Here is a 57,671-nt window from a genome sequence, read left to right as displayed (position 1 = left end):
TCTAAGAGGACAGAATCCGTCTGAAGCGTGATCTGCTGTTCGGTAGGCATTACCTTCTCATCATTCTTCTTGTTCACGTTAGGTACATGAACAAGCGAGGAATCGCCAGTTAGTGTAACCAGCTTAGCGATGGACTCAACACTCAAATCTTGTAGATTCAGCTGTATTACCTTATCCACGTTGTCGGCATTCACCAGCTTCACGTATACATGCTCAGCATCTTGGGTTACCGAGTTGAACACGTCTCTGTTGTAAGCCTCCAGCTTGTAGTCCAGCACCTTGCTGCTTGTCTCGCCGTCGGTGTATGAGCAAATCAGATTACTACCCGTTTCACCGCCGTAGTTCACTGTTATGGTGTAGTCCGTGTTGTCAGCCAACTCTTCATAGCTAGCTGCTCTCAAGTTACCTGCCGCTGTACTGGAAGAGTAGTCACCCAATGTGTAGCCTTCTATGCCCTGCTTGTAAACCTTCACGCCGGTAGCCTTGCCGCCATAGCCGATCGCGTATTCAACGACGTCCTTTTTCTCCGCAGAAATATCGGTGAGACCCGCACCCACATAAAAGCCGTCCGTGCCGGAAATACGGGAAGCGACCACCTCTACCTTGTAATTGCCCCAGCTATCGTTCAAGATGTACAAACCATTCAGACCGCTATCCTGAGCTTTGAGCACAAGCCCCTTGCCTTCCTCCACTGTAGAGCCCACGGAACCGGGAATGACCTGCCAGGCCGAATCCAATCCCTGGGTAAAGTCTTGATCCAGCAGCACACTGCCGTCCTGGTTGGAAGTAACAGTCACACGCTTAATCATAACCTCGGCATTGCCTGTTGCAATTTCAATTCCCCCCTGAGGAATGAGATCCGTTGGCTTGCCGTTTTTGTAAGTAGAGAAAGAAGTGCTCAATACTTTATTCCCCAAATATTTAGCATACATTTGCTGTACATAGTAGTTCGGCGTAAACCACACCGTTTCGTCATCGAACCAGATGCAGTCTGGCGTCCATCTGTAAGTTCCATCTGTCAGCACCTTGTTAAACAGCGGTGCATAGGCAGCCAACCGAACGACATCGGCATTATTTTCGAAGCCCGTCATCACCGCTGCCTCTGCTACAGCGCCTGCCAATGTATTTTTATCCGTTGAGGCGTACTCCCCGACAAAAACCTTTGATGTTGCTTTCCAATTTATACTGCCGTCCGCATTATAAGCTCTGTAGTAGTAGTTATAGCGGTCCACGTTATTCAGCAGGTACTCGTTAGAACGATAATAGTGCTCATCTGCAATGGTGTCCATATAGTCCTTTTGCTTCTCATACCAGGTTACCGTTTCTTCCGTCACCTGGTTACCATCTGCAAAAGCAACCTTAGCCGAACCAGTCATATTACCGCTTAAGAACTTCCAGCCCTGCTGATAGGCATCGTCGTCTGCTTGAGCGCCAACCGTGGAGATGATGTGTAGCTCATAACCCGGATAATTTTTCTCCATGTACTCATCAATCGATGTCTTGAACACTTCAAAGTTGGCAAAAAACTCTGTGCCCCAGTTCTCGTTACCTACCCCCAAATAACGCAGATCGAACGGAGCTTCATGGCCCATTTTTTTACGCATAGCAGCCCATTCATTATGTTCAAAATCCACACTAATCGCAAAGTCGATCAGATCCGTAAAGTTCTTAATATAGTATTCTCTCAATGCGCCTCCAGCGGGATGAGCATAATCCGAGCGGGCTTGGCAGAGCACGCCGCAGGCCATAACCGGAAGCGGAGCTGCATTCAGGTCTTCTGCCAACTGGAAATATTCCATATAACCAAGACCCATGGTCATCATATAGCCCCATACATTAAAGTTTTCCTTGCGCAGCTCGATATCCCCAATCGATTCCTTCCAATCGTATACGTTTTCCCATATAAATGAACCCTCGGAAATACAACCACCTGGAAACCGCAAAAACTTCGGATGCATGCCAACCAGTGCGTTCACCAAATCTTTTCTCAGTCGGTAGTTAGGATTACCCTGGAAGTTAGCATGTGCCGATGGGGATTGCTCTTCCTCTCCTGCGCCCCATACATCTTGTGGGAATAAAGAAACCATATCAACCGAAATGTCCCCTTCAAATGTAAGCGCCAGCTGCCCGAGAACCGTAGCTGAGCCTGTCAGTACAAGCTTGGAATCGATGCCGTACTTCTTCCACGTGTTGCCGCCTTCCACCTGTATCGTAACCGAATCACTAATAGCCTTTTCATTTGAGTCTTGCAGTTGCAGTGTGATTGTGCCCGCTGAATCGGCCTTCGCCCAGATGGTAAACTCATATTTGGCACCCTCTTGGATGGACATGGCACAATTCTGGTTAGAGTCGGCAAAGCCCTTGTTCCGAATCGTTGCACCATCCGCTACCGTCACATAATAAGAGTTCACTTCTTTGTCTTTTGCGCCTAAAAACTCATTTAATCCACCGCTATGTTGTGGAGTCATCTTATCCGTATCACCAGACCAAGCGAACAACGGGTTGCGGTTCCGTCCGGTAGAGCAGCCGCATTCACCGGAAGCGTGGGAATACGTATCGAACTCGAAAGATTCAAAGGAGCGATTCTGAACGAGTTCTGCATAAATCCCGCCATCTGCTGCGTTATTGATATCTTCATAGAACAAGCCGTACATCACTTCGCTGACATCCACTACTTCCTTATTTCCATGAATGGTCAGCGTGTACGGAGGTAGCTGTTCAGGAAGAACGGATACCTCAAAGCTCTCTTCAATCTGGCTTAAGCCCTTCGTCAATAGAGCCGTGACGGTAACCCCTTGTGCGGAAGTAATCGCCTGAATCTGACCATTGTCAGAGAGTATACTAGGTTGGCTGGATTTCCAGGTTACTTCTACTCTTCCGCCCATCAGAACCGTTGGCAGAGTTATGTCCTTGGTTACAATCGTCGTCGGAAAGGACAAATATTTATCTCTGGCAAGCTTCACGATCTCTTCATCTGTCAACGAATCGCACATGACCTCAATGACTTCATCCGCCGTCAGGCCTGCTTTATAAATTCGAAAGTCTGAAACGGAGCCGGCAAAGTCTACATCCGCTGCATGCTGGGAGCGACCGATAAAATTGTTGCTGTAGTTGGACGAGTCTGTAAACGTTTCGAACCATTTACGCAGCTTGGCATAGTTGCCGCTGGAAGTTTGACTGATGGAACCGTCCGCTACCACCTCACCATTGACATATACCACCGGACCCGCGCTGCTTAATGTGCCGCCTTCCGTGCCGATCACAGACAGGGCTATGTGCATCCACTCATCCCTGACAAAACCTCTTCCCGGGTCTACGGACAAATCTGCCTCGGTGAAAAGGGTTCCGCGCAGATTCCGTGTCATAAACATATAGGGCCCTGTATGGGCTTTACCAAAGTCAAAAACACGTTCCCACATATCTGTGAATCTGCCGAAGTTGACCCAAGCAGTAACCGTCACACCGGTGTTATCGCTTACATCTTTGAATAGATCGGAAGGAAGCTGGATATACGATGTACCGTTGGGGCCTCCCTCAAGCGTCAAAGCTGCTCTACCGGTAGCATGGGAAATCGTAGGTGTTACTGTGCCTGAAGCAACCCCATCGTTACCTTGCCCTGAGCTATCTTTGCCGACGTTCTCTGCATCATCAAACTTGTAACGTGCAATAATTTGATCTTGGAATTTGGTCATCTTCGTTGCTCCTATACCTATAGTTTATTAATGTAATGACTAATTAGTTAATATAAATACATACTATATAGTTATAGTACCTTATCCTGAGTACCTTTTTCAATCCAATAAATCGGATTTATGAAGAAAATACTTGAACAAACTACATAAAAAAGCAGCCATCACAGAAGATACTCTGCGATAACTGCCTTTTGGCTTACAGGATTGCTTGACCCAGTCGGAACTTTTCCGAAATAAAGAAGCTTGGTCGTAGTTATGGTTATCCGTTCAATTTTTGTCCACAATTCGGACAGAAATTAGCTCCTTCGTTTTTTGTACCGCAATTCGGACAAAAATTGGGCTTATTACCGTCTCCAGATGGAGAGGGGGCAGCAGGTGTAGGCTGAGTCTCAGCCGAAGGCTTTGGGTTCGGGTTCAAATTTTTCATCATTTCATTTGCTATATTCATCCCCATCATCATACTCGCCATATCCGAAGCTGCACCGCCGCCTTTTACATTACCCGATGCAATCCCGTCCGTCATCGTCACTTGCTGGTACTTTTGCAGATTACCGATCATTTCATGAGAAGCTGTCTTCGTGATCATATCTTGGATTTCTTGAGGATAATTGAAGCTCATCACATGAAAGCCAGTAATCGTCATACCATTGTCCATCACTTGCATATCCAGATCTTCTTGAATACCTTTTGAAATATCAGAAGCATTCGCCTGCAGATTGAACATGTCCTTTCCTTCTCTGCTGATCCACTTCATTAATAACTGATCCAACACCGAAGTAATGCGTATTTTCACATCCTCAACGAGATAACTGTCCTTCACTCCGGCAATTTTATCGATGAGCGTAACATAATCGTTCACTTTAAAATTAAATGTGCCATTGGCACGGATCGGCATACCGCCTGGCAGCTGGGGGGTCGGGATCAGCACTGGATTCTGCGTCCCCCATTTGACCGTAAACTCCTTCGTATTAACGAATAAGACCTCTACCCTCATGCCACTGTTAAAACCAAATTTAAACCCTTTTAAGGTGGATAGAAATGGAATAATGTCAGAGTCCATGTTATATGACCCTTCATTCTCAAAAATACCCTCTATTTTGCCGTTATTTACAAAAATCGCGTCTTGACCGGAGCGGATGATTAATTTACTGCCTTTTTTAATTTCACGATTACTCCACTTCCAGAAAATCATATCATCTCTAAATTCTTCCCACTCTACAACATTTGCAAATTGATTTCTGAAGAATCCCATGCTGTATCCATCCCTTCCGTTAAAATGATCCTCTGCTGCCGCTATGCGAATGACCGCCGCTGGTGGTTCCGCCTCCTCCGCCTGATGAACTGCTGCTACTGCTCTTTTCAATCTTCCGCTTCGTTGTCGTTGTGTGAAGATACTGATCTCGATGCTCCAGAACTCCTGAAGCGTTCGCATCCTCGTAGGTCTGCCGATTTACCGTAACCCGACCGCCAGAATTGGAAACCATCTTACCCACGATCAACGCTGCCAATCCCAGCGCCACCGCCAAATGAAGCCATCCTTTAAAAAATATACTGTCTGGATTCACCCCTGGACGGATGGCCAAATATTTGTGCGCACTCAGAATATACTTTTGAAATGCCAGCCCATAGTTGCCGTTCGTCAGATCCGGGCTAATCTCATGGCGTATTTTAGTAAGCCTGTCATCATCCAGATACCGTTCTGCCTTATAAAATCCGGCCAAGTACACCTCTCTATTTCTCATATCCATCGTTAAAATGACCGCGTTCCCATGAGATCTGTCATACCCAGGGCCATGGTCATCATAAAAGTCCTGCGTCATTTTCATAACATCCATATTGTCGGGATTGAGAGTAGTATAAATAATAATGTCCGTTTCTCTTTCCGCTCCGTATTGATTAGCCATAGTGTTCAACACATCATACTCTTCCTGATTGAGCAGACCCGCTTCATCATAAATCAATGGCTTCATTTCTGTCGTTGCTGGTTCGCCCTTCATTTCCATAGGAACTGCCAGAAAAACAGCAAAGAACAACAAGACGGCTATAATGGCTCTATGCTTTTTCAATAGAATTCCCCTCCCATCATCAGCCAAGTGATTAATCTTAATGAGAAGAGAGTAATGCCGAAAATGCCTGCAAACCAAGCTGTCACTTTGAACTTGCTGATCGGAGGCTTACCGACTACCTTGCCCGTCTGTCCGTTCATAGCAAACGTATGCTCCAATTGATTGTAGTCATAGTGTATGACCCATACCGGGAGTAGAACATAATCCGCTTGTTTTAATGTAGTATCAATTTGCTTTTCCGTATAACTCACGGACGTATACTCCGACACCGTAGAATGAATATAAGCATCAATATATTCCTTCACTTTCTCTTTAACTCGCGGGAAGAGCTCTTCTTCGTTATAACTGTACTTCTCCGCAATATAACCTGCTAGATATGGCGTTTTAAAGGGTTTTAGCTGATCGTATGGAAAAGGCTCCAATTTATCCATCAGCTCGTCGTTCATTTTCTCCGCAGCATCAATCGGAACCTTTACATAATTCAAACGGATTTTCCGATATACATCAAAATGCTTCGTTTCCGTATATTCGTAGTCTCCGCTCGTATAGGTTCTCACTTGGGTACCTTCACCTTGAACCTCAATTTTATTATGTAATTCATATAACCAGAAGGGCACATACATCCCGGTTATTCCCTTGATTCGGTCTGCCATCATGAACCGGTTCGGCGTCAGACGGCCGTTCTTGCACCATTTTTTGAAAGCAACTATGGCCTCTTCCTTACTGATTGAAAAAGGAATAACCTGCGCCGGAGCCAGCTTCCCGGTCAGTCGGTCTCCAAGAACCACGGCAGAACCACAAAAGCTGCACACCGTTGCACTCGTCTCCACTTCGGTCATAATCACTGCTCCGCAGTTATTACAATGATACTCATGGGCCTCATCTTCTGAAAAAATACGATTTATCAGAGGATCAGGAATAGATTCAATATTGTCCTCTCTTCCGCAACTATGACAGGATAACATCCCTGTCTCACCGTCAAAGACCATGCCGCTGCCGCAGTTGGGGCATTTGTATTCGATAACCGGCATCTGCTCACCTCTTCATGTAGATACTGTTATGATTCCTTATAAAGCATCCAGGTCGTCCTTCGTTCCTGCCCGAAGCTCGGCTATAGCCATCGCTTCATCATACGCTCTGTTCACCTGCTCTTCCATGACCTCAAAAGCAGAATTCTTGCTGCCCATAGAGTTCAAGGCTTGCTGTGCTTTGGCAACCGCCATCTTCCCTTTAAGTTCAGCGTGCCGCGCTTCTAGTTGCTCCATATCGGACACCAACTTCTCCTGCATTTGTTTCATATTTACGGCGTTTGTCGAAGCTAAATCATAGGATGTTTGTAATTGTTCCAATTTCTCCGCCTGCAAACCTTTTCTCTCCAGAAACTTTCGAGCTTCCTCTTCATTACCAGCTTCCACAGACTTACTGGCATAATGCTGGAGCTTTTTGATCTCGGCTTTGCATTCATCCAGTGCTCTTTTCGTCCTTCTCTCATCAGCCAACACTGAAGCCGTCTCCGCTTTCACCTTGCCTAGATCACTGTTCAAATTCCGCATATAATCGTCAATGGTTTTCTCCGAATCTCCCACCTTATCCATTAAGGCGTTAACATTCATTTTCATAATATCCCTAAACCTTGACAAAATCCCCATGATGACCTCCTTCGAAAGGACTACATTCCACCATATCATACATCAAATCCGGTAAAAAATGTTCCCCAGCCATATATACTGGCCCATCGATCACTTTCAGATGTGTGTTCGTTTTATTATAAAAGCAAAGGGTCCAAAAACCCACGACAGATTTTTGAACCCTTCTATTATGGTTCCTGATTATAGTTCTTCATAGGACTTGGGGTCCTGCCCCCATATCCGTCCATCCTCACTGCTAAATGCCGAAATCACGTTCATTTCCTCTGGAGACAACTCAAAATCAAAAATATCTAGATTCTCCGTTTGGTGTTTTAAAGAAGAGGCCTTAGGGATCGGGATTGCTCCAAGTTGGATATGCCAACGTAAAATCGCTTGTGTAGTCGTTTTATCATGAGCAGCAGCAATTTTCCCAATCTCTTCATTCTCCAGCATGCTGTGACCGCGACCCAAGGGGCTCCATGATTCCGTCACGATGCCCTGTTCAGCATCTTTTGCACGCTGCTGTTCCTGATTAAATAATGGATGCAATTCAACTTGATTTAAGCTCGGCGTGACACCTGTTTCCCGAATTAAACGTTCATTATGCTCGGGCAAGAAATTGCAGACCCCAATGGAACGGATATAGCCCCTTTTCTTCGCCTCAATTAACGCCTGCCAGGCTTCAACATATCGATCAATTTGGGGATTCGGCCAATGGATCAGATAAAGATCATAATAGTCCAGGCCTCCTCTATATAATGACTCTTCGATCGTTACAATGGCTTCTTGGTAAGCATGTCGGCGACCCGGTAGTTTGGAGCAAATCAACAATTCTTCTCTGGGAACAGAGCTCTGCTGGACCGCTTTCCCAACAGCACCCTCATTTTCATAGTTGAACGCTGTGTCGATCAGACGGTAACCTGCATCAATCGCGCCGGTAATCGCCTTGACTCCATCTGCACCCTTAATTCCAGCAGTCCCAAATCCAATGACGGGCACTTTAATGCCATCATTCAATACCTTCTCCGGAATTTGTTGGTTCATAATTACAGCCTCCTTTATTATTCTCATATACCATAACACCTCTTCAAAGCTCCGGCAAAATATAGCAATCCATTCCGTTCCCTATATATGTATATACCCACTAGCTCGTAACTTCCCTACCAAGTTCTCTTTGTGCTAAATCAAAAAGCGCCTGATCCCCATTGAAATCATACTTGAAGTCAAGGGGGCAGGCACTTGTACCACTACCAAATCATATATTCCACTTCATGCTTGATGGCTTGGTTGTCCAACACAAAGTTGAAGTGTCTGTATTTTTATTTCAAGCCATTCCATACCCAGTTCTCTACCTCTGGTAGGTCAATACCCTCTTCGCGAATGAATTGATGATGTTTTTTAACCGTAGCATCCATTTCATCCACAATGTTGGTGTACTTCCCAGCGTCAGGTAAGTTGAGAACAGCTTCCTTCACTAAGTCAAAACGATCCATTTGATTTAATACACGCATATCAAATGGTGTCGTAATATCCCCATTCTCACGGTAACCATGTACATGCAAGTTATGATTATGACGATCAAAGAACAGATCTTTGATCAGACCTTCGTAACCATGGAAAGCGAAAACAACGGGCTTGTCTTTTGTGAAAAAATGATCAAACTCGGCGTCGGATAATCCACGCGGGTCTAGTTTTTGACTTCTCAGTTTCAGCAAATCTACCACGTTGATGTACCGAATCTTCAAGTCAGGCAGTTTTTCATGCAAAATAGAAATTGCAGCTAAACTTTCAATCGTTGGCTCTGTACCAGCAGAAGCAATGACAAGGTCAGGTTCTCCACCTTGATCTGTACTTGCCCAGTCAATGATCTTCAACCCTTTATCCACCAATTCTTTCGCTTCATCAGCAGTAAACCATTGTGGACGTGGGTGTTTAGACGAAACAATCAAATTGATCTTTTGACGGTCGTTTAAAATGGTGTCGAAAACAGCCAACAATGAATTGGTATCCGCTGGCAGATATTCCCGAATAAATTCTGGTTTTTTATCAGCCAAATGACCTAACAAACCTGGATCTTGGTGTGTATACCCATTATGATCCTGTTGGAACACCGTTGAAGTTGCTACGACATTCAGTGATGGGATATCTGCACGCCATCCTTGATCCGTTGCTTTACGCAGCCACTTAAAGTGCTGGGTGATCATCGAGTCAACCACACGCAGGAAGGCTTCGTAACTTGCAAAGAAACCATGGCGACCTGTTAATACATAACCTTCCAGCAATCCTTCAGCTTGGTGTTCGGATAATTGAGAATCAATTACGCGGCCATAGGATGATAAGAATTCATCATTAGGTTCAATAACTTGGTCCATCCATTGGCGTTTGGTTACTTCAAAAACAGGAGCCAAGCGATTAGACATCGTTTCATCCGGTCCGAAGATTCTGAAATTACGATTTTCTTCATTTAAAAGAACCACATCTTTAACGTATTTCCCTAAAACCGACATATCTTGCGCAATCACTTTACCAGGTACGGAATTATCCAGCGTATAGTTACGGAAATCCGGTAATTTCAAGTCTTTAATGAGGTTACCCGCATTCGCAACAGGGTTCATTCCCATGCGTTTATCGCCTGTAGGCAAAATTTCAGCAAGCTCAGAGTTTAAACGACCGTTTTCGTCGAACAATTCCTCTGGTCTATAGCTATTCAGCCATTCTAACAAAGCAGGTGCGTGCTGCATATTTTTTTGATCAACCGGAATTGGAACCTGATGGGCACGGAATGAATTTTCATTCGGCACGTTGTCCCATTCCTTCGGACCCGTCCAGCCTTTAGGTGAACGGAATACAATCATCGGCCACGCCGGACGAGTAAGGTCATTATTTTCACGCGCATTCTTTTGAATAGCTTCAATCTTCTCGATAGCCGTATCCAATACTTTCGCCATTTCTGGATGCATGTGATCCGGATTTTCACCTTCAACAAAGAACGGCTCCCAACCCAAACCTTTAAAGTATGAGGTCAATTCTTCTTTCGATTGACGAGACATAATCGTTGGGTTACTAATCTTAAAGCCATTCAAGTGCAAGATTGGTAGCACTGCACCATCTGTGATGGGGTTGATAAATCGGTTAGAGAACCACGAAGCGGCTAATGGGCCCGTTTCAGCTTCACCATCACCAATAACAACAGCCGAAATCAGATCAGGATTATCCAGAATGGCACCTACACCATGAGAAAGGGAGTAACCTAATTCTCCACCTTCATGGATAGATCCAGGTGTTTCAGGAGCAGCATGTGAAGCAATACCGCCAGGGAAAGAGAATTGTTTGAACAATTTCTTCATACCTGGGATATCTTGTGTAATTTGCGGATAGATTTCAGTGTAGCTTCCATCCAGATAAGAATTTGAAACCATAACCTGGCCGCCGTGACCAGGACCTTCAATGTAAAGCATGCTCAAATCATATTTATTAATAACACGATTTAGATGTGCATAAATAAAGTTTTGGCCCGGAATTGTGCCCCAGTGTCCAATAGGCTTAACCTTCACATCTGAATCTTTTAAAGGCTCTCTCAACAAAGGATTATCTTTTAAATACAGCTGACCTACCGAAATGTAGTTCGTTGCACGCCAATATGCATCAAGTTTTTCTAAATATGTTTTAGATGAATAATCTGCTAACACGGGTGATAACGACATGGTGTCCACTCCCTAAGTAGTTTTGTTTGTAATTTATTTCCGGAAATTTCATCTACATGTACATCATAACGCTACGCTGATTAAATTCAACCTTTTTCACAAGTGATACGGTCCAATTTTGTGAAATTTTGAACATACTATGAAATATAAATTAAAAAGACAGTAAAAAAGCTCTTACATTAAAATATATAGAATTATAAACCAATAAAATTTGCAATAAACGAGGCAATCGCAGACTCCAATCCTTTTCTCAAAACCATAAAAAAAAGACCGGAGAATTCTCCAGTCTTATCATTAGTGAACCGATACAAAGGTGTTAAATTTCAAATATTTGTAATGAAATCGCATATGAGAAAACTCAAATGGCGTACCGTTATCTAAAAAGAACACGCCTTCCATAATACCTACAGGCTCATTTTCATTTAAATGAAGCAGCTTTTGATCATTCTCTTGGGACGGTTCTGCAAAAATGGATAAAAAAGATTTGGTGACAGCCAAGTTCCGCGAGTCTTCCAAATAATTAAAAATGGACCCCTCGATAATGGTCTGATTTAAATTCTGGACAATTTTAATAGGGATATAGCCCGTTTCAATCATAAAAGGATCATCATCAAACAGACGTAAGCGGACAATTTTGTAAACAAAATCATGAGTCTCCAAGAACAAATCGCGCTGTAATTCTTCTGTTGGCGGAATGACCTCAAAACTCAATACTTTGATTTTTGGCTTTTTACCATGCATTTGAAAATTATCAGTGACCCCTAGATTAGAGCCTTCGTAGTTAAAGATAGATTCATTTCTTATGTATAATGGATTAATAAATGTCCCGGAACCTTGTTTTTTGAAAATGATTCCGACATTCTCCATTTTAGTCAGAGCACGTTTAATTGAACTACGACTAACCTGGTAAGTCTCACTAAGACTACGTTCATCTGGCAATCTCATATCTGCAAACTTTCCAGCAAAAATTTTCATCTTGAGATCGTCAATAATTTGCTTATAGACAAATTGTGTCATATAGTACTCCTCTTTCAGGTCTTCTATAACTCTATATAGTTTACCATAACTTGCCCATTTCATCTCATGTTTGTTTCTGTATGCTGAGTGGGCTTTCAGCGGATAGGAAGCGCCCTCGCTTTTACTTTACATCTCTATGCATAATACCATGATTACACATACATAACACCACTGAACGTACCTGCAAAACAGCAGAAGATACAGAACCCCCACCTTAATATCGGTAATAAGACCAAGCCTGTTTCGAACCTGGAGGGATGTTTGACTAGACCAGGCTAAAATCCTTGAATACATTGTTATTATTTATCTTGTTCAAGCGTTTTCTAATAAGAATGGTGGAGGGGAGATCATATTGGCTATCCGCTACAGCATCATCATTCCAACCTATAATCGAGCCCAGCAATTGTTGCTTACACTCGCTTCATTTGAGACACAAACCTATCCAAAGCAACTATTCGAAGTCATTGTAGCTGATGACGGTTCTACAGACGGAACGAAAGAAATGGTCGAAGGCTTCAAAGCATCCTATCCTCTTATCTATGTGTCACATCAGGAACAACGCGGTCGATCTGCCGTTCGAAATTTGGGACTGCGCCGTGCAAAAGGGCTGTACATCATCTTCTGCGACGCTGACTTTGTAGTATTACCGGAATTCATTAGGATCGTGAGCCGTTATCACCGTAAATATCCCAAGTCCGTGCTTTCAGGCATTCCTCACTCGTGGGACGATGCTTTTACCCATTATTACCCTGACTTTTCCCCTGAGGAAAAAGAACAATGTCGCAACATACTTACGCAGTCCAACTTATGGAATGCTGACTATGAAGCAGCGAACGAAATTACTCCGATCATAACCCCAGAAGATATCCTTCACCAAACGGGTGCACTGTCTAAAGTAGTTAGTCCCACAAGGGTTCCTCCCAATACGCAGAAACAATTTGCCTCAACGGACGTAGCCCCCTGGATGCTGCTGGTTACTCGTTGTGTAGCCATCAGACGCAGTCACTTGATTCGTATTGGAGGTTTCAATGAACGGTTTGTGCTGTACGGACTCGAAGACTGGGACCTTGGCTATAGACTGCATCGCATGAAGATCCCTTTTTATTGCATCAAAGAGGTGGTCGGATACCATCAGGAACATCCAACCTATCTTAGAGGTAACGTGTTAAATACGGAAAACCTGAGAATCATGTATGAAACCTACGGATTCAATGACTCCTCGTTAAATTTATTCGCCCTTATCCCTCCATCCGAGGATTTTGAGACCTACAAAAATACATTGCGGGTATTGCGCAGGGGATTCCGCTCTAGGTTAACACGCTCATCAGCACTGTTATTAAGAAGAACACTACGCATTGCAGCCAAGCAGTTCTACGATCAAAGCCATACTCATGCATACAAAAAATCATTACACTTGATAAAAAAGAAGGCAGCGAACCGGAAAAGTCGAGTCGCTCATGTGTTACGAGAAATGCTAGTGAAGTCTGAAAAGCTGGTGGAGTAGTAGCAAGAGGCCGGAAGGACACGAAACACATGAATTTTTCCCGTAATAAAAAGACTCCTCCATCTGAGAGCAGGCCAAACTCGGCAAGCTGTCTTATGGAAGAGTCATATGCAACTTTTTCTTACTTTTGTTTTTCCGTTAATGTTCTCACTTCAATAGGATGCAGATTCGCCTCGATTTGAGCCCGCTGCGGTTCATACCACTCTGGCAGCATTAATTCCTGTCCCAAAGATTCAGTAGGTTCATCGTTAGCAAATCCCGGTGGATCTGTAGCAATTTCAAATAGGATGCCGCCCGCTTCTCTGAAATATATCGCATTAAAATATTGGCGGTCTATAATGGGAGTCGGCTGATATCCATAATGCTGGACTGCGCTTCTCCATTCTTCATGTTGTTCAAAATCTTTTGCACGCCACGCAATGTGATGTACCGTGCCTGCTCCACCAAAGCCTAAACCCATTTTGGCGAGCGGAACATCTACGATGTTGCCGATTTCTCCTACGGACTGATAACGGGCATATTCGGCGTCTTCAGCGATTTTCGTAAATCCGAGTATGCTCTCCAATGCATCCATCGTTCTCTGTGGGTTGACGCTAAATAGCACGGCGCCTCCAAACCCCTTAATTGCTTTATCAGCCGAAATACCACCGTAAGACCAAGTACTATTCGCTCCCGCTTCACGTTCAACAAGCTCAAGGCGTAAGCCCTCATTATCCTCAAATTGAAGATATTGTTCAGAAAAACGGCTTGTTTTCGTAACTTGAATATCAAAGCTTTCCAAACGATGCTGCCAAAAATCAAGTGAACCTGGGGGTACAACATACGAGGTTATGCCCACCTGGCCACCTCCGATTCGTCCTTTAGGAGTTCCTGGTGCAGGAAAAAAAGTAATGATCGTTCCAGGACTTCCTGCCTCGCTACCAAAGTACAAGTGGTAAACCTCAGGAGCATCGAAGTTGATTGTTTTCTTCACTAACCGAAGTCCCAGGACGCCGGCATAGAAGTCGACATTTTCCTGCGGATTACCGGCAAAAGCTGTAATATGATGGATACCTGTAGTTTGAAGTGACATATGAAACCCTCCTTTAATCGTAGGAACCTTTATTTTTATTGTTGATGACTTTTAATGACCTAAATATCATGTTTTATCTAAGTAATGCATCGATGGAATATGAACCTGCTCCTGTCAACGCAATACCAATTACAACTGCAATAAGAACTAGCGGATATTCATAGCCATTAGCTGTTGCCCAGATCCCGTTTGGGCCATGTACTTTGAAAATTGCTCCGAGCATAGTCACCGCAATCAATAATGCAGCCAGTGGAGTGAGCAATCCTAAAGCAAATAGAGCTCCTCCCAACAATTCCATCAACCCTGCAGACACTGCCATGAATACTCCAGGCTTAATCCCGATCGATTCCATCCAACCGCCAGTACCTTTTGGACCATAGCCACCAAACCAGCCAAAAAGTTTCTGTGCTCCGTGCCCCACCAATAACAATCCAACCACCAAACGTATCAGTAACAATCCACTTGCCAACATAAAAATCACCCTCCACATTATATTTATTTAGAGATTATTAAATTAGAGATATTAGATAAAATTAAATTCATTGTTTAGCGATTCGGGCCTGTTCTTTTCTAAGCTTTTCAGGCGTAACATCGTCTCCATTCGGATCATAGATCGTAGCATTCAAGAGAATGCTTTGTACAGAGCCCCGAAAGATTTGAAGGTATTCTTTGCGAAGATCCGTTTGTTCCGTTTTTTCAATTTCAGTTAATCCGACTTCCTTTGCTTTTTTTGCGAGCTGATTAATTCTTTCTAAAATGGTGATCATGTATATACCTCCCTATTCAAAATTTTCTGGTTGTTTTATCTTTAATTTATTTATCTTGATTTAAAGATATAATACTTTTCTATCCGTGTCAATACTTTTTCGAAAAGAAAAGAAGATGAACGCTTGAGTTGCTTTTAAAGGTGAAAGAAAAAACAGCCGGAACACTTAGAAATATCTTTAAGCTACAAGTTGTGTAAAACCTCTTCAACTCAATTAATAAAGCCATAATAAAAAGCCACCAACCAGAATCACTGGCTGATGACTTTCTTGTCTTACTCAAATGGAGGCGAGGGGAGTCGAACCCCTGTCCGAAGATAACGACACATAAGCTTCTACGGGTGTAGTGACAGTTTTGATGTCACCCTAGAAACTCCCTGTCACCGGATTCCCTTCGGGTCAGCCTGATTATCTTCTTCAGCTCACCGCAGGCGGAGATGAGACAGCGTATTCCACTATTTGTTAGCCCCTATCCCAGTCACATGGACGATGCTGGGTAGAAGCACGCACACAGTTTCTTAGGCTGCGAAAGCGTAGTTGTTTTGTTGTTTGCCGTTTAATAGGCTTTAGCGTTGATGAAGCGGACGCGTCCCCACTACCCGCTACCCATGCTCGAACTATCCCCGTCGAATCCATAAACGCCCCCTTATTATAAAAGGGCTCCACGGATAAATCCGGAAATACCGGAGCATAAGCATGCATAATATCAAAAGCTGAATTCTAAGATTCAACACTCGAACAAAGTTAAAAGCTTTAAAACTGACTACTTCGTTAGTATACCATATTACAGGTCATTACGAAACGAAATGAAGCTATTTAAGCCTTATAAAATAGCACCATTACAGGAACAAGTAACATCTCCACGTAATTTGTACCATACCCAATAATACAGCAACTTATCTTGCAATTTTCTGCTTCTCGCGCAAAGCACGTTGGATATCACGCTGTGCATCGCGTTTAGCGGCAGCATCACGTTTATCATACTGCTTCTTACCTCTACCCAGTCCGAGTAAAAGCTTAGCATAACCATTGCGAACATAAATCTTTAACGGAACAATCGTGTAGCCTTCCTGTTTGGACAATCCGATAAGCTTGCGAATCTGTTCTTTATGCAACAGCAACTTACGCGTACGGGTCGGATCGGTAGGATTATTACGATTGCCTTGCTCAAAAGGACTGATATGCATATTGTGAATATGAATTTCGCCATTACGGATCGTAGCAAATGCATCACTTATATTGGAGCGACCATTCCGTAGAGACTTAATTTCTGTTCCCGTTAGCACCATGCCCGCCTCGTAAGTGTCCTCAATAAAATAGTCATGGGAAGCTTTTTTGTTCTGGGCGAGCACTTTCCCGTCTGCCTTCTTACCCATGAATACCACTCCTTATGAATAACGTAATTCACTCTTGAAATCCAGGTATCAAAATCCGGCTACAAAGAGCCACCTAGAAATATATTGTAACAAATTTCAGATGGTAAAAGCAAGAAAGGTCAAGTCTTCTACATTTCTAACTGCACTTATATCACACTTAAAACCAAGCGGCTTCCATCCAATACAGCAGACAGAAACCGCCCGTATAACCTATGCTTCAAATCAGCTTCATTCACTGCAATGAAAGCTCCAGCCTTCAAAGTAAGTAAGCTCTAGCTACCTACTTCTTCTTTTTCCGCACAAAGCCCGCGGTGCTATTGCCGCCACTTCCGCCCTTATTCTTCCGCTTGCGACGTGCTGCGCCTTCACCGTTTGGTCTGGCATCACTCCCTGGTGTAGCTGCTCCGCCGATGAAAATACCGCTGGCAGACGTCTTCTTCCGTCGCTTGCTTGCCCCGGATGTTGGCGAGTTATACCCGCCCTTGCCACTGCCAAAGCCGAAGTTGCTAGCTGAGCCGGCTCCAGCTCCGTTTCCGCCGCCGCGCCCTGAACGACCTGCGGTGCTAATCCCTCCGTTACCAGCGCCAGCTTCTTTTGGCTTCCCGGTAACATCATGACCGCCTTTACGCTCTTTGCCAGTCTTGTCCTTGCCGCCCTTGCGGTCACGCCCTTCTCGGCCTTTGCCTTTACCACGGCTCTCGCCACGCGCAAAGTCTCCACCCTGTCCTGTACCGCCCGTCCGTTCACGGCGTTGCCGTTGCTTCATATCGACAAGTTCAAAGTCAATTGTGTAATCTTCCATATTCACACGCGCGACGCGAACTTTAACCTCATCCCCAATGCGGAACACCTTGGAGGTGCGTTCGCCAATCAACGCCATATGCTGCTCGTCAAAGTGATAATAGTCGTCCGTAAGCGCACTCAGACGCGTCAGGCCCTCCACTGTATTGTCCAGCTCAATGAACATTCCGAAGCTGGTTACACTGCTGATGATCCCCTCGAATTCCTCGCCGACCTTGTCCAGCATGTATTCAGCCTTTTTCATCTGCTCTGTATCACGCTCTGCATCCACAGCCACACGCTCACGCTCGGAAGATTGCTGCGCAATATCAGGCATACGTGCAGTCAAATATTCCTGACGCTCGGCTGTTAAAGCACCGCCATTCTCCAATACCTCACGAATGACACGGTGAATCACCAAGTCAGGGTAACGACGGATCGGCGATGTAAAATGAGAGTAATACTCCGCTGCCAATCCAAAATGTCCTGTCGACTCCGCATCATACTTTGCCTGCTTCATCGAACGCAGCATCATCGTGCTAAGCACGGTTTGCTCTTTCGTACCCTGGATGTCTTCTAGCAACGTTTGCAGCGCACGCGGATGAATGGAATTTCCTCTACCTTTGATCTGATGCCCAAAATTAGCTGCGAAAGCCATAAAGTTTTGCAGCTTCTCTGGATCTGGGTCCTCATGAATCCGGTACAAGAAAGGTACTTTGAGCCAATGGAAATGTTCGGCTACCGTTTCATTGGCCGCCAGCATAAACTCTTCAATAATTTGTTCAGCTATCGTACGATCTCTCTTTACAATATCGACAGCTTTGCCTTCATTATCCACAATCACTTTGGCTTCATCAAAGTCAAAATCAACCGCGCCTCGGCGCATTCGATTAGCACGTAGCTTCAATGCCAATTCCTTCATCGTGCTGAATACATCAATGAGATCCTTGTACCGTTCCATCAGTTCAGCATCTTCCTCTTCGAGGATTTTGCGAACGTTAGTGTACGTCATCCGTTCCTTCGTTTTAATCACACTGGTGAAAATATCATGCTTTACAACCTTCATATGCTCATTGAATTCCATCTCACAGGATAAAGTCAGTCGATCCACCTGTGGATTCAAAGAACATATTCCGTTCGAAAGTCGATGTGGAAGCATAGGAATGACACGGTCAACCAAATACACGCTACAACCGCGGTTATATGCCTCCTGATCCAGCTTGGAGTTCTCACGCACATAATACCCTACGTCGGCAATATGAACGCCCAGACGGTAGTTTCCGTTCGGCAAGCTCTCTACATTGACAGCATCATCCAGGTCTTTGGCATCCTCACCATCAATGGTAACAATGATCTTATCACGCAGATCGCGCCGTCCCTGACGTACAATCTCTTCTTCCGTAATCGCGTCGGGAGCATTCTCCGCTTCCTCTGTCACTTCATCTGGAAAAGCTTCCGGAAGCTGATGCTTACGAATAACTGACAAAATGTCGACGCCCGGATCATCCTTATGACCCAAAACCTCCAACACTTCGCCTTCCGCTGCTGCTCGTCCTTCTGGATAGCTCACAATACGCACAACGACCTTTTGACCGTTTACAGCTCCATTGAAGCTTGTTTTTGGAATGAAAATATCTCGGTTAATACGCTTATCATCCGGCAAAACGAAACCGTATGCTTCGTGGCTCTGAAACACGCCTACTACTTGAAGCACTGCGCGCTTCACGATCCGTACAACTTCACCTTCTAGTCGACCGCCCGCAGGTCCCTTCGAGGACACTCTTACCAGTACCGTATCTCCATTCATCGCACTCTTTAAATCATTGGCATGAATATATACATCCGGGTGCTCCCGGTCCTCTGGAATCAGAAAAGCAAATCCCTTGGCATGAGCCTGCAAACGCCCACGCTGCAAATCCATTCGTTCCGGCACACCATAACGGTTTGTGCGGGTCAGCAGAATTTTCCCCTCTTCCTCCAAAGCATTCAAAAGCTTAAGAAATTCACGGAAATCTTCCGCATCCTTAATATCAAAGTGCTGCTCCAGCTCCTGGTAAGTCATGGGTTTGTATGCGGTCTCGCGCATAAAATCGAGTAGTTGTTGCTCTGTTATCATAATATTGTCCACCTCGGGTGACCTTTAATTTTCAGTAATAAATCCGCATGTCCTTGTTCCTTGTTCCTGATACAAGGCTCTTAATATACTCATACCCTAGTATACACGAATTTAATCGACGGCATCCCTGCCTGTCCAAAATCTAAAAAAAGCCCCCGTTTCCCGCGAAACGAAGGCTTAAGGTACATATTTATCTTATTTTGCAAAAAATGCAACTAAAACAGAAACGATCATGAAACCCGCACCCAAAACAGCAGTTGCGCGTTGTAAAATCAAATCCATACCGCGAGCTTTTGTCTTGCCGAACAGATGCTCAGCACCGCCAGAGATGGCACCGGACAAACCTGCGCTTTTCCCCTTTTGCAGTAAAACAACCGCAATAACAGCAATCGAGAACACAACGAGCAGCACTTTCAAAAAGATTTCCATGAAAAATCCCACCTCCTGAGCTTATACATCTGTTTTGCAAAACAACACAGCCTCTTTTATGAAAACATGTACATATCATGTTATAAATAGCCGGAAACTAACGCAAAACACTATTTTTATTCTACCACAGCTTCCAGTAGATAACAACAGCTATAGCAAGTCACTCAGCCATTAAGCCTTTGCAAAGTTATAAATTCTCATACACATCCATAATAACAAAAAACAGACCTGCTCGCGGTGGCGAGTAGGCCTGTTTTATTCATGCGAAAAAGCTTTGAGCGTTCAGACTTCATGATCATAAACCATGAGTCAAGAGACGCCATCAGCATTTTTGCGCAATATTATTTTTTAAGGTTGTAGAAAGATTTCAGGCCGTGGTATTGAGCCAGTTCACCCAGTTGATCCTCAATGCGGAGCAATTGGTTGTACTTCGCAATACGGTCAGTACGGGAAGGAGCACCTGTTTTAATTTGGCCTGCATTTGTTGCAACAGCGATATCAGCGATTGTGCTGTCTTCGGATTCACCGGAACGGTGAGAGATAACAGCTGTGTATCCTGCACGTTTAGCCAATTCGATAGCATCGAATGTTTCAGTCAGCGTACCGATTTGGTTTACTTTGATCAGAATAGAGTTACCGATGTTTTCATCGATACCTTTAGCCAGACGCTCTGTGTTTGTTACGAACAGGTCGTCACCAACCAATTGGATTTTGTTGCCCAATTTTTCAGTGAGCAATTTCCAACCTTCCCAGTCATCTTCGGAGCAACCATCTTCAATAGTGATGATTGGGTATTTATCAACCCAAGAAGCAAGCAGGTCAACGAACTCAGCAGAAGTGAAGGATTTGCCTTCGCCTTCCAAAGTGTATTTTCCATCTTTGAAGAACTCAGTGGAGGCAACGTCCATACCGAGGAATACGTCAACACCTGGTTTGTAACCAGCTTTTTCGATCGCTTCGATAATAGTGGACAGAGCTTCTTCGTTAGATTTGAAGTTAGGAGCAAAACCACCTTCATCACCAACAGCTGTGTTCAAACCTTTGGAGTTCAGTACGGATTTCAGGTTGTGGAAGATTTCTGCGCCTACACGCAGAGCTTCTTTAAATGTAGGAGCGCCTACAGGCAGAACCATGAACTCTTGTACGTCAACGTTATTGTCGGCATGAGCGCCACCGTTAACGATGTTCATCATTGGTACTGGCAATTGTTTAGCATTGAATCCGCCCAGGTAAGTGTACAGTGGCAAGCCCAGAGCTTCAGCAGCAGCGCGAGCTACAGCCATGGATACTGCCAGAATTGCGTTTGCACCCAATTTACCTTTGTTATGTGTACCATCCAATTTGATCATCAGCGTGTCGATTTCTACTTGGTTCACAGCATCCAAGCCGATTACTTCAGGAGCAATAATTTCGTTCACGTTTTTAACAGCTTGCAGAACGCCTTTACCCAGGTAACGGGATTTGTCGTTATCACGAAGCTCTACAGCTTCGTGAGCGCCTGTGGAGGCACCGGAAGGAACGATAGCACTACCGATAGCACCGGATTCCAGATAAACTTCAACTTCAACCGTAGGGTTACCACGGGAGTCGAGGACTTCGCGAGCGTACACGTCAGAAATAATAGTCATTTGTACTTAATCTCCTTTGTGAATCATGATTTGTTGGTCAAGCCTATACTTATTAAATCAAGCTTACTTGCGGGATGCAATCATAGATTTTCCTGTCATTTCCGCAGGTTGCGGAAGTTGCATCAAATCCAGAAGCGTTGGAGCTACGTCAGCAAGTATTCCATGCTCACGCAAAACGATATTTTCGTCAGTCAAAATGAACGGAACCGGATTAGTTGTGTGAGCTGTGAACGGACGTCCCTGCTCATCAATTTCCATATCCGCGTTACCATGGTCAGCAATGATAATAACCACGCCGCCTTTGGCTTTAACCGCATCTACAACACGTCCAACACATTCATCCGTCGTCTCTACCGCCTTAATCGTTGGCTCCAGCATACCGGAGTGTCCAACCATATCCGGATTGGCAAAGTTCAGGATAATCGCATCATGCTTGTCGGCTTCGATTTCCTTAACAGCAGCATCCGCTACTTCATACGCACTCATTTCCGGCTGCAAGTCATATGTAGCCACTTTAGGCGAGTTGATCAAAATACGAGTTTCGCCAGGAAGCTCCACATCGCGTCCGCCACTGAAAAAGAAAGTAACGTGCGGATATTTTTCAGTCTCAGCAATACGCAATTGCTTTTTGTTGTTTTGAACCAACACTTCACCAAACGTGTTATCCAGGTTTTTCGGTTCGTAAGCTACAAAGCCTTCAACCGTTTCGCTGAACAACGTCAGGCAAACAAAGTGCAAATCTTTAGGCCATTTCGGGCCACGGTCAAAACCACGGAAGTCCGCGTTTGTAAATACCTGAGACAGTTGAATCGCACGGTCAGGACGGAAATTGAGGAAGATAACAGAGTCATTGCTTTCGACCAGCCCTACAGGACTGCCGTCAGCCTTCACAATAACCGTTGGCTCCACAAATTCGTCGAACACTGATTTTTCATACGATTCTTTCAATGCTTCCATTGGGTCTGTGTATTGAGGACCTTCTCCGTACACGATTGCACGGTAGGATTTCTCTACACGTTCCCAACGTTTGTCGCGGTCCATAGCATAATAGCGTCCTTGTACAGTCGCAATTTTGCCTACGCCCACTTCTTGAATTTTAGCGATCAGCTGCTGCATGAAGCCTACGCCGCTGTCAGGCATAACATCGCGTCCATCCATGAAAGCATGAATGTACACTTCTGTTAAACCTTCTTTTTTCGCCAAGTCCAGCATAGCGAACAGATGGCTGATATGGCTATGCACGCCGCCGTCGGACAGAAGTCCGTACAGGTGAAGTTTCGTGTTGTTCTTCTTGGCATGTTGCACTGCTTTAACCAGTGTTTCATTGTCGTAGAATTCACCTTCACGGATGGACTTCGAAATACGAGTCAAGTCTTGATATACAATTCGGCCTGCGCCGATGTTCAAGTGACCTACTTCGGAGTTACCCATTTGTCCTTCAGGCAGACCCACTGCTTCGCCAGAAGCCGTCAGCGTTGTATGAGGATACTGTTGTAAATACCGGTCGTAATTCGGTTTGTTGGCCTGCGCAACCGCATTACCTTCTACGGTGTCACGCAATCCGAACCCGTCCATAATAATTAAAGCTACCGGTTTTGGTGCTGTCATCTTACTTCGCCCCCTCAACAAGCGCGATGTACGACGCCGGTTGAAGACTGGCACCGCCCACGAGCGCGCCGTCGATATCGCTTTGACCCAGGTACTCAGTAACATTTTCAGGTTTTACACTGCCACCATACTGAATACGTACAGCATTTGCTGTATTTTCATCATACAGCTCTTTAATCAGACTGCGGATATAGGAAATCACTTCATTCGCATCCTGCGAAGTGGAGGATTTGCCTGTTCCGATGGCCCAGATCGGCTCATAAGCAACAACTACTTGTGCAGCCTGATCCTTAGCCAAACCAGCAAAAGCTGCTACAGTTTGCACTTTTACAACCTCTTTGGTTTGTCCAGCTTCACGGTCTTCCAGCTTTTCGCCTACACACACGATTGGAGTCAGGCCATGACGGAATGCCGCATGAACCTTTTTGTTCACCGTTTCGTCTGTTTCATTAAAATATTCACGACGCTCGGAGTGTCCGATCACAACGTAATCTACGCCCAGATCTTTCAGCATTCCACCGCTAATTTCACCTGTAAAGGCACCATCTTCTGCAAAGTGCAGGTTTTGTGCGCCAATTTTAATAGACGTACCTTTTACTGCTTCAACCAGGGCAGGAAGATTCGTAAATGGTGCGCAAATCACGCTTTCCACTCCTGCAACCTCTGCTTTGCCTTTGATCTCTTCGATGAAAGTTTTAGCTTCTGGTACTGTTTTAAACATCTTCCAGTTACCCGCGATAATCGGTGTTCTCAATGGTTTCAACTCCTAACTATTAGGTGCCCTAAAGCTTTATTCACGCATAGTGCGTTTGATTAATTATCGTTCAGTGCAACAACACCCGGAAGTGCTTTGCCTTCCATAAATTCCAGTGATGCGCCACCGCCAGTGGAGATATGATCCATTTTATCAGCCAAGTGGAATTTTTCAGCCGCAGCCGCAGAATCACCGCCACCAATGATGGTGTATGCTTCAGTTGTTGCGCAAGCTTCCGCTACTTCACGAGTACCACCAGCGAAAGGCTCGATTTCAAATACGCCCATTGGTCCGTTCCATACAACCAGTTTGGAGTTTTTGATCACATCTGCATAGATTTTACGTGTTTTCGGTCCAATGTCCACGCCTTCCCAATCTGCAGGAATGCCGTCGATATCCACAATGTCCGTGTTCGCCGTAGCGCTGAAATCGTCAGATACAACAATATCAACCGGAAGATAGAAGTTTTTGCCGAGCTTCTTCGCTTTTTCAATAAATCCAAGAGCTACGTCCAGTTTGGATTCATCCAGCAAAGATTGACCCACTTCATGACCTTGAGCTTTGAAGAATGTATAAGTCAAACCGCCACCAATGATTACGTTATCCGCAATGTTCAGCAGGTTGTCGATCACGTCGATTTTGTCTTTTACTTTGGAACCGCCGATAATGGCTGTAAAAGGACGGTCTGGATTCGACAGAGCTTTACCAATGACAGACAATTCTCTTTCCATCAGCAAGCCAGAAACAGCCGGAAGAATATGAGCGATACCTTCAGTGGAAGCATGAGCACGGTGTGCTGCACCAAATGCATCATTCACGAAAACGTCGGCCAGTTCAGCAAATTGCTTCGCCAATTCAGGATCATTCTTTTCTTCTCCTGCATAAAAACGTACATTTTCAAGCAACAGCACGTCGCCGTTTTGCAGTTCAGCCACTTTCGCTTTAACAGCTTCGCCTACCGATTCGTCCACTTTAACTACTGGCTTTTTCAGCAGCTCAGACAAACGTACGCCAACAGGAGTCAGACGCATGGATTCAACAACCTGACCTTTTGGACGTCCAAAGTGACTCGCCAAAATAACTTTTGCACCTTTTTCAATCAGATAGTTAATAGTTGGCAAGGTTTCACGAATACGCTTGTCATCCGTAATTTTACCGTCCTCAACCGGAACGTTAAAATCTACACGAACAAACACCCGTTTTCCATTCAGTTCTATATCACGTACGCTCTTTTTATTCATCTCCATATTCCTCCGCACCCTTATAATTTTACGAAACAGGAATTTAAGGCACATTTGATATATAAAGAGCGGAAACAATAACCTGTTTCCGCTCTATGTTATTGCTCAATAAGACTGTTCTTATTTAGCCAGTTTTGCGAAGTATTCCAACGTGCGGATCAATTGTGCAGTGTAGGACATTTCGTTGTCATACCAAGCTACAGTTTTCACCAGTTGTTTGTCGCCAACAGTCAGAACTTTAGTTTGAGTTGCATCAAACAAAGAACCGTAAGTGATACCTTTGATGTCGGAAGAAACGATTTGATCTTCAGTGTATCCAAAAGTATCAGCATCAGAAGCTTCTTTCATTGCTGCGTTGATTTCTTCAGCAGTTACGTTTTTCTCCAGAACTGTTACCAACTCAGTCAGGGAACCAGTTGCTACTGGAACACGTTGAGCCGCGCCATCCAGTTTACCTTTCAGTTCAGGAATTACCAGACCGATGGCTTTTGCAGCACCAGTTGTGTTAGGAATGATGTTTTCAGCTGCTGCGCGAGCACGACGGAAGTCACCTTTAGCATGTGGAGCATCCAAAGTGTTTTGGTCGCCAGTGTAAGCGTGAATTGTAGTCATCAAACCTTCGATGATACCGAATTTGTCTTGCAGTGTTTTAGCCATAGGAGCCAAGCAGTTTGTTGTGCAAGAAGCACCGGAGATTACAGTTTCAGTACCGTCCAGAATTTCATGGTTTACGTTATAAACGACAGTTTTCATGTCGCCAGTAGCTGGAGCGGAAATAACAACTTTTTTAGCGCCGCCTTTCAAATGTTTCTCAGCAGCTTCTTTAGTTGTGAAGAAACCAGTGCATTCCAGAACGATATCTACACCCAGGTCTCCCCAAGGCAGTTCTTCAGGGTTGCGGTTAGCCAAAACTTTAACTTCTTTACCGTTTACTTTGAAGAAGCCGTCATGTACTTCTACTTCTCCTTGGAAAGTACCTTGTGTTGTATCATATTTCAACAAATGTGCCAACATTTTGGAATCTGTCAAGTCATTGATTGCTACTACTTCAATACCTTCCACGTTTTGAATCCGGCGGAAAGCAAGGCGTCCAATACGTCCGAAACCGTTAATACCAACTTTAACTGTCATGAGTGAGTTCCTCCCAAAGTTCGTTTAGTTTAGTTTTATATATTCAAGACAGACCCGAAAGCCCGTCAAGACAACACCATTCATAAATCCATCTTAACCATTTAAGTAATGACTTACAATCTCGGCAGCAGCGCCTTCGTCGGTGACTAGAATGTCTTCTTGTCCGAAACGCAGTACCGCATGAATAGCGGCCGCCTTGCTCTTGCCTCCAGCTACGCCTAGAACCGTATCGGTACGCCTGATGTCCTCTAATCGAAGTCCAAGCGTCAGCATTCTGTGAACAACGACGCCATCTTCGTTAAAGTAGTAACCAAACGATTCGGCAACGGCCCCCTCACTGCTGATCTGGGCAAAGGTTTCGGGATCAAGTTTACGTCTATGTGCCATCGCTATGGCGTTGCCTATCCCGTGAATGATGATACGACTCTCGCGAATCAGGTTCAATATATCCTGAATGTTCGTATCTTCAAGCAAGGAGTTGTAAGCATGATTGCTGAGCAAATCCGGTACATGGAGCAGACGGTATTGAGCGCCTACCTTGCGAGCCATTGTGGAAGCAATTGTGTTGGCCTGCATTTCCATGCTTTCTCCCAAACCCCCGCGTGCCGGTACAAACCACCCACCCTTAAGTGGGCCATTAGAAGGTAGTGCCAGTTGTTCCGCCACGTCGGCAATCGTCGTGCCACCTGTTACAGCGACCACATCCTCGTCGTCCATAACACTCAGCAACGCTTTTGCTCCAGCGCGCCCCAGCTCCTGCTTTGTTAACGGAGAAGCATCCGAATCCCCTGGAACGACAACCACCTTCCTCAAACCATAGGCTTGACGAATCTGGTCCTCCAATTGGGACAGGCCGAACAAGTTGTTCGCAATCGGCTCCAGCTGTTCCAGCAGATCCAGTCCTGCTTTGCTCACCTTCATGCCTACACTCTCAATCTCAATTAGCCCTTGAGCTTTAAGAAGATCGGTTTCGGCGCGCAACACGCGCTCAGTCATGTTCAGTGAAGCTGCCAGTGTTCTGCGTCCAACAACATCGGACAGCATAATCTGATGCAGGATCGTGTACCTTTTTTTCAAAACATCCATGAGGTCGGGCAGAAGCTGCTTCTGTATTTCTAATATCTTTCGCATGCTTTCCACTCCCGCACACTTCTAAGTTCTGTCTCTAATGCTCTATCTCTAACTGGTCTTAAAATGTCCCGGGATAACTTTTTAAGTCCCACGTATATCTTAACCAATATTTGCTCCACATGCAAGTCTATCTGAACCTATATTTCTCAACCATTTGCCTGAATATGCGCATTTAATAAAAGCTTGCAATTCACTGCTGTATATCATATAATCATCTTTGTTTCCAATTAGCTGTTTAATTAGTTAGTTGTTTGCATTGATTGAACTATGCGCCCGTGGTCCAACGGATATGACGTAGGCCTCCGGAGCCTGAGATCGAGGTTCGATTCCTCGCGGGCGCGCCATTTTAAATGAACGCATAAATGCTTCTACATAATGTTTTAACCAATAAGAGCGCTGAGGGCTCTTTTTTTTAATCATTAGTTTGACTTTCTTTGACTTTTTGTTTGAAATTGTTTATCATGTGGTTAATACGGTAACAGTTTATAAATAAGGGACGTGTAATCGGCATGTCCACCAAATCCACTAACGATATTTAAGGGAGGTTTTTTGACGTGAGCTATGTTCCTATGGTAGTAGAACAAAGTAACCGCGGCGAACGCGCCTATGACATTTATTCCAGACTGTTGAAGGATCGCATTATTTTGTTAGGCTCGGACGTCAATGACGTTGTAGCCAACTCTATTATTGCGCAAATGCTGTTTTTGGCTGCCGAAGATCCTGAAAAAGATATTCACTTGTATATTAACAGTCCTGGCGGTTCCATTACAGCTGGTATGGCCATTTTCGATACGATGCAATACATTAAACCTGACGTATCTACGATTTGCGTAGGTATGGCGGCTTCCATGGGCGCGTTCTTGCTGAATGCAGGCGCCAAAGGTAAACGTTTCGCTTTGCCAAACAGTGAAATTATGATTCACCAACCACTCGGTGGTGCACAAGGCCAGGCAACGGATATTGAAATCCGTGCACGCCGCATTCTGAAAATGCGTGACAAATTGAACCGCATTCTCGCAGATCGCACAGGCCAACCACTGGAGCGCATTGAAAAAGACACAGACCGTGACTACTTCATGTCGGCTGATGATGCCAAGGAATACGGTATTATTGATAAAGTGCTAACTAGCTCCTCTCCAGAAGGTGTATAAGAGAAGAAATTCGCCTCTCGATAGCTGGTAAATGAAAAAGCTGCCCCGGATGTTCTTATCCGGTAGGCAGCTTTTTTTGCTTTATTGTTTTTTTAGGTTACAGACAATTGGAATTATTTACTCCTACTATTCACGCTGTCCCGCAAAAGGCTTTCCGCCTTGTGGCAGCAGTTGACCGAACGAGTAGGTGAACTCTGGAATTCCATACGCGTATGGCGCATAATCATACAAATCAAACACGATTGTTACTCCACTGTTTGTTACATAAAAATTCTGATCTGCCGCCAGCTCTTTAAATTTCTCGAATCCTTCTCCAGCCTGAAGCGCATCGATTTTTTTCTTCAAATCAGCATTGAGGAACTTTTTGTAGTTCGGATTTGCCTTCAATACGTCAGACAATTGCAGCAGTTTACCATCAGCGAGCGAGAACGTATATCCTTTACGTACCGTCATGCCATGTGCGCCACCCGTATACGAGTAATCCTGCATAATCACACTCAGAATACCATCATTGTTATAGGAAATTGCAAAATCATTTCCGAACTCATACGGTCTTTCTGTTGTAGCCTCTCCCTCAGCCATCATCTTTTTACCTGCTGCCAATATACCCTCTGCATGCTTTTTAAGCACATTGTTAATGGCCTGTTGAGACTCAGGATTCAGTTGGCTGCCGTTGATTTGCGGGTACTTAATTTTGTAGGACACCTTCGCATTACTCGATGCTGGAAGTGTTTGAGACGCAATGGTGATCGGATTTAGCTGGCTTTTACTCAGCGTTACTGTTTTCTGAGCAGCATTCCATTGAGCATCTATGCCTAGATAGTCTTTCAGCAGACTCATAGGAATGTATAGCTTCCCAGCGATCTGTTTGGCATCCATGCTACGTGTATTGATTCCATTGACGTTGACGTAGGCATCCGAGGAAGAAGCCATAATGTAAAGTTTATTGTACCCGCTACCTACGGTATATGTCGTTGTTTTCGCATCATAGCTTACTGGAATCCCCAGGCTGTCACGCAGTGCGGCCACCGGAATCATTGTACTCCCGTTCACTTGAACACCTTTAGCGGGCAACGTTTTACCATTCCATTGGATGGTGATTCCTGGTTGCTGTGTTGTCGCTTGTTTGGTCGATGCTGCCTGGATATAGGAAACGGGAACAGCTGCGACTCCTGCTAAAATCCCTGCTGCCAGCAGTGCTGAACCCCATTTTTTCGCATGCTTACTCATATTAAGTATTCCTCCTGTTAATGATCTGTATTGTCTATGTGTGATAACTACTTTTATTATTATATCTATACCCTATTGTATGTAGTTTACAATCTGTACACTCTCCGATTTCAATATGTACACCTAATAACCCTTAGCTATGACAGACTCATTACAAAAAGGTTTCGGTATACAAAAAAAGCCAGCAAGCCAGCCTACGCATGATGCAGGCCGCTTGTGGCTTCGTTTGATGATCTGTATTAGTTCATTTCGTACTGAGCCGACACCTGAACTTTCACTGTTACTTGTCCCGATTGGATCTCTGTCCCGCCACCTGCTACGTCCAAGAGCGATTTTGACATGGCATTTTCACGTTGTGTAAAGACTTGTGCTTCTCCGCCATCTACCGTCACACTCACAAGGGCACCTAACCCGCGTTTGGCTGCTTTAGCTACAGCACTGGCTTTAGATTGTGCGCTTCCCAATGCCTTAGTAATGGCTTCTTCTTCATAAGTCGAAGGATTTTCCACGGAAAAACGTACATTATCTACGTTATTGGCTCCGGACTTGGTCGCCTCATCCAACAACTGACCGATTTTATCCAAATTGCGGTATTTGACGGAAAGTGTATGGTTCGCAGTGTACCCTTTGAGCTTTTGCCCTTCTTTTTCGTTATAGGTGTAGTTAGGCTGTACATAAAACTGGCTGGTCTGAATGTCATCTGCGCTGATGCTCCACTTTTCTTTCAGCAGTTGTGTAACCTTGTTCAATTTTGTAGCATTGGCTTTTTGAGCAGCGGCTGCCGTATTCCCTTCTGATTGTACACCGATAGAGAGATAAGCAATATTGGGCTTCGCCAATACTTCCCCGCTTCCAGTCACATTAATTACACCGTTTACCGTCGAAGCTGTTGACGCAGCATAGGCACGATCTGCCCCTGTCCATAATCCTCCTGCTACTCCCCCTGCCATTAATGCTCCTGCGAGAACTGCCGTGGCTACTGTTTTTGTCCAAAGTCTCATTGAATTCAACCTCTTTCTTGTAAATGTTTGTACCTTCCAGACGGAAATGACGGAAAAAGGTTGCAGCCAAGCATACATATTTCCGAAACAGAGCATGACCATGGAAATTTTAATTATTTATAACTTGAACTTAATACGGTCTCTATATTCAACAAATCCACACATAGAACAGTTAACGGAGGAGCGTTCGAAGACTTTTTTCTGGATACAAAAAAAAGCCCCAAAGGGGGCTTTTCACTAAGAGCATACACCATATTACAAAGCAAATCTTTGTTTATTGATTTTCCAGCTCTACCTTACTAACCAGACTTACTAAAGCGTTTACAGCCTGTTCGGCGTCCGCACCTTCAGCACTAATATTGATTTCAGTACCTGTACTGATGGCAAGACTCATAATACCCATGATACTCTTGGCATTAACTTTTTTGTCTTCTTTTTCCACAAAAATCTCAGATGAATATTTATTCGCTTCCTGTACGAACAACGCAGCAGGTCTGGCGTGCAGTCCTGTTTTCAAGCGTACGACTACCGGATGTTTTGACATGTCAGCTTACCCCCTCATCAAATAAATCTGGACACTACTTACTCCATTTTATTTATCACATTATAACATTAACCCGGGACAGACACTAGAAAAAAAACTAAAAAAACCGGGGCTAAAAGCCCCATGGACACTCTTTTTACGGAATCAGGCCATTTTCGCCCCTAATTTTGTCAGCCATCTCATCAATTTTGCGAAGCCGATGATTTACACCCGATTTACTCACGACCCCTTTAAGCATTTCCCCGACTTCTTTCAAATTCAAATCGGGATGAGCGAGCCGAATTTCTGCCACTTCACGCAGTTTATCCGGCAAGGTCTCCAAACCAACTTCCCTCTCCAGCAACTTAATATTCTCAATTTGCCGGACAGCAGCTCCGATCGTCTTGTTCAAATTAGCCGTTTCACAATTGACAATGCGATTTACGGAATTGCGCATATCGCGCATAATGCGTACATCTTCAAATTTGAACAAGGCTTGATGCGCCCCAATGATGCTAAGCAGCTCAATGATCTTCTCGCCTTCCTTGATGTAGAGAATAAAACCTTTTTTTCGCTCAATACAGCGAGCATTTAGATGAAATTCATTCGCAAGATCAACGAGTGCCTGACAATGCTCCTCATACATCGAAGAAATTTCAAGGTGGTAAGACGATCCTTCAGGATTGTTGACAGAGCCACCTGCCATAAAGGCGCCCCGCAAATAAGCCCTCTTACAACAGTTTTTCCGAACGATATCCCGATTAATCCCGTCAGTGAACAAGAAACCTTCTGTGACGATATAAAGATCCTTCAGCAGTTGCTGCACACCATTGGGAATACGGACAATGTACACATTATTTTTTTTCAAGCGCATTTTTTTCCGTACAAGCAGTTCGATATGAAGTTGAAAATGCTTCTTGATCAAGGAGTAAATCCGCCTTGCAATCGCGGCATTTTCTGTGGACACGTCCAATATCACCCTTTTATTCGACAGTTGTACGGATCCGAGCATACGTATAAGTGCAGATAGTTCCGCTTTCTCACAGCAGGACTGGCTTTCAATCATCGTAAGCTCTTTTTTCGTTTGTGCCGCAAAGGACAAGGGACTCACCTCCTTCTTAATACCCAGTTTTGTACCAATTGGTAAATATGCTGGCTCAATTTGTCGGCATCATGCCGTAAATACGTGCGGAACAGAACTAATGTATCTGCCACCACTTTATATCCCCGGTCGGTCAGCTCGCCCATGTCTACTTGAACTGGCTTGGCTCCCTGCTCGGCATACATTTCCTGTACTTGGGGTGGAATTTCTCCGTTATTTACAATGACATAGTCGAAGAGATGATGCCCTACATGCTCAAAAATAGCTTGCAGGTGATCTCCTACCGTATAACCATCAGTTTCCCCAGGCTGGGTCATAACGTTACAGACAAATATTTTGATAGCGTCTGATTTTACTACAGCTTCAGCGAGTTTAGGTACAAGCAAATTTGGTAATATGCTGGTATATAGACTGCCGGGGCCAATCAAAATCGCATCGGCTTCATTAATGGCCTCTACAGCCTCAGGCAACGGCTCCACGTGAGTCGGTTCAAGAAAGACGCGTTTGATTCGTCCGCCCGCTTCCGGGATCTTGGACTCCCCGGTAATCACCGTGCCATCCTCCATCTCGGCGCTTAGCACAACGCCTTCCTCGGCTGCCGGCAACACACGTCCCCGGACAGCAAATACACGGCTAAGCTCACGCACCGCCGTTACGAAATCTCCCGATATATCGGTCATCGCTGCTAAAATCAGATTACCCAGGCTATGGCCTGACAATCCTGATCCCGCACCGAAACGGTATTTCAGCATATCTGACATCACTGGTTCCACGTCAGCCAAGGCAGTCAGCACATTGCGAATATCCCCTGGAGGGGGCATCTGCAGCTCACTGCGCAAAATCCCGGAACTTCCGCCATCGTCAGCGACTGTAACAATAGCCGTAATATCTAGCGGCTTTTGCTTTAAGCCCCGCAGCATGACGGACAAGCCGGTTCCGCCGCCCATAACAACAATACGTGGGCGCTCCCGTTGTGATCCGGTCTCTTTCATGATTTCACCTCATTAATGCCGGTCCCGATCAGCATCCCGATGCGAAACAGAAACAGATTCTGTCTCGCTGGCACCCAGCATTTTTCCTAAATACTCCGATATTGCAACAGAACGATGCTTACCGCCAGTACAGCCAATGCCAATAATGACCTGGCTTTTGCCTTCTTTGCGATATTGCGGAATCAAAAAGTGTAACATATCCAGCAACTTGGTCAAGAATGCCTGAGTCTCGGGCCATTTCATGACATAATCATATACATCGCTATCCTGTCCCGTGTGGGGACGTAGTTGGTCCACGTAGTGGGGATTAGGCAGGAAGCGCACATCGAATATAAGATCGGCATCAATGGGAATACCATACTTGAAGCCAAAAGAAGTAATGTTCACGGAAAGCATACTGCTCTCCAAATGAGAAAATCGTGAAATAATCCTCGCCTTTAAGGTTGCAGGCTTCATCACACTTGTATCAATAACCTGTGTAGCTGAGCTTTTTAGTTCTTCCAACATCTTGCGCTCCAACCGAATCCCATCCAAAGGCATGCCGTCTGGAGCCAACGGATGACGTCTACGGCTTTCCTTATATCGCTGTACGAGAACGCCATCATTCGCATTTAAGAATAAAATTTCACAATGAATCGTAAAATGATCTTTAATATAATTCAAAGATTCCGACAAGGCAGTGAAAAATTCTCGTCCGCGTAAATCAATTACGAGTGCCACCTTGCCTATTTTACCGTTCGACTGCTCAATCAACTCGGCAAATTTGGGAATCAGTACAGGGGGCAAATTATCAACGCAGAAGAAGCCCAAGTCTTCCAGGCTCTGAACCGCAATGGTCTTCCCTGCGCCTGACATCCCCGTAATAATAATGAGCGTTGCCCACGGCGCAGCATTTTTTAGGTTGTCTGTCATATGGACTTCCCTCTCCTTTTGCTTCTTCGCTCTATACCAGTACCCGTATTATCAATAACCTGTGAATCAGGAGCGTAGCAGCAACCCTGCAGCCCCTACGATACCTGCGTCATTGCCTAACACCGCTGGTACGATATATACACCCTTTTGAAGCGGTTCAGGTACCAACTTGGCGTATACGCGACGCATCTCTTCAAATAAAAAGTCGCCTGCTTTAGAAACACCGCCGCCTATAATAAACAACTCTGGATTAAGCACAGCGGCAACCGCTGCCATGGATTTCCCCAAATAAAAGGCAGCCCGGTTCACGATACGCAGCGCGACTTCATCTCCAGCTTTAGCAGCATCAAATACTTCCTTGGCAGCAATTTGATCTTCCAGCGCCAGAGAGGTCCGGTCGCCACGTTCCACAGCGTCCTTGGCCATACGAATGATGCCTGTTGCGGAAGATACAGTTTCCAAGCAACCCATTTTGCCGCATCCACACTGAATAGCCTCCAGATCAGGTACGACGCTGATATGGCCAATTTCTCCGGCCATGCCCGAAGAACCTTGGTATATTTTACCGTTTATAATAATACCGCCACCTACGCCTGTTCCCAGGGTATAGCATACGCAGTTTTCTATGCCTTTGCCTGCACCAGCCCAAGCCTCACCCAGCGCAGCAACATTCGCATCGTTGTCTATTTTCACAGGCTTGCCAATCCGGTTCTCTAGGAGCGCACGGATCGGTACGTCACGAAAGCCAATATTAGGAGCGAGGACAATAATACCATCACGAACATTCGTAAAACCTGCAACGCCTGCACCGACACCCTTTAGTTGATCCCACTCATAAGGAGATTGCTCAACAATATGCCGCACATATTTTTCGATATTACCGATGACAACGTCTACACCTTTATCGGTTTCGGTTGGTCCCTCATATGTGTGCAAAAGCTGTCCGTTTTCATTACAAATGCCGACTTTAATCGCGGTACCGCCCAAATCGACACCTACATAGATACTTTCAGACATGTTCCAAGCCACCTTTGTGTTTACTTAAAAACCTGGTATGAAATATACGATTACAATTCCTACTTCATAATAGTATTCCTACGTTCCAACTATAATTGAAGCCCCCGTTACGGTCAAGGACACTTCCTTGTTGAAAAGTGTACGATTAGCGGAACTTTTAACCTCATGCACCCATAAAAAGGAGAAAGCCTGTGCAAACGCAGCAGGCTTTCTCTTCCTGAACAAAAGATACGGCATAACAGAGGCTTCCTTCGCTCTCCTGCTAGCCTTTTTGTGTACTATAGTCACTCTTTTATTGATCCAGTGTTTCGCTCCAGTCGTGAACAGCACTGCCTTCGAGATACTTCTCGCAGTCCATAGCCGCCATACAGCCCGTTCCCGCAGCCGTAATAGCTTGCCGGTAACGGTTATCCTGTACATCCCCACAGGCAAAAACTCCGGGGATATTCGTTTCTGTTGTGCCTGGCTTCACTACAATATAGCCGTGTTCATCGGTATGGATTTGTCCGTTCAGGAAACCTGTGTTCGGTGTATGACCGATGGCTACGAATACGCCATCTACCTCAATCAGCTCATCCTGATTGGTCTCATTATTGTGTACCTTCAAACCCTTTAAGCCAGCTTCTCCCGTTACAACTTCCAGAGGAGTCCGGTTTAATGCCCAATGTACTTTTTCGTTCTCACGCGCACGATCTTGCATAATTTTGGACGCCCGCAACTCATCGCGACGATGGACCAAGGTTACACTGGAAGCAAAACGGGTCAAGAAGCTCGCTTCCTCCATGGCTGAATCGCCACCGCCAACCACGACAATCTTTTTCCCGCGGAAAAAGAAGCCATCGCAAGTTGCGCACGTGCTGACTCCGCGACCTACATTGTCTTGCTCGCCCGGAATGCCTAGATATTTGGCGGACGCACCTGTAGCAATAATGACCGACTCCGCCTCAATGATGCCTTTACCCTCTACCTTCACTTTAAAAGGACGTTTGCTGAAATCCACTTCCTCAACCCAACCGGAAGTAAATTCAGCGCCAAAACGTTCAGCCTGCTTGCGCATATTATCCATCAGTTCAGGCCCGAGGATACCTTGCTCAAAACCCGGGAAATTTTCAATTTCGGTCGTTGTAGTAAGCTGCCCACCGGGCTGCATCCCTTCAATGATCAGCGGATTCATGTTAGCGCGTGCCAAATAAATAGCGGCTGTGTAGCCTGCAGGACCTGTACCAATAATTATGGATTTATACATACGTTTGTTGCCTCCTTTAAGTGATGTTTGGAGCAGGTCTCAGACCTGCTTTTTAAACGTGGAGAGCGGTTGCTTCAGCTTCTGTTTGATACCACACACGCTGTCAATCTGGCGTGCATAGCGGCTTACGGTCGATACGGAAATACCATAACGATCGGCTACTTCCTGATAGGTGACTGAATGATGATGCATTTTAGCTGTCAAATATTCCAGCGCCGCTGCCCATCCCTCAGTATGCTGAACCATCGGAACTTCCGGGGCAAGCCGATCCAAATACTCCAGCCAAAGCGATCTCAAATCGTGCTGCATGGCCGGATCTGATGGCTTGCTCATGACGGTCAGTACCTTATCCAGCACTGCCTGCCATTGTGGATCGACCGGGGAAGCAGATACACCACCTTCAATTGTATGCGGATCGTTCTCAACCTCCAACTGATCAGAATGTTCCGTTTCCGGGTACATTTTCTGCTCACCCTGCTCCACCAGCTCTTGCAATACTTGCAAGGCACGGCGTTTCAGTTCATCCTCCTGGTCCGGGTCTTCTACGAAGGACTCCAGTGCCTGACGCACCTCATCATCACCGATCAAGCTTAACGCCTGAATGACCTGAAGCTGAGTCGCCCGATCCCCGTGGCGCAAGGCCCAGAAGAAGGATGACCGGATTAGCGGGTCCTTCTTCATACTGTCAGGCACTTGGTCAGCACCAAACTTCTCCCACATGCGGAATTGCTCCTCAAACGGGAGATGATAATGATAGCTGAGCACTTGCAGCGGTGTACCCTCCCGCTGGAGTTCCTCCAGTCGGGACAGGAAAAACCGCGGAACTTCCGAGGAAGCATCCTGCTTTTGCAAATGACTCCACAACCGCCGAGCTTCCGCATATCTTCCGGTATTGCTAGCAGCTACCGCCGTGTAATGGTACAAAGAAGCATCCGCATTGTTCTCTCCATCGCCATGAAGCAACCTGCGGAAATGTCTGTAGGCCTCCTCATGGCGTCCGAGAATCCCCATAGTGGTCGCCAGCTTGAATACCTGCTCCTCCTGAAACGGTATAGTAACCGCCAAAGTCTGCACCAGACGATCCAATTCCGGGCCGCCGCCTTCGTGCTGATAAAAGATCGCCAAGTTGCACAATGCGTGTAAATTACCCGGCTCATCTTCCAGCACTTGAATAATGGTAGCCTTAGCATTTTGGAACAATCCCATGTAGTAATACGCCAGCGCCAGATTATTCCGCGCAGCGAACATATCCGGTTGTTCCTCTGAAATTTGCTTGAGCAACTGGGCTGCCTGAGCAAATTTCCCCTCCTCCAGCAGGACACGAGCCTGATCATGCTCTACTACTCCCTGCCGGGCCTTAATGCGGTTCAGCTTCGTTGGACGGTCCAGCTCATAATAGAGCAGCTCCATCATTTCCTCCGCTTCATCAAGAAACTGGCCTTCTTCGTCCTCCTCCAGGTACGTGACCAATGCTTTCTCCGCTTCTTCAAACTGCTCCATATTAGCGTAATTATTCGCCATATAGAAATAACACTCTGTCATCGACGAGTCTACGTCACTCAGAACAGAGGACAGGATCTCATTCGAACCTGCATAATCCCCCATCTCTGATAATATACCCGCCATATTGCAATGATTCACCGGATTATCCGGTTCATATTCAACGGCTTTGCGAAAATATTTCAATGCCTTGTCATAATGATTGCGATCAAGCGAGCGCACAGCTTTCTCAAAAAAGAAAGATGCGTCGAAACGCAAAGCAATAATTTTAGGGCTAGGTTCCGATACTCGCAGATGTTTCCCTTTCATAAATAACCAAGGCACCTCCTTTAAAAGTAACTGGCATGTTCATACCCTTCAGTATACCACAACTTCAAAACGACTTGACAGTCGATCCTGCCTCATTCCAAAAATCGGATACACTCTTGTATACCTATAGATATGTATATAAGAATACGCTAAATAGCCGAGCGCTTTTTCCCTGTAGAAATAGAGAGCGTTCGGCTAACCACTGGAAATGATACTTAGCCCAATAAACGTAATAATTAAAGCATCAGCGGCACCAGCGAGCGCTCGCGATGCTGAAATACGGCAAGCTCGCGATAGCCGACTTCATATAGAAGCGCGCGTGCCTTCTCCAAGTGCTCGGACAGCTTCGCCGGATCATGAGCATCCGATCCTACGGTCAGCGGGATGCCTAGCGAAAAAGCTTCTTCCAGCATGCGGCGGCTCGGGAACATCTCGGCACAGGGCTTCGAAAGCCCTGATGCATTCAGTTCCATCGCCCGACCGCTACGGGCAACGGCTGAAATTGCGGCACGCTCCAGTTCACGCAGCTCCTCCATTTCCTCCGGCCTCGGATGATAGCCGAAGCGCTTAATGACATCCAAATGACCCATGATGTCATACAAACCGGTAGCTGCCGCCTTGGAAACCGCATCATAATACGTGCGGTACACCTCAAGCACATTTTTGCCTTCCCAATGGTGTACCTGACGGAAGTCCGTGACATCCCATTCACCGAGAAAATGGACGGAACCAATCACATAATCCCAGGGATACGCGGTGATGATGTCTTCGATTTCTCGTTCCCAGCCCTCGATGTAGTCGCCTTCCAAGCCAACACGAATATCAATTTGCCCTTTAAAACGTTCCTTCAGTTCCAAACATTCTTCCACGTATCGGGGCAGCTCCTCCATAGGCATTGCCATTTCCGGGTAATAGTCAGCCGGTTTTACATGCAGTAGTGGCATGTGATCGGACAAGCCGAGCTGATCCAGCCCTAGCCGAATTCCCTGCTGCACATACTCTTCCAGACTCCCTATGGCATGCCCGCAGCGGGCGTGATGCGTATGATAGTCAATTTTCATGCGGCTCCCCCCCTTTCAACACTACAACAAACCGTACTAATCACGACGAGGACGTTCATGGCGGCGATTCAACTCAGCCAGCACGTCATCGAGCGGTAGCTTACGCTCCTGCAACAGCACCAGCAGGTGATAAATCAAATCGCTGACCTCCAGGCGCAGTTCGTCATTATCTTTATTTTTGGCGGCAATGATTGTCTCGGATGCTTCTTCGCCAACCTTTTTCAAGATTTTGTCTACACCTTTATCAAAAAGATAAGTCGTGTAGGCCCCTTCAGGACGTGTCTCTTCGCGCTCCTTAATAATCGCCTCCAGCTGGGCAAGTACCTCAAAGCGGTCTGCTGAAGCACTGGAAACACCATTTACCAACGTGTGGTCTCCTGCTTTTCCTGCAACAGGTGCTACAGCGGTTCCTGGCGCGGAAATATTACGAAAAAAACAGCTCGTTGCTCCTGTATGACAGGCAGGACCGCTCGGAATGACACGTACCAACAGGGCATCACCGTCACAATCCAGCTGGATGGAGGTGATTTTTTGCGTATTCCCCGAAGTAGCCCCCTTGTGCCACAGCTCCTGTCTTGAACGTGACCAGAACCAGGTCTCTCCCGACTCCAAAGATAGTTTCAGCGACTCGCGGTTCATGTAGGCCAGCGTAAGCACCTGAAGCGTAGCATCATCCTGCACAATCGCCGAGACAAGTCCTGCCTCATTCCAGCGTACATTATCCAGTATCTGCTCCAGAGATAGCTGTTGGTTCAATTCGTTGCTCATCGTATCTCCACTCCTCTGCGCTTCAAATCCCGTTTTAGCTCAGGGATTCCTATTTCTTTATAATGAAAAATCGTTGCTGCTAATCCAGCATCCGCTTTGCCCGCCGTAAACACGTCATAGAAATGCTCCTGTTTGCCTGCTCCGCCAGAAGCGATAACTGGAATCCCGATGGTATCCGATACCGCAGAAGTCAGTGGCAGGTCAAAGCCGTCCTTGGTTCCGTCCGCATTCATGCTGGTCAGCAGAATCTCACCGGCTCCCAACTGTTCAGCTTCCTTGGCCCAGGCCAAGGCTCGGATACCAGATGGCGTGCGACCTCCGTGTGTATACACTTCCCACTCGTCCCACGCCTCGTTGTACTTGGCATCAATGGCAACAACGATACATTGTGAGCCAAAGCTGCGCGCACCCTCCGCAATCAACTGAGGGTTACGGACAGCTGCCGTATTTACGCCGATTTTATCAGCTCCGGCACGCAAAATGCGTTTCATATCATCGACATGAGATATCCCGCCACCTACGGTGAAAGGAATGGCAATTTCCCCGGCTGTCTGACGAACTACTTCTTCCATGGTGGCACGCCCTTCAACTGAAGCAGAAATATCCAGAAATACGATTTCGTCCGCCCCTTCTCGATCATAAAGTGCCGCCAATTCCACCGGATCGCCTGCATCGCGTAAGTTCACAAAATTAACGCCCTTAACCACCCTGCCATCCTTTACATCCAAGCAGGGAATAATACGTTTAGCCAGCATGCCTACTCCCCCTATGCCTTTGCTACAGCTTGTACGGCGACCTGTAAATCAATGCTGCCCGTATACAATGCCTTACCCACAATAGCACCGCCTACACCCTCTTTCGCATAGGTGCTCAGCGTGATTAGATCGTCCATCTTGCTGACACCGCCGGAAGCGATCACGGTTCGTCGACTGCTTTTCGCAAGCGCTACGATCGCCTCCACATTCGGGCCTTGCATCATTCCGTCGCGGGAAATGTCTGTAAAAATGAACGTTTCAGCTCCCTTGGAGGCCAACTCAGCAGCCAATTCGTCCGCTCGAACCTCCGAGGTTTCAAGCCATCCGCGCGTGGCCACATAGCCATTCCGTGCATCCAGACCAATGGCGATCCGATCACCGTAGGTACCCAATACCGCTTCCGTAAAAGCACGGTCCTCAATCGCTGCCGTACCCAAGATCACACGGCTCACGCCCAGCGACAACAGTCGCTCTACATGTTCACGTGTACGCAAGCCGCCACCCACTTGTACAGGCACTTGCACCGCAGAAGCGATGCGCCCAATGAGCTCATCGTTCACCGGTTGACCTGCTTTAGCACCGTCCAAATCAACCAAATGAATGTAGGAGCCGCCCAAACGCTCCCATTCTTGGGCAACCTCCACCGGGTTTTCGTTGTATATCGTCTCCTGGTTATAATCTCCTTGTACCAGTCGTACACATTTGCCATTGCGAATATCAATCGCCGGGTATATCGTGAACAAAGTATGACCCCCTTGTGAGCTATTCAACATCTATATGCCTTTACATCCATCAACGACCAAAGTGGGCGTACCACCAACTGCATACTCACGAATCGTTACGCTCGCTTTTCCACTTCCGCTAGTTCCAAAAACTGACGAAGCAGTCGCATCCCCATTGCCCCGCTTTTCTCTGGGTGGAACTGCATGCCATATACATGGCCTCTGCCCACGATAGCTGTTACGGGCCCGCCATAATCGGTCACCGCCAGCAGGTCACTTTCGACCTCCGGCTTCGCATGATAGGAATGCACAAAATACACATGTCCTTCCTCCAAGCCCTGTAACAACGGGTGGTCCGGCTGAATCATACACAGACGATTCCAGCCCATATGCGGCACTTTAACCCCCAGATCAGGAGCAAATCGAACGACCTCGCCTGGTAAAATATTAAGCCCTTCGTGACTGCCGTATTCTTCACCACGAGTGAACAACAGTTGCATTCCTAGACAAACACCGAGCAGTGGTTGTCCAGCGCTGGCAACCTCCTGAATTACCCGATCCAATCCGCTGGAACGCAAATGCTCCATAGCGTCCCCGAATGCCCCTACACCTGGCAAAATCACACCGCTGGAGGAACGAATCACTTGGGCATCTCCCGTTACTACAGCCTCATAGCCAAGACGTTCAACGGCCTTGCTCACACTATGCAGATTGCCTCTGCCGTAATCCACAATAGCAATAGACATGGACTACAGCACTCCCTTCGTTGAAGGCACTCCCGTCACCCGCGGATCAATGGATGTCGCTTCATCCAGTGCACGTCCCAGCGCTTTGAACACCGCCTCAATCATATGGTGGGTATTTTGCCCGTAGTGAACGATGACGTGTAGCGTCATGCGAGCCTCCAACGCAAATTTCCACAAAAATTCATGCACCAGCTCCGTCGAAAAGCTCCCTACCTGCTGTGACGGATACTCCGCACGATACTCAAAGTGAGGGCGGTTACTCAGATCAATGACAACCTGCGCGAGCGCCTCATCCATCGGTACAAAGACGCTGGCATAGCGCTTGATTCCTCTTTTATCACCCAACGCTTCCAGCAAGGTTTGCCCCAGACAAATACCAATATCCTCTACGGTATGATGATCGTCGATATCAACATCCCCTCTGGCCTGTACATTCAGGTCAAAGTGTCCGTGCTTGGTGAACAAATCCAGCATGTGATTCAGAAACGGAACATCCGTTTCAATCTCAGCTTGCCCTGTGCCGTCTACTGCAAAAGATAGCTGAATATCCGTTTCGTTCGTCTTTCGGCTGACGCTGCCTGTACGTTCTGTTACGTTATTTTCGTTCCCCATCGCCATCCACCGCCTTCTTTTCATTGTCCAATCGAACTTGTATCGCCCGTGCGTGTCCTTCCAGTCCTTCATGGCGGGCAAGCTGCATAATCGTCTCTCCATTGCGCAGCAGTGCTTCCTTGCTGTAATAGATCATACTCGACTTCTTGATAAAATCATCAATATCCACTGGCGAAGAAAACCGCGCCGTTCCATTCGTCGGGATAATGTGGTTAGGTCCGGCAAAATAATCGCCTACTGGCTCCGAGCTGTATGCTCCCAGGAAAATAGCTCCCGCGTTTTCAATCAGACCCACATGCTCCATCGGCTGCTCTGTCATAATTTCCAAATGTTCCGGCGCCAGTCGGTTTACAATATGGATGCCCTCTTCCAAAGTGTCGACGACAATGATAGCCCCATATGCCTCCACCGATGCAGCAGCAATATCTCTGCGCGGCAGCTCCGCCAATTGGCGCTGTACTTCAACTGATACTTCTTCGGCCAAGCGTTGCGAAGGCGTAACCAGTATGGCTGAGGCCATTTCGTCATGTTCTGCCTGTGAAAGCAGGTCAGCTGCTACATAAGAGGCATTTGCTGTATCGTCAGCCAACACGACAATTTCACTTGGTCCCGCTATACTGTCGATATCCACCGCGCCATACACCTCGCGCTTCGCCAGCGCTACATAAATGTTGCCGGGACCGCAAATTTTATCGACTGGCTCAATGCTATGTGTTCCGTAAGCGAGAGAGGCGATCGCCTGCGCTCCGCCAACCCTATATATTTCCGTTACACCAGCCTCTGCCGCAGCTACCAGTGTATATGGATCTATCCCTGCCTTGCCGCCTGTCGCCGGGGGTGTCACCATGACAATCTCCGGTACACCAGCCACCTGAGCGGGAATGACATTCATCAGCACTGAGGATGGATAGGCTGCTTTACCGCCCGGAACATACACGCCTACACGTTTCAACGGTCGGATAATTTGACCGAGCAAGCTACCATCTGGCTGTAAGTCCATCCACGAATTACGTTTTTGCTTCACGTGAAAAGCACGGATATTATCCGCCGCCTCTCGAATCGTCTGTAAAAAAGAAGGCTCTACCTTATCATATGCCGCCTTCAATTCTTCCTCCGTCACACGAAGTTGCTCTGCTGTCAGCGATACACCATCAAACGATTGCGTATATCGCAGGACAGCCTCATCCCCCTCTTGGCGTACCGACTGAATAATGGTACGCACAGCCTCATTTTGCTCAGGTGTGCCGTAATCCACCTCCCGTTGGAGACTGAAATCACGGGCTGATACGATCTTCATTTGTCCATTCCCCCTTACTTGCAGCTTGCAGAATGCCCCTTTAACCATTGGCTTATTCCTTTAGTCCATTTACTACCGGGGTATCACCGCATTTGGAATCACCTGATGCAATCGATCACACAATGCCTGAATCGAGCTGTTTTTCATCCGGTAGCTGACCCGATTGGCAATCAGACGACTGGTAATATCCAGTATGCTGATTTGCTCGACCAATCCATTCTCCCGCAAGGTCTGCCCCGTTTCTACCATATCAACAATGCGGTCTGCCAGACCAATTAACGGCGCCAGCTCAATGGAGCCATTCAGCTTAATAACCTCCACCTGCTGGCCTTGCTCCCGAAAATACTGGGAAGCCACATTCGGATATTTTGTAGCGACCCGCTGACGAATACCTGGCTGCCAATCTGGTAAAGCAATCACCGACATCCGACAACGGGCAATCCCCAGATCCAGCAGTTCATACACATCCTTGTTTTCTTCCAGCAAAACATCCTTGCCCACAATGCCAATGTCCGCCGCCCCGTACTCCACATACGTAGGAACATCAACGGGCTTCGCCATAATAAATTCCATGCCCAGTTCGGGCAGTGGGATGACCAGCTTGCGCGTCTCGTCCACATCCAGCGGAATGGGAACCCCCGCTCGGCGAAATAGCTCAGAAGCCTGCTTATAAATCCGTCCCTTTGGCATGGCTACCTTCAATGTTTCCGTCACGGCAATTCCCTCCTTTGTACTGGCTGTCTTCCTTCAGCTGTATAGCTGTATACCTCTGCGTACAGGCCCTGCTGCTCACGACGTCGATCTTCCGGTCCGTCCGTGAGCCCTGTCACCACAGTAAGACCTGTTGCGCGTAGCTGTGCCGCTACGGATAACGCCTCTTGGCGTCCCTGTTCGTCATAGCGGATAAGTATAGGAAGCTTCGCCTCCATTTGAATACCATCCACACCATCGACGATCCGGTTCGTTTTCAATGCAAATCCTGTTGCAGGTACGGATCGACCAAACTGCTGAAGCAGATTGTCATAGCGGCCTCCGTTGCATACCGGGAACCCAATCTCCGCCGCATAGCCCTCAAAAGTCATTCCTGTATAATATGAAAAATCCCCGATCATGGTAAGGTCGATTAACACATGCTCAGATACGCCGTAAGCCTCCAGCACTTCCCACACCTCGCACAAATGTGCAATGGATTGAATCGTCTGCTGCTCCACACTAAGACGGGTAGCCTGGTCACAAATTTCTTTTCCACCGCGCAACCGAAGAATAGCTTCCAACTTATCCCGATGTTCGGATGCCAAGCCCAAAGCTTCGATCGCTGTTCGGTAGCCCACTACATCACGACTGAGCAACAGTTCCTTTAGCGCTTGTTGTTCAGCCTGGCGGCCTGGAATGATTTCCTCAAATAAGCCGTTCAGGAATCCCACATGCCCCATCGCAATTTTAAAAGAGGTCACCCCTGCTGCCTGTAATGATGCAATTGCCAATGCTACAACTTCTGCATCAGCCTCAGGCGAATCATCACCCACCAGTTCCACACCCGTCTGAAAAAACTCCGCTTCTCTTCCTGCCTCTTCCTCAATCGCCCGAAATACATTTGCGTGATAGGAAAGTCGGAGAGGTACTTCCTCTTCCTTTAGCAACGAAGATACCACCCGTGCAATTGGAGCGGTCATATCCGATCGCAGCACCAACGTGGTCCCCCGGTTATTGAGTAATTTAAACAGCTTCCGATCGGAAGTAGAACTAGCCACTCCCACCGTATCGTAGTATTCCATCGTAGGCGTCATAATCTGGCGGTAACCCCAACGCTCCATGCATTCGAGTACATTCAGTTCAATGGCCCGCAGCTTCGACACTGCACGCGGAAGATAATCTCGAACCCCTACAGGGATCTCAAATCCTTTTGGCTTAGACATCTCTATCACCTCATGATTTTACAATATCTTTATCATGGTAAAGTGCTAACAAACTAAAGTATATTCGATATATTATCATGCTCTACTTGTGAACGTCAACCGAACGGCGCAGCCCTTTTTTACAGATTCGCCAAGCTGCTGCCCCTCTCTATATTTTATCCAATGCAAAATACATGAATCCTATATGAAAAACATCTATCAACGTATTTTCACGGAGCAAGACCGCGCCTACGTTAATTTTTTTGTGCATATAGAGTTGTTCAGCTCCACTGAAAATTTTTATAAATTCTATACTCTAAAAAAAAGACTGCCAGCTTTAAGCTAACAGTCCAAATCAAAATATTTAGCTATTCACCTGTTCATCTTTACTCCGGGAAGGAAACTTCGGAACCGTGCCCAAACCGATCCATGCAAATGGAACATATCGAAAACACAGCGTCACAATCAGCCATGAGCCAAACAGCGCCAACAACCATCCACCGGCAACGGAGAAGATATATTCTATCGGTGTTCCATGCAAATCTAACTTGCGATACACCCGCAGTAACGCCGGGTGAAGTAAATAAATACCGAAAGAACATGCCCCCAACCAACTGATTAACATTCGCAGCCTATCATTAGTATGACGATATAATAAAACCGAGCACTGAAACAACACTAATGCAGATACGAGGGCATGTGCATTACGGAGTAGTTCATAGATCAGTGAGTCTGCATAGATGCCTTTGCGATATGCTACAAACCATATTTGTACATAAGCTATACCCACGAGTAGCCAAGCCGCCCACAACCCCCACCAACTGATCAACTGACCACGTCTAATTACTGTACCTGACACTGGAAAAAGCCACTTTTTAAACCCTTCATATCCAATCGCTACAGCTGCGCCCAAGGCAAAATAACTGATATACGTAATCGCAAGACTTCCTCTTTCCTCTTGCCAAACGTATTTGTTCAGCAATACGAATCCCCATTGAATGACTAACCCTACTGCCAAAATGATACAGGCTGCTCTCCGTGGACTCGATATCCAATGACATAAGCGCTGCACTCCCCACAACAACAGCGGGAAGACCAAATAAAATTGGATGATGATGATGACATAATACAAATGCGTATACGCCTTACCCGTTAACAGCACGAGTGGAAGATCACTGAGCGGCATTAACCCGCGTGTTACCAAGGTCAAATAATACACAAGAGAAAACAAAACGTACGGTAACACAATAAACATCAGTCTTTTTCGGAAAAACACAAGCATATTCTTACCACGAAGCGGCCTATCGACATAATTGTAAAATAAAACAAACCCGCTCACAAAAATAAATACTGGCACTGCAAAGCTACTAAACATATTTAAAAATAAAAAAGGATAAAACAATAGAGAATGACGCGCATCAACTAAAGCCATTGAAGTCGCATGAATGGTAACAACGGCTGCAATTAATATTCCCCGGTAAATATCAAGCTCTGGTATACGTTCTTTTTTGACCAAATCAACACGCTCCCATATCGCCTTGCAAATATGTCTTTTATCAATTTTTAAACATAATCAACATGCATTACCCCACTTATTATACAGAAAAACAACACAAGAAAGACCCCTTAATACATAAGGGGCCTTCCTTATTGTGCTATTTACTACTCATCCACACCAGAGCGTCTTAAATCACGCAACGGATTGCCACCCACAAATGCACCTGCGGGCACGTCTTTATGCACGACCGCTCCAGCCGCTACGATAGCTCCGTCACCAATGGTGACACCCGGCAGAATGGTTGTGTTGGCGCCGATCAGCACATGATCACCAATCACCACTTTACCGATACGATACTCCTCAATGAGGTATTCGTGAGCCAGTATCGTCGTGTTATATCCAATGACCGAATTGTTCCCTATCGTAATATGCTCCGGAAAAAAAACATCCACCATCACCATCAGGCCGAAGGCCGCATGTTGCCCCACCTTCATCCCCAGCATTCTGCGGTAAATGACGTTTTTCAGAGAAAGCACAGGACAATACCGGGCAATCTGTATAAAAATAAAGTTCTTAATGCCTTTCCAGCGGCTCACCGTCCGATAAATCTGCCACAACGCATTGGGACCTTCTACAGGATAGCGGTTCACCTTTCTCACGATACATTGACACCTTGAAGCTCCAGCTTCAGCAAATCCCGCATATCATGCAACATGTAGTCAGGCCCATATCCGCGCAGAGTTTCCTCGCCCTTGAGCGACCAAGCTACACCAGCCGATTTCACACCTGCTGCCTGAGCTGACAAAATATCAAAAGAACTGTCTCCGACCATCAATGTATGCTTTGCTTCAGCATTCAAGCCTGCTAAGGCCCTAAGGACTGGCTCAGCGTGTGGCTTAGGATGCTCTACATCGTCCACCGTCACAATATAATCCATAGAGGAAGTCAGATTGAACAGATTAAGTACACGTATCGTGGATGGTCGTATTTTAGTGGTCACAACTCCTAGCTTAATTCCTCTCGCACGCAACTCCTGAATAACCTCAATGACATATGGAAATGGCTTCACCATTTGATCATGATGAATCTGATTATAAGCACGGTAGTCCTTAACTAGCCCAGATACATCCGTTAATCCCGAAAAAGTACGGAGTTGATCGTCCAGCGTTCCACCCATATGAGGAATAATATGTTCCCGCGTCAGCGGATCAGCATCCGGATGATTCAAAATGTGTAGAAATGTGCTGATAATCAACTCATTCGTATCCATGATGGTGCCGTCTAAATCAAACAAAATCGTATTTATCATAGATGCTCCTTCTTGTCCTCGTCCGTGTCTTCCTTAGGTAGCTTATCCGCCGTAGCTGTTGGAGGAACCGCATCTTGTCCTGGACGGGATACCTGTTCTGGCGTCACGTCAGGTACCTGATCAATCCCCGCTTTACTGGAGATAACCGGATCGCTATACCGAGCAACAGATGTGCCCTTCCGGCGACGAACCAAAATGAAAATCACGGCAGCCACCACAATGAAAATAGGCAGCAATTGTGATATCCGTACGTTACCGTAACTTGGGTCCAGATGCCCTGGTTCAAACCCTAACCATACCATAGGAGACCACAGGGCATTTACAAAGGAAGCGAGCCAATCCGGTCCCTGAAAAGCCAAACTGTCCGTCCGTACACGCTCGATGAAAAAACGACCAATCGAGTACCAAATGAAGTAAAACGCGAACATTTCGCCTGCACGTACAAATTTCATACGACGAATGACGAGCAGTAAAATCACACCTACAATACTCCACAGTGATTCATATAAAAATGTAGGGTGATGAAACACCCCGTTAACGTTCATCTGATTCACAATGAAGTCCGGCAGATGCAGTTGATTTCGCAAAAAAGTCTCTTCCGTCGGTCCACCGTAGGCTTCCTGATTGACAAAATTACCCCAGCGTCCAATCGCTTGACCGATTAGTAGACCTGGTGCGCAAATATCAGCGATACGCCAGAAGTTATACCCTTTATACCGGAAATAAATGACCGCACATATAATGGCCCCGATCAAGGCACCGTATATCGCAATACCACCATTCCAAATTTTAAAAACATCCCATAGATTATCTCGGTAGTCTTCCCATTTGAAGGCTACATAATAAATACGCGCTCCAATAATTGCTGATGGAACACCCAGAAGCAGCATATCCATAAAAAAGTCCTGCGGAATACCGAATCTTTTTCCTTCACGGATGGCAAGATATAAACCCACAAGCGCCGCCAGCCCCAAAATAAGCCCATACCAGTGGACCTTGATTGCCCCGATTGAAAAAGCGATCGGATTCAGCAGTAATGTTGCCGTTGACATATGTTTCTCTCACTCCTCGTTCTTCCTTGCAAACGAACAAACCAAACTTAATCCATCTCTTCCATATCTTCAGAAATCGTAGCAGTCAGCTTGTTTGTAAATTGCAGGGCTGCATTAACGCCCATTTGTTTCAAACGATAGTTCATCGCCGCCACCTCGATAATAACAGCCAAGTTTCGGCCCGGACGAACTGGGATCGTAACCAATGGAACATCTGTATCAATAATGCGTGTCGTTTCCTCATCAAGACCAAGACGGTCATACTGCTTGTCCTGCTGCCATGCCTCCAGACGGACAACCAATGTAATCCGTTTGTTGTTACGAACTGCACCAGCACCAAACAGCGTCATCACATTAATAATGCCCACGCCACGAATTTCCAACAGGTGACGGATCAGCTCAGGTGCTGTACCATGCAGCTGAAAATCGGACGTTTGCCGAATTTCTACCGCATCATCTGCTACCAAGCGATGTCCACGTTTAACCAGTTCCAGTGCTGTTTCACTTTTACCAATTCCACTACTTCCTGTGATAAGCATTCCCACGCCATACACGTCACACAGTACACCATGAATAGTCGCCGTAGGAGCCAGCTTTCTTTCGAGAAAGCCTGTGATGCGGCTTGATAAAATCGTCGTCGCCATATTAGTGCGCAGTACAGGAATATCCCGCTCTGCACTCGCCTCTACTAACTCAGCTGGTACCTCCAGACCACGTGTGATGATAATACATGGAGTCAGCTCTGTACACAGACGCTCCATCCGATCCCGTCGCTCCTCAGGAGGAAGCATCCCCAGAAAAGCCAACTCAGACCTTCCAAGAAGCTGTACCCGCTCCTGTGTATGATATTCAAAATACCCGGCCATCTCCAGACCTGGGCGATTCAAATCATCCACTGTGATCAGTCTTCGCAGACCTTTTTCACCAGAAATAACTTCCATTTGAAACTGCTGTACAAGCTCGGATACCTTTACCTGTTTAGCCATTGTATTCTCCCCTTCATCTGCAACACCGGATTCTATACGTCATTTGATTTATGTAGCTTTACCCTATTAACCAACAGCCCTACGCCAGTCTATGCTGCACTGCATCAATCCACACTCCACTTGATTTAACACTATGGTTCCAGGCTAACTCTATTCCGACAGCTGGATTGATCCCATCTAGGACCCTTGCCAACGAACCTTGCCTGTATCTAGACCTGTACCATTGTACCCATCGTATCGGAATTTTCCAATGAATGCAATGCCGAAGCTAGTAGCCGTATGCGATATACAAAAAGAGTCGCAGTTCTCCGCTTGGGGAAAACTGCGACTCTCTTCCAGAGGCAAATTTTATTCGCCAACCAGAATACTCAATTCCGATTCCTTATCAAAAATATGAACCTTGTTCATATCAACAGCCAACTTCGCTTTGACACCATCACGAGTATTGGAACGTCCGTCTACACGAGCAATAATCGTATCATTTCCGGCACCGCTCAGGTACAACAGCATTTCATGACCGAGATTTTCCGTTACATCCACAGTGGATGTAAAGATCGTATTCGGAGAAGCCTCCAAGAATACAGGCTCTTCATGAATATCCTCAGGACGGATACCCAAGATCACATCTTTGCCGATATAGCCCTTCGCTTTTAAAATCTGTCCTTTACCTTCTGGTACGAACAGATCCAGACCTGGCGCAGTAAAATGCAATGCACCTTCTTTTTCAACCAGCTTACCTGTGATAAAGTTCATCGTAGGAGAGCCGATAAAACCAGCAACGAACAGATTCACTGGACGGTTGTACAGTTCATCTGGGGATGCAGCTTGTTGGATAATACCATCCTTCATAACTACAATCCGATCACCCATCGTCATGGCTTCAATCTGGTCATGTGTTACATAGATACAAGTGGTTTCAAGGCGTTTAACCAGTTTAGTGATTTCAGCACGCATTTGACCACGAAGTTTAGCATCCAAGTTGGAGAGCGGCTCATCCATCAGGAAGACTTGAGGATCGCGGACGATCGCACGGCCCAGAGCGACACGTTGGCGTTGACCACCGGACAGCGCCTTAGGTTTACGTTCCAACAAGTGCTCGATATCGAGGATTTTGGCAGCTTCGCGTACTTTCTTGTCGATTTCTTCTTTCTTAACTTTGCGCAGTTTCAGACCAAACGCCATGTTCTGGTACACGCTCATGTGCGGATACAGGGCGTAGGATTGGAATACCATCGCTATATCGCGGTCCTTTGGAGCCACGTCATTCACAACGCGATCCCCAATGTACAATTTACCATCTGAAATTTCCTCCAGACCAGCAATCATACGAAGTGTAGTAGACTTCCCGCAACCGGAGGGACCAACCAATACGAGGAATTCTTTATCTCGAATGTCCAAATTGACATCAACAACCGTAGCTTTATCTGCACCCGGATATTTTTTGAAAATATGCTCTAAACGTACACCAGCCATAGCATTTGCCTCCCTAAGATCAAGTTATGAAATCGAATACATTTCTTACTTGTATCTTACCCTAGTCCTTGTAGCGTGGCTATTCGCAAACTGCACAAAGATGCTATTTCCTTTTTGTCACTTTGTACAATAGCAGATAGAGCTTGACCAAAACTGCATCATTAAACGTCCGCACGTCCAATCCGGTCTCCTGTTTGATCTTGTCCAAACGGTAAATCAATGTATTTCGATGCACATAGAGACGCTTAGCTGTCTCACTCACATTACAATCCAATTGAAAAAAGATATCTAATGTAGCCATCGTTTCTGAGTCTTCCAGTATGACAGATGATTTCATTACCTGTTCTAAAAATAGTACGCGTTGTTCCTTGGGAATGCGGTTTAACAGCCTTTCCAAATGAAGCTCCCATGAAAAGTGGATGTGCTCTGTTACATGAAAAATCTTGCCCAGATGTATCGTCTCCCATAACAAATTCAGCTCTTGGGGAAGACTTTGCAAAGGGATCGAAGGCTTAGAAACCGCCAAATGGAATACACCCACCCACTCATTCGCAATAAGCTCATATAGGCCCAAGCTAAAAGCTGTAAGAACCTCCTCCAGCGATTCCGTAAAATCTGCATCCCTGGATTCAGTGTCTTTATCCCGTTCATCGTCCGCTCCTAATAAAAGCTCCTTTTTAGCCATAATCAGCCAAGACTGTTCGTCCAATGGAGTAAGCAGCACTTCCCCCCCAAAATAGCTCGCGAACAATCGATGGAGCTGCGTATAAGTAATAGCCCCCTCCTGTGTTCCCTCGCCATTCAGTAAAATCGGGACTATGCACGCTGATAGCGAATCACGAAGCTGCAATTCATCAGGAACCTCTTCTTCCCTGTTTAGATTGGCAGCCTGCTGTATGAGCCATTGTCCAAAACGATTCATCCGCTCTTCCTCGCTATAAACTGGGTTATCCGACAATTGTGGACCGTTCTGCCAGACCTGCTCCATGTTCCCCAATAGCGCTTCTACCAGTTTCCGTTCTCGATCCGTCAAATATCTGGCCTCTACCACAAAGGCAGCCAGTTCACCTGCCGACGCACGAAACGGAAAATATAGCTTGTTGTCATGGACAAACGATCTATCCGGTATAACTGAATCGGCTGTCTCTCCCTCTGCCATCATTTCCGGGTACCAAGGCACTATGGTAAAAGGCGCTTGAATAATATTCTGAAGCTGTTGCTGAATCCATTCTGTATTCAGAGTCACGCGATCACCACTTCACTTTTTTTAGAATATAGAATAAGCACTAAGCGAACATAATGAACTCATTATAACCTGTCGATACCGTAAAATAAAAAAGCTATATAAAAACATAACTTAAAACAACACAAAAAAAGCCATCAACCTATAGTTGATGACTTCTGATGAGCCATGAAGGACTCGAACCTTCGACACCCTGATTAAAAGTCAGGTGCTCTACCAACTGAGCTAATGGCTCGTAAAACTGGTGGAGGATGATGGATTCGAACCACCGAACCCGTAAGGGAGCAGATTTACAGTCTGATGCGTTTGGCCACTTCGCTAATCCTCCATATAAAGGTGGCTCGGGACGGAATCGAACCGCCGACACGAGGATTTTCAGTCCTCTGCTCTACCGACTGAGCTACCGAGCCATATCCATTAACAAAAAAATAAAGTGCGGAGGGATACCCCTTCCCACTTTAGTACGGTAAAACTATTGAATTGAAAAATGGCGGAACTGACGGGATTCGAACCCGCGATCTCCTGCGTGACAGGCAGGCATGTTAGGCCTCTACACCACAGTTCCCTATATTTTTCAAAATTCAAAAATGGTGCCGGCGAGAGGACTTGAACCCCCAACCTACTGATTACAAGTCAGTTGCTCTACCAGTTGAGCTACACCGGCACAATGGTGGAGGCTGAGGGGATCGAACCCCCGACCCTCTGCTTGTAAGGCAGATGCTCTCCCAGCTGAGCTAAGCCTCCTGGGTATGTATGGTAGCGGCGGAGGGGATCGAACCCCCGACCTCACGGGTATGAACCGTACGCTCTAGCCAGCTGAGCTACACCGCCATAACATAATATTTCGCTAGCTTGTCCTAAATGGCGGAGAGAGAGGGATTCGAACCCTCGCACCACTTTCGCAGTCTAACCCCTTAGCAGAGGGTCCCCTTATAGCCACTTGGGTATCTCTCCATATAAATGGACTCGCTTAGCAAAACTCCGCAAGTTATTCTTTAACTCACCAAAGTGATTTGGAATATCAAGCGCAATTTCAAGGTTACACCCTGAAAACTGGATCCGAAACTCATTTGCGTTTTATTCTTAGGATAAGCCCTCGACCGATTAGTATTGGTCAGCTCCATGCATTACTGCACTTCCACCCCCAACCTATCTACCTCGTCGTCTTCAAGGGGTCTTACATACTGGGAAATCTCATCTTGAGGGGGGCTTCACGCTTAGATGCTTTCAGCGCTTATCCCTTCCGTACATAGCTACCCAGCGGTGCTCCTGGCGGAACAACTGGTACACCAGCGGTACGTCCATCCCGGTCCTCTCGTACTAAGGACAGCCCCTCTCAAATTTCCTACGCCCACGACAGATAGGGACCGAACTGTCTCACGACGTTCTGAACCCAGCTCGCGTACCGCTTTAATGGGCGAACAGCCCAACCCTTGGGACCTACTTCAGCCCCAGGATGCGATGAGCCGACATCGAGGTGCCAAACCTCCCCGTCGATGTGGACTCTTGGGGGAGATAAGCCTGTTATCCCCAGGGTAGCTTTTATCCGTTGAGCGATGGCCCTTCCATGCGGTACCACCGGATCACTAAGCCCGACTTTCGTCCCTGCTCGACTTGTAGGTCTCGCAGTCAAGCTCCCTTCTGCCTTTGCACTCTTCGAATGATTTCCAACCATTCTGAGGGAACCTTGGGGCGCCTCCGTTACTCTTTAGGAGGCGACCGCCCCAGTCAAACTGCCCACCTGACACTGTCCTCGCACCGGATTACGGTACCAAGTTAGAACCTAGATACGATCAGGGTGGTATCCCAAGGATGCCTCCTCTCAAGCTGGCGCTCAAGATTCAACGGCTCCCACCTATCCTGTACAGATCGTACCCAAATTCAATATCAAGCTGCAGTAAAGCTCCATGGGGTCTTTCCGTCTTGTCGCGGGTAACCTGCATCTTCACAGGTATTAAAATTTCACCGGATCTCTCGTTGAGACAGCGCCCAAGTCGTTACGCCATTCGTGCGGGTCAGAATTTACCTGACAAGGAATTTCGCTACCTTAGGACCGTTATAGTTACGGCCGCCGTTTACTGGGGCTTCGGTTCATAGCTTCGCTCTTGCGAGCTTACCACTCCCCTTAACCTTCCAGCACCGGGCAGGCGTCAGCCCGTATACTTCGCCTTGCGGCTTCGCACAGACCTGTGTTTTTGCTAAACAGTCGCTTGGGCCTTTTCACTGCGGCCCCCTCGGGCTATTCACCCTACCGAGGCACCCCTTCTCCCGAAGTTACGGGGTCATTTTGCCGAGTTCCTTAACGAGAGTTCTTCCGCGCGCCTTAGAATTCTCTTCTCGCCTACCTGTGTCGGTTTGCGGTACGGGCACCTTCTCCTGGCTAGAGGCTTTTCTTGGCAGTCTGAGATCATGACCTTCGCTACTACAATTTTCGCTCCCCATCACAGCCCAGCCTTAACGATGTGCGGATTTGCCTACACACCAGCCTCACTGCTTAGACGGACATCCATCAGTCCGCGTCACTACCCTACTGCGTCACCCCATCGCTCATAACGGATTACGGTGGTACAGGAATTTCGACCTGTTGTCCTTCGACTACGCCTATCGGCCTCGCCTTAGGTCCCGACTTACCCTGAGCGGACGAACCTTCCTCAGGAACCCTTAGGCTTTCGGCGGATCTGATTCTCACAGATCTTTTCGTTACTCATACCGGCATTCTCACTTGAATGCAGTCCAGCGCTCCTTACGGTACACCTTCAACCCGCATTCAACGCTCCCCTACCCCTGATGCAATGCATCAAGCCATAGCTTCGGTGGTGTGTTTAGCCCCGTTACATTTTCGGCGCAGAGTCACTCGACCAGTGAGCTATTACGCACTCTTTCAATGGTGGCTGCTTCTAAGCCAACATCCTGGTTGTCTGTGCAACTCCACATCCTTTCCCACTTAACACACACTTGGGGACCTTAGCTGATGGTCTGGGCTGTTTCCCTTTCGACAATGGATCTTAGCACTCACTGTCTGACTCCCGGAACTAAATCTATGGCATTCGGAGTTTGACTGAGCTTGGTAACCCTTGCGGGCCCCGCACCCAATCAGTGCTCTACCTCCACGATTCTTCTTTCCGAGGCTAGCCCTAAAGCTATTTCGGGGAGAACCAGCTATCTCCGGGTTCGATTGGAATTTCTCCGCTACCCCCACCTCATCCCCGCATTTTTCAACATGCGTGGGTTCGGGCCTCCAGTGCGTGTTACCGCACCTTCACCCTGGACAGGGGTAGATCACCCGGTTTCGGGTCTACGTCCACGTACTCATTCGCCCTATTCAGACTCGCTTTCGCTGCGGCTTCAGCTCTTCACCTTAACCTTGCACGGGAACGTAACTCGCCGGTTCATTCTACAAAAGGCACGCCATCACCCATAGATCGGGCTCTGACTTCTTGTAAGCACACGGTTTCAGGATCTATTTCACTCCCCTTCCGGGGTGCTTTTCACCTTTCCCTCACGGTACTGCTTCACTATCGGTCGCCAGGGAGTATTTAGCCTTGGCAGATGGTCCTGCCGGATTCATACGGGGTTTCACGTGCCCCGCACTACTCGGGATCCGTCTCGGAGAGAACAAGTTTTGAACTA

General features: G+C 46.4%; 47 protein-coding genes, 9 tRNA genes, 1 rRNA gene and 1 other RNA gene (2 of these 58 only partly in view). 3 read left to right on the top strand and 55 right to left on the bottom strand.

Going from position 1 to position 57,671, the window contains the following annotated elements; all coding sequences use genetic code 11:
* The 8 genes from ACWGXJ_RS01085 to ACWGXJ_RS01050 all read right to left on the bottom strand — a co-directional run.
* Positions 1-3,692, bottom strand: the 5' portion of a protein-coding gene (locus tag ACWGXJ_RS01085; protein WP_452565964.1) for an alpha-L-arabinofuranosidase C-terminal domain-containing protein. Its footprint begins 58 nt before the window's first position; 3,692 of the gene's 3,750 nt are visible here — the first part of the coding sequence; its start codon is at positions 3,690-3,692; its stop codon lies off the left edge, out of view.
* A 259-nt stretch (positions 3,693-3,951) separates the two neighbouring features.
* Positions 3,952-4,944 carry an SPFH domain-containing protein gene (locus tag ACWGXJ_RS01080; RefSeq protein ID WP_069290815.1) on the bottom strand — a complete coding sequence of 331 codons (993 nt, stop codon included), beginning with the start codon at positions 4,942-4,944 and terminating at the stop codon, positions 3,952-3,954.
* 19 nt (positions 4,945-4,963) lie between these two features.
* The gene (locus ACWGXJ_RS01075) at positions 4,964-5,758 is read right to left on the bottom strand and encodes a TPM domain-containing protein (protein ID WP_069290814.1); all 795 of its coding nucleotides are present in this window, start codon (positions 5,756-5,758) and stop codon (positions 4,964-4,966) included.
* Positions 5,755-6,789 (bottom strand): hypothetical protein, encoded by a 1,035-nt coding sequence (locus ACWGXJ_RS01070; protein ID WP_061830225.1) that lies wholly within the window; start codon positions 6,787-6,789, stop codon positions 5,755-5,757. Before ACWGXJ_RS01070 ends, ACWGXJ_RS01075 begins: the two co-directional genes overlap by 4 nt.
* Positions 6,790-6,825: 36 nt before the next feature.
* Positions 6,826-7,407: a PspA/IM30 family protein gene (locus ACWGXJ_RS01065; protein ID WP_452565963.1), complete on the bottom strand. Its 582-nt coding sequence runs from the start codon at positions 7,405-7,407 to the stop codon at positions 6,826-6,828.
* Positions 7,408-7,587: 180 nt separating this feature from the next.
* Entirely contained in the window at positions 7,588-8,430 is an 843-nt protein-coding gene (locus tag ACWGXJ_RS01060) for an aldo/keto reductase (RefSeq protein WP_452565962.1), read from the bottom strand.
* Between the two features lie 275 nt (positions 8,431-8,705).
* A complete protein-coding gene (locus ACWGXJ_RS01055; protein WP_452565961.1) occupies positions 8,706-11,090 on the bottom strand; it encodes a phosphoketolase family protein in 2,385 nt (794 codons plus the stop codon).
* Positions 11,091-11,384: 294 nt separating this feature from the next.
* Positions 11,385-12,107 (bottom strand): GntR family transcriptional regulator, encoded by a 723-nt coding sequence (locus tag ACWGXJ_RS01050; protein WP_023986502.1) that lies wholly within the window; start codon positions 12,105-12,107, stop codon positions 11,385-11,387.
* Positions 12,108-12,459: 352 nt separating this feature from the next.
* Between ACWGXJ_RS01050 and ACWGXJ_RS01045 the strand changes: the two genes are divergently transcribed.
* A complete protein-coding gene (locus ACWGXJ_RS01045; protein ID WP_452565960.1) occupies positions 12,460-13,611 on the top strand; it encodes a glycosyltransferase family 2 protein in 1,152 nt (383 codons plus the stop codon).
* A 121-nt stretch (positions 13,612-13,732) separates the two neighbouring features.
* Here the strand turns inward: ACWGXJ_RS01045 and ACWGXJ_RS01040 are convergent, their stop codons facing one another.
* The 13 genes from ACWGXJ_RS01040 to ACWGXJ_RS00980 form a co-directional block, all read right to left on the bottom strand.
* Entirely contained in the window at positions 13,733-14,683 is a 951-nt protein-coding gene (locus tag ACWGXJ_RS01040; protein WP_452565959.1) for a ring-cleaving dioxygenase, read from the bottom strand.
* Between the two features lie 73 nt (positions 14,684-14,756).
* A complete protein-coding gene (locus tag ACWGXJ_RS01035) occupies positions 14,757-15,155 on the bottom strand; it encodes a DoxX family protein (RefSeq protein ID WP_069290807.1) in 399 nt (132 codons plus the stop codon).
* A gap of 67 nt (positions 15,156-15,222) precedes the next feature.
* Positions 15,223-15,450, bottom strand: a complete 228-nt coding sequence (locus ACWGXJ_RS01030) for a DUF896 domain-containing protein (protein WP_061830218.1) — start codon at positions 15,448-15,450, stop codon at positions 15,223-15,225.
* Positions 15,451-15,728: 278 nt separating this feature from the next.
* Positions 15,729-16,093: a transfer-messenger RNA gene (gene ssrA, locus ACWGXJ_RS01025) on the bottom strand.
* 250 nt (positions 16,094-16,343) lie between these two features.
* Positions 16,344-16,823 carry an SsrA-binding protein SmpB gene (gene smpB / locus ACWGXJ_RS01020; RefSeq protein ID WP_013308270.1) on the bottom strand — a complete coding sequence of 160 codons (480 nt, stop codon included), beginning with the start codon at positions 16,821-16,823 and terminating at the stop codon, positions 16,344-16,346.
* 280 nt (positions 16,824-17,103) lie between these two features.
* A complete protein-coding gene (gene rnr / locus ACWGXJ_RS01015; protein WP_452565958.1) occupies positions 17,104-19,719 on the bottom strand; it encodes a ribonuclease R in 2,616 nt (871 codons plus the stop codon).
* Positions 19,720-19,914: 195 nt separating this feature from the next.
* Entirely contained in the window at positions 19,915-20,148 is a 234-nt protein-coding gene (gene secG / locus ACWGXJ_RS01010; protein WP_013308268.1) for a preprotein translocase subunit SecG, read from the bottom strand.
* A gap of 341 nt (positions 20,149-20,489) precedes the next feature.
* Entirely contained in the window at positions 20,490-21,776 is a 1,287-nt protein-coding gene (gene eno / locus ACWGXJ_RS01005; RefSeq protein ID WP_013308266.1) for a phosphopyruvate hydratase, read from the bottom strand.
* Between the two features lie 63 nt (positions 21,777-21,839).
* A complete protein-coding gene (gene gpmI / locus ACWGXJ_RS01000; protein ID WP_013308265.1) occupies positions 21,840-23,384 on the bottom strand; it encodes a 2,3-bisphosphoglycerate-independent phosphoglycerate mutase in 1,545 nt (514 codons plus the stop codon).
* Between the two features lies 1 nt (position 23,385).
* Positions 23,386-24,138, bottom strand: coding sequence for a triose-phosphate isomerase (gene tpiA / locus ACWGXJ_RS00995; RefSeq protein WP_013308264.1), 753 nt, complete (start codon positions 24,136-24,138; stop codon positions 23,386-23,388).
* 59 nt (positions 24,139-24,197) lie between these two features.
* Positions 24,198-25,379, bottom strand: coding sequence for a phosphoglycerate kinase (locus ACWGXJ_RS00990; protein ID WP_452565957.1), 1,182 nt, complete (start codon positions 25,377-25,379; stop codon positions 24,198-24,200).
* Positions 25,380-25,499: 120 nt separating this feature from the next.
* On the bottom strand, positions 25,500-26,510 hold the full coding sequence (gap, locus tag ACWGXJ_RS00985) for a type I glyceraldehyde-3-phosphate dehydrogenase (protein ID WP_165179540.1): 1,011 nt from the start codon (positions 26,508-26,510) through the stop codon (positions 25,500-25,502).
* Positions 26,511-26,603: 93 nt separating this feature from the next.
* Positions 26,604-27,641, bottom strand: coding sequence for a sugar-binding transcriptional regulator (locus ACWGXJ_RS00980; RefSeq protein ID WP_013308261.1), 1,038 nt, complete (start codon positions 27,639-27,641; stop codon positions 26,604-26,606).
* Positions 27,642-27,910: 269 nt separating this feature from the next.
* On the opposite strand from ACWGXJ_RS00980, the gene ACWGXJ_RS00975 reads away from it, so the two are divergent.
* Both ACWGXJ_RS00975 and clpP read left to right on the top strand, forming a co-directional pair.
* Positions 27,911-27,985, top strand: a tRNA-Arg gene (locus ACWGXJ_RS00975).
* Between the two features lie 210 nt (positions 27,986-28,195).
* Positions 28,196-28,792 carry an ATP-dependent Clp endopeptidase proteolytic subunit ClpP gene (gene clpP / locus ACWGXJ_RS00970; RefSeq protein WP_013368815.1) on the top strand — a complete coding sequence of 199 codons (597 nt, stop codon included), beginning with the start codon at positions 28,196-28,198 and terminating at the stop codon, positions 28,790-28,792.
* Between the two features lie 126 nt (positions 28,793-28,918).
* Here the strand turns inward: clpP and ACWGXJ_RS00965 are convergent, their stop codons facing one another.
* The 34 genes from ACWGXJ_RS00965 to ACWGXJ_RS00800 all read right to left on the bottom strand — a co-directional run.
* Positions 28,919-30,022, bottom strand: a complete 1,104-nt coding sequence (locus ACWGXJ_RS00965; protein WP_452565956.1) for a PdaC/SigV domain-containing protein — start codon at positions 30,020-30,022, stop codon at positions 28,919-28,921.
* 239 nt (positions 30,023-30,261) lie between these two features.
* On the bottom strand, positions 30,262-31,023 hold the full coding sequence (locus ACWGXJ_RS00960) for an SIMPL domain-containing protein (RefSeq protein ID WP_452565955.1): 762 nt from the start codon (positions 31,021-31,023) through the stop codon (positions 30,262-30,264).
* A gap of 274 nt (positions 31,024-31,297) precedes the next feature.
* Entirely contained in the window at positions 31,298-31,567 is a 270-nt protein-coding gene (locus ACWGXJ_RS00955; protein WP_013368811.1) for an HPr family phosphocarrier protein, read from the bottom strand.
* Between the two features lie 136 nt (positions 31,568-31,703).
* Positions 31,704-32,648, bottom strand: a complete 945-nt coding sequence (gene whiA / locus ACWGXJ_RS00950) for a DNA-binding protein WhiA (RefSeq protein WP_061830212.1) — start codon at positions 32,646-32,648, stop codon at positions 31,704-31,706.
* Between the two features lie 5 nt (positions 32,649-32,653).
* A complete protein-coding gene (locus tag ACWGXJ_RS00945) occupies positions 32,654-33,640 on the bottom strand; it encodes a gluconeogenesis factor YvcK family protein (RefSeq protein WP_452565954.1) in 987 nt (328 codons plus the stop codon).
* Positions 33,641-33,652: 12 nt separating this feature from the next.
* Positions 33,653-34,552 carry an RNase adapter RapZ gene (gene rapZ, locus ACWGXJ_RS00940; protein WP_013308254.1) on the bottom strand — a complete coding sequence of 300 codons (900 nt, stop codon included), beginning with the start codon at positions 34,550-34,552 and terminating at the stop codon, positions 33,653-33,655.
* A 66-nt stretch (positions 34,553-34,618) separates the two neighbouring features.
* The gene (locus tag ACWGXJ_RS00935; protein ID WP_452565953.1) at positions 34,619-35,569 is read right to left on the bottom strand and encodes an ROK family glucokinase; all 951 of its coding nucleotides are present in this window, start codon (positions 35,567-35,569) and stop codon (positions 34,619-34,621) included.
* A 292-nt stretch (positions 35,570-35,861) separates the two neighbouring features.
* Positions 35,862-36,815 (bottom strand): thioredoxin-disulfide reductase, encoded by a 954-nt coding sequence (trxB, locus tag ACWGXJ_RS00930; RefSeq protein ID WP_013308252.1) that lies wholly within the window; start codon positions 36,813-36,815, stop codon positions 35,862-35,864.
* A 39-nt stretch (positions 36,816-36,854) separates the two neighbouring features.
* Entirely contained in the window at positions 36,855-38,624 is a 1,770-nt protein-coding gene (locus ACWGXJ_RS00925) for a tetratricopeptide repeat protein (RefSeq protein WP_452565952.1), read from the bottom strand.
* 236 nt (positions 38,625-38,860) lie between these two features.
* Positions 38,861-39,685 carry a histidinol-phosphatase HisJ gene (gene hisJ / locus ACWGXJ_RS00920; RefSeq protein ID WP_452565951.1) on the bottom strand — a complete coding sequence of 275 codons (825 nt, stop codon included), beginning with the start codon at positions 39,683-39,685 and terminating at the stop codon, positions 38,861-38,863.
* Between the two features lie 36 nt (positions 39,686-39,721).
* The gene (hisIE, locus tag ACWGXJ_RS00915) at positions 39,722-40,453 is read right to left on the bottom strand and encodes a bifunctional phosphoribosyl-AMP cyclohydrolase/phosphoribosyl-ATP diphosphatase HisIE (protein ID WP_254351799.1); all 732 of its coding nucleotides are present in this window, start codon (positions 40,451-40,453) and stop codon (positions 39,722-39,724) included.
* Entirely contained in the window at positions 40,450-41,208 is a 759-nt protein-coding gene (gene hisF / locus ACWGXJ_RS00910) for an imidazole glycerol phosphate synthase subunit HisF (RefSeq protein WP_452565950.1), read from the bottom strand. The genes hisIE and hisF overlap by 4 nt, the downstream gene beginning before the upstream one ends.
* Before the next feature lie 11 nt (positions 41,209-41,219).
* The gene (gene hisA, locus ACWGXJ_RS00905; RefSeq protein WP_452565949.1) at positions 41,220-41,951 is read right to left on the bottom strand and encodes a 1-(5-phosphoribosyl)-5-[(5-phosphoribosylamino)methylideneamino]imidazole-4-carboxamide isomerase; all 732 of its coding nucleotides are present in this window, start codon (positions 41,949-41,951) and stop codon (positions 41,220-41,222) included.
* A 95-nt stretch (positions 41,952-42,046) separates the two neighbouring features.
* Positions 42,047-42,676 (bottom strand): imidazole glycerol phosphate synthase subunit HisH, encoded by a 630-nt coding sequence (hisH, locus tag ACWGXJ_RS00900; protein ID WP_069290799.1) that lies wholly within the window; start codon positions 42,674-42,676, stop codon positions 42,047-42,049.
* Positions 42,677-42,679: 3 nt separating this feature from the next.
* Complete coding sequence (hisB, locus tag ACWGXJ_RS00895) at positions 42,680-43,288, bottom strand: imidazoleglycerol-phosphate dehydratase HisB (RefSeq protein WP_069292045.1); 609 nt, start codon at positions 43,286-43,288, stop codon at positions 42,680-42,682.
* On the bottom strand, positions 43,272-44,585 hold the full coding sequence (gene hisD, locus ACWGXJ_RS00890) for a histidinol dehydrogenase (RefSeq protein WP_452565948.1): 1,314 nt from the start codon (positions 44,583-44,585) through the stop codon (positions 43,272-43,274). Before hisD ends, hisB begins: the two co-directional genes overlap by 17 nt.
* A 72-nt stretch (positions 44,586-44,657) precedes the next feature.
* Entirely contained in the window at positions 44,658-45,299 is a 642-nt protein-coding gene (gene hisG, locus ACWGXJ_RS00885; RefSeq protein ID WP_452565947.1) for an ATP phosphoribosyltransferase, read from the bottom strand.
* The gene (locus tag ACWGXJ_RS00880) at positions 45,296-46,501 is read right to left on the bottom strand and encodes an ATP phosphoribosyltransferase regulatory subunit (RefSeq protein ID WP_069290796.1); all 1,206 of its coding nucleotides are present in this window, start codon (positions 46,499-46,501) and stop codon (positions 45,296-45,298) included. The genes hisG and ACWGXJ_RS00880 overlap by 4 nt, the downstream gene beginning before the upstream one ends.
* A 343-nt stretch (positions 46,502-46,844) precedes the next feature.
* Entirely contained in the window at positions 46,845-47,996 is a 1,152-nt protein-coding gene (locus ACWGXJ_RS00875) for an acyltransferase (protein ID WP_452565946.1), read from the bottom strand.
* A 146-nt stretch (positions 47,997-48,142) separates the two neighbouring features.
* A complete protein-coding gene (locus ACWGXJ_RS00870) occupies positions 48,143-48,637 on the bottom strand; it encodes an acyltransferase (RefSeq protein ID WP_134902363.1) in 495 nt (164 codons plus the stop codon).
* The gene (ppaX, locus tag ACWGXJ_RS00865; protein ID WP_452565945.1) at positions 48,634-49,287 is read right to left on the bottom strand and encodes a pyrophosphatase PpaX; all 654 of its coding nucleotides are present in this window, start codon (positions 49,285-49,287) and stop codon (positions 48,634-48,636) included. The genes ACWGXJ_RS00870 and ppaX overlap by 4 nt, the downstream gene beginning before the upstream one ends.
* Complete coding sequence (gene lgt, locus ACWGXJ_RS00860) at positions 49,284-50,339, bottom strand: prolipoprotein diacylglyceryl transferase (RefSeq protein WP_452565944.1); 1,056 nt, start codon at positions 50,337-50,339, stop codon at positions 49,284-49,286. The genes ppaX and lgt overlap by 4 nt, the downstream gene beginning before the upstream one ends.
* 47 nt (positions 50,340-50,386) lie before the next feature.
* Positions 50,387-51,325, bottom strand: a complete 939-nt coding sequence (gene hprK / locus ACWGXJ_RS00855) for an HPr(Ser) kinase/phosphatase (RefSeq protein ID WP_013308232.1) — start codon at positions 51,323-51,325, stop codon at positions 50,387-50,389.
* A 348-nt stretch (positions 51,326-51,673) separates the two neighbouring features.
* Positions 51,674-52,798: an ABC transporter ATP-binding protein gene (locus ACWGXJ_RS00850; RefSeq protein ID WP_250259927.1), complete on the bottom strand. Its 1,125-nt coding sequence runs from the start codon at positions 52,796-52,798 to the stop codon at positions 51,674-51,676.
* Positions 52,799-52,901: 103 nt separating this feature from the next.
* Complete coding sequence (locus ACWGXJ_RS00845) at positions 52,902-54,044, bottom strand: PucR family transcriptional regulator (RefSeq protein ID WP_452565943.1); 1,143 nt, start codon at positions 54,042-54,044, stop codon at positions 52,902-52,904.
* A 159-nt stretch (positions 54,045-54,203) separates the two neighbouring features.
* Positions 54,204-54,276, bottom strand: a tRNA-Lys gene (locus tag ACWGXJ_RS00840).
* Positions 54,277-54,283: 7 nt separating this feature from the next.
* Positions 54,284-54,369 (bottom strand) — tRNA-Tyr (locus tag ACWGXJ_RS00835).
* A gap of 9 nt (positions 54,370-54,378) precedes the next feature.
* Positions 54,379-54,451: transfer RNA gene (locus ACWGXJ_RS00830), tRNA-Phe, on the bottom strand.
* A 78-nt stretch (positions 54,452-54,529) separates the two neighbouring features.
* Positions 54,530-54,606 (bottom strand) — tRNA-Asp (locus ACWGXJ_RS00825).
* Between the two features lie 23 nt (positions 54,607-54,629).
* Positions 54,630-54,705, bottom strand: a tRNA-Thr gene (locus tag ACWGXJ_RS00820).
* Positions 54,706-54,709: 4 nt separating this feature from the next.
* A tRNA-Val gene (locus ACWGXJ_RS00815) sits at positions 54,710-54,785 on the bottom strand.
* 10 nt (positions 54,786-54,795) lie between these two features.
* A tRNA-Met gene (locus tag ACWGXJ_RS00810) sits at positions 54,796-54,872 on the bottom strand.
* A 31-nt stretch (positions 54,873-54,903) separates the two neighbouring features.
* Positions 54,904-54,995: transfer RNA gene (locus tag ACWGXJ_RS00805), tRNA-Ser, on the bottom strand.
* A gap of 130 nt (positions 54,996-55,125) precedes the next feature.
* Positions 55,126-57,671: ribosomal RNA gene (locus ACWGXJ_RS00800) — 23S ribosomal RNA — on the bottom strand (it continues 383 nt past the right edge of the window).

The organism is Paenibacillus sp. S33 (assembly GCF_053615415.1).
Note: the sequence above shows the minus strand (reverse complement) of the source record. Positions and strands in the feature narration are given on the sequence as shown.

Excerpts from the sequence above, each read along its gene's own strand:
- rnr (WP_452565958.1), bottom strand. The coding sequence starts at position 19,719 with ATGATAACAGAGCAACAACTACTCGATTTTATGCGCGAGACCGCATAC.
- gpmI (WP_013308265.1), bottom strand. The coding sequence starts at position 23,384 with ATGACAGCACCAAAACCGGTAGCTTTAATTATTATGGACGGGTTCGGA.
- ACWGXJ_RS00960 (WP_452565955.1), bottom strand. The coding sequence starts at position 31,023 with ATGAGACTTTGGACAAAAACAGTAGCCACGGCAGTTCTCGCAGGAGCA.
- ACWGXJ_RS00965 (WP_452565956.1), bottom strand. The coding sequence starts at position 30,022 with ATGAGTAAGCATGCGAAAAAATGGGGTTCAGCACTGCTGGCAGCAGGG.
- ACWGXJ_RS01080 (WP_069290815.1), bottom strand. The coding sequence starts at position 4,944 with ATGGGATTCTTCAGAAATCAATTTGCAAATGTTGTAGAGTGGGAAGAA.
- ACWGXJ_RS01035 (WP_069290807.1), bottom strand. The coding sequence starts at position 15,155 with ATGTTGGCAAGTGGATTGTTACTGATACGTTTGGTGGTTGGATTGTTA.
- ACWGXJ_RS00925 (WP_452565952.1), bottom strand. The coding sequence starts at position 38,624 with ATGAAAGGGAAACATCTGCGAGTATCGGAACCTAGCCCTAAAATTATT.
- rapZ (WP_013308254.1), bottom strand. The coding sequence starts at position 34,552 with ATGACAGACAACCTAAAAAATGCTGCGCCGTGGGCAACGCTCATTATT.
- ACWGXJ_RS00980 (WP_013308261.1), bottom strand. The coding sequence starts at position 27,641 with ATGCGAAAGATATTAGAAATACAGAAGCAGCTTCTGCCCGACCTCATG.
- hisJ (WP_452565951.1), bottom strand. The coding sequence starts at position 39,685 with ATGAAAATTGACTATCATACGCATCACGCCCGCTGCGGGCATGCCATA.
- ACWGXJ_RS00955 (WP_013368811.1), bottom strand. The coding sequence starts at position 31,567 with ATGTCAAAACATCCGGTAGTCGTACGCTTGAAAACAGGACTGCACGCC.
- hisH (WP_069290799.1), bottom strand. The coding sequence starts at position 42,676 with ATGTCTATTGCTATTGTGGATTACGGCAGAGGCAATCTGCATAGTGTG.
- hisIE (WP_254351799.1), bottom strand. The coding sequence starts at position 40,453 with ATGAGCAACGAATTGAACCAACAGCTATCTCTGGAGCAGATACTGGAT.
- ACWGXJ_RS00935 (WP_452565953.1), bottom strand. The coding sequence starts at position 35,569 with ATGTCTGAAAGTATCTATGTAGGTGTCGATTTGGGCGGTACCGCGATT.
- ppaX (WP_452565945.1), bottom strand. The coding sequence starts at position 49,287 with ATGATAAATACGATTTTGTTTGATTTAGACGGCACCATCATGGATACG.
- hisD (WP_452565948.1), bottom strand. The coding sequence starts at position 44,585 with ATGAAGATCGTATCAGCCCGTGATTTCAGTCTCCAACGGGAGGTGGAT.
- gap (WP_165179540.1), bottom strand. The coding sequence starts at position 26,510 with ATGACAGTTAAAGTTGGTATTAACGGTTTCGGACGTATTGGACGCCTT.
- ACWGXJ_RS01065 (WP_452565963.1), bottom strand. The coding sequence starts at position 7,407 with ATGGGGATTTTGTCAAGGTTTAGGGATATTATGAAAATGAATGTTAAC.
- lgt (WP_452565944.1), bottom strand. The coding sequence starts at position 50,339 with ATGTCAACGGCAACATTACTGCTGAATCCGATCGCTTTTTCAATCGGG.
- hisF (WP_452565950.1), bottom strand. The coding sequence starts at position 41,208 with ATGCTGGCTAAACGTATTATTCCCTGCTTGGATGTAAAGGATGGCAGG.
- smpB (WP_013308270.1), bottom strand. The coding sequence starts at position 16,823 with ATGGGTAAGAAGGCAGACGGGAAAGTGCTCGCCCAGAACAAAAAAGCT.
- ACWGXJ_RS01040 (WP_452565959.1), bottom strand. The coding sequence starts at position 14,683 with ATGTCACTTCAAACTACAGGTATCCATCATATTACAGCTTTTGCCGGT.
- ACWGXJ_RS00850 (WP_250259927.1), bottom strand. The coding sequence starts at position 52,798 with ATGGCTGGTGTACGTTTAGAGCATATTTTCAAAAAATATCCGGGTGCA.
- ACWGXJ_RS00990 (WP_452565957.1), bottom strand. The coding sequence starts at position 25,379 with ATGAATAAAAAGAGCGTACGTGATATAGAACTGAATGGAAAACGGGTG.
- ACWGXJ_RS00945 (WP_452565954.1), bottom strand. The coding sequence starts at position 33,640 with ATGAAAGAGACCGGATCACAACGGGAGCGCCCACGTATTGTTGTTATG.
- secG (WP_013308268.1), bottom strand. The coding sequence starts at position 20,148 with ATGGAAATCTTTTTGAAAGTGCTGCTCGTTGTGTTCTCGATTGCTGTT.
- ACWGXJ_RS01060 (WP_452565962.1), bottom strand. The coding sequence starts at position 8,430 with ATGAACCAACAAATTCCGGAGAAGGTATTGAATGATGGCATTAAAGTG.
- ACWGXJ_RS01070 (WP_061830225.1), bottom strand. The coding sequence starts at position 6,789 with ATGCCGGTTATCGAATACAAATGCCCCAACTGCGGCAGCGGCATGGTC.
- ACWGXJ_RS01050 (WP_023986502.1), bottom strand. The coding sequence starts at position 12,107 with ATGACACAATTTGTCTATAAGCAAATTATTGACGATCTCAAGATGAAA.
- trxB (WP_013308252.1), bottom strand. The coding sequence starts at position 36,815 with ATGTATAAATCCATAATTATTGGTACAGGTCCTGCAGGCTACACAGCC.
- hprK (WP_013308232.1), bottom strand. The coding sequence starts at position 51,325 with ATGGCTAAACAGGTAAAGGTATCCGAGCTTGTACAGCAGTTTCAAATG.
- ACWGXJ_RS00880 (WP_069290796.1), bottom strand. The coding sequence starts at position 46,501 with ATGTCTAAGCCAAAAGGATTTGAGATCCCTGTAGGGGTTCGAGATTAT.
- ACWGXJ_RS01030 (WP_061830218.1), bottom strand. The coding sequence starts at position 15,450 with ATGATCACCATTTTAGAAAGAATTAATCAGCTCGCAAAAAAAGCAAAG.
- eno (WP_013308266.1), bottom strand. The coding sequence starts at position 21,776 with ATGACTATTATTTCTGACGTGTACGCTCGCGAAGTCCTCGACTCCCGT.
- hisB (WP_069292045.1), bottom strand. The coding sequence starts at position 43,288 with ATGGGGAACGAAAATAACGTAACAGAACGTACAGGCAGCGTCAGCCGA.
- ACWGXJ_RS01055 (WP_452565961.1), bottom strand. The coding sequence starts at position 11,090 with ATGTCGTTATCACCCGTGTTAGCAGATTATTCATCTAAAACATATTTA.